We start from the raw sequence: 57,671 nt of genomic DNA on the forward strand, positions 1-57,671 counted from the left end.
GAAAACGGAAATTCCCCGCCATGTTTTCGGGTTCGGCATCACCGTCCAACTTCCGTCAGGTTGCGAAACGTTGCGTTCCGCCCACTCCATCACCCCCATGGCCGCTGTGAGGTATTTCTCTTCGCCCGTGGTTTTAGCGAGGTGCGCGAAGGGGTAAACCGCATCCATACACCGCCCGTGAATACGGCCGCAGGCAGGGCACATAAGGGCTCCATGGGTCGTCGGGTCGCCCGGACTATCAACCTGCATCGCAAGCATTCCGTCGCCCCATCTCAGCAACAAACGCTCCACTAGCCCCTCAAAATCAGAACTTTCCAACGAATGACCTGAAGTTACCATTGATTCACTCGTTGTTCCTGAACAGCTATTGATGGGCAGCAGCAGCCCGGCGGCAGAGAGCGCTAAAAAAGTACGGCGTTGCATGATAGAGGAATTAAAATGGAGATCAAAAGCGGTTTGGAGGAGGTACCCGAAATGCGGAATATTACGCGTCAGGACAAGCAAACAAAACATCTTCGAGCTTATCCGGTGGGTCTTCGTTTTCAGCCCGTAACCTGCAGTATGCTTCTACATTCATCATTCCTCCCGTCCGGTAAAAAAGGTTACGCAGGCTTTTCAGGTGATGTTCCTTATCACCAAGTTGCTGGTATTCCCATTTTTTGCCGTCGAAAGCGTAGGGTTTCAGGTAATCGTAGGCAGCACGAATACTCCCTCCGGCGGGATTCTGGTAATTCCAGAGGTCTACACCCAGATGCCGGCCGTGCCATGCCAGGCGCGTCATACCCCGCAAGTTCATGGTTGAATAGCTGATTGATTTCGTCCGTGCCAGTTCGTGCGGCTGGCTGCCGTCGGCCTCTATCTGAACGTCAATCAGCCGCGACTTACCGGATTTCAACACCTCACGCGCTTCCTCCTCCCGGCCCAGGTAGCGGAGCAAACAAACCACCTGCACATCGTACCAGGTAGCATGGTTGTTGGGGCGCGTGCCTTCCTCAACTCCAAGTTTGCTCGTTTGGAGCCATCCGACAAAATCGTTCAGCCAGGTGTGCATTCCCTTTTTTGTCCGCTCGGGCAACATTTTTCCGAGCTCCAGCAGCTCCAATGCATCGACAATGTCCTGAATCGCCGTGGTCTCGATAATCCCAAAACACCGCCCGTCGTTTCTTCCTGGTATTCCCTGGCCAAAATTCAGGTTAGGGTTCATTTTAGTGTCAGGATCCAGAAACCAGGTATTGATCTGCTCGACCGCCCTCTTGCCGTACTTTTCGTCTCCGGAGAGCCAGGCCACCAGGGCCAGTTTCCCGATGGTTCGCCAGGTTCGGCTCTTCGCCTGGTTATCGGTGTTACCGTCCTTGGTCAAAGGGTTGACCTCTCCGTCTTTTCTGATCCAGGGCAGGCCGTCCGGCTTGTTTGGGTCAGGCCACCAGTAGGGAGCCAGGCTGATGTAATCGTGCATGTCTCCGCTGGGGGGCATTACCGTTTTCTGCATCACCGAGCTAAGCGGAGCTTTCATCAGTTTGTCGGCATCTCGTATCGTCCTGCGATAGAGCTCCTGATGGAGCCTGTTGTTTCTGATTTGTTCCCTGAGGCTGGTAATTTTTGCCAGGTCGTAGTTGGTGAGTTGCCCGGAAACCTGCATTGGGTTCGAGTTTCGCTCGGGTGAACTCGTCCGGGCCTTTTGCTCTACAAAATAAGGCTGGAAGGTGTAAGAAGAGTTTGCGTCCCAAAGGGCATTCGTTCGGGGGAGGTAAGCCTTAATTTTCTCGATCTCTCCTGCGTACTGTGGCTGACCGGCCAGATTTATCAGCTCATCCGGATCGGTTGTATGATCGTAGAGTTCCTCCGCTCCGTCTTCGTACCTGATGTACCGGAACCGCTCAGTCCGAACGGCGTGGTTGTTCATTCCGTGGGTTGTAATCGCCACCGCGTGGGCGGAACTTCTTTCTCCTTTCATCACCGGTACGAGGCTTTCCCCTTCGTTCTTACTGTATTGCGGTAATCCGCAAAGTTCCAGTAAGGTTGGGTAGACCGAAAGTAATTCGGCCGGATCGTCAATAACCTTTCCCCGGGGAAGGTCCGGGGCTGCAAACATCATTGGCACCCTGGTGGCCGGTTCCCAGAGCGCATGCTTCGCGAAGGTTCCCTTTTCCCCTAAACGGTAGCCGTGGTCAGACCACAGTACAATCACCGTATCATCCGCGTGGCCGCTACGATCAAGTGCGTCCAGGACCCTGCCTATTTCATTGTCCACGAAACTGATACAGGCCAGATAAGCCTGGATGATTTTCGGCCATTCTCCGCTGCGTATTGCCCACTCGGTTGTCGGCATCATCGGCAGGTCATTGATCTTCATGGCTACGGGCGGAACGTCGTTCAGGTCTCCCTCATGATAAACCGGCGTCGAGATGTCCTCCAACGGATACAAATCGAACCATTTCTGAGGCACGTACAGCGGCACGTGAACGCGCAGCAGGCCGAGCGCCATGAAGAAGGGGCTGTCGTAATCGCGCTCCAGGCGATCTATAACCCAGTCGACGGACCGGTGATCGGGCATCAGCGAATCGGCCGCAGGGAACGGGCCCCAGTCGGTACTCGTTCGCCCGTAGCGCTTCCGGTCCGAGGTACCGAAGCCATCCCACACAAAGCGTTCAGGGGGCAGCGGGCCAAAGCCTTTCTCCCGCCCTCCGGATTCATCGAGCACCCCTTTGGGAGCATGAGTGTGAAACAGCTTTCCGATTCCCATCGTACGGTAGCCATGAGTGCTGAAGTATTCGGGAAGAAACAGAATTTCCTTGGTGGCGGGGTTTTCCGAACGGATCTTTTCGTCCGGTATCATCCCGTAAATGCCGGTAGTCGACGGCCGCAACCCCGTCATGATCGACGCCCGGGAAGGGCCACAAAGTGGCGCCTGGCAATGGGCGTTTGAAAACGTTACCCCGCGTGCCGCCAAGCGGTCGAGGTTCGGCGTTTTCGCATCAGCATAACCACCCAGCACACCGGAGAGTGTGTTGAGGTCGTCTACTGCAATAAAAAGGACATTAGGATGCTCCTTGCTTCTGGCCGAAACAGCGTCTTTTTTTGCCGCACAGGCACAGCAACAAGCAACAAGCATTGCGGCCCATACTACGTGAGGGAGTTTCATAAAATCCTTGGTTTTGCATGACGAAAATCGAGGGGCAGACGGAAGAGCCGGCCTGCGCCAAAAAAACTTACTTAAGCTTCCTCACCTCACTGCCGGCCATCAGGAAAGCGCCCGTCCCGAAGTTTTGCCAGCTATCGACGGAAGCGGGGGCCGGGTCGAAACCGATGTTCTGAACCCAACCGACTTTGCCGTCAGCCTGCTGCACCCCCTCCAGGGCTTTCCAGGCTTTAGCGACAGCGGGGAGGTATTCCTTACGGTCAAGTAGTCCGTTATTGATACCCCAGGCAAGGGCAAAGGTGTAGAAACCGGAGCCGGATGTTTCGCCGTGGTCCCAGGCTTCTGGCTCGAGCAGGCTGACGCGCCACAGGCCATCGGCGGGCTGGATGCTTTTGATCTTAGCCGCCATTTCTTTAAAAAGGTTCACGTAGAAGTCGCGGTGCTCATAGTCTTTCGGCATGTCCTCGAGGATCAGGGCAAGGCCACCAAGAACCCAGCCGTTTCCGCGGCTCCAGAAGATTTTTTTACCGTTGCCGCCTTTACGGTCTTTAGGTGACCCGGTCCACAGGAACCGGTTATCGCGGGCAAAGAGGTTCTCTTCCTGATCGTAGAGCAGGTCGTAGGTTTCTTTATAGTACTTATGCATCTGGTCGAGGTACCGGCGATCGTTTTTCAGGTTAGCCCATTTCACGAGTACCGGCGGAGCCATAAACAGGGCATCACACCACCACCAGAGGGTTACCTTATCATCAGAGCGGGTTCCATCCCTCCATTCGTGTTGTTTGTAAAGGTGGTCCTCGATCCACTCAGCGGTCGGCTCACGGTTCACGACACCCGGTTTATGCTCATCCAGTACCAGGTAAGAATATGAAATCGCGATGTCATCCGCGTGGTAAAAACGCTCCCAGGTTTCCCATTTCGTACGATTCCCCATGTCTTCGATTGCTTGCAGAAAAACCGGATTATTCGTCGACTCGTAGGCCCGGGCAACACCGGTATAGTAAGCACCGTTGGTCCAGTCGGTGGGGTCTTTTGCGTATATAGGGTTGGCTTCCTGCCACTTCAAAGCATCTGCCATTGCGGTTTCGATCGCTGCTGGCGAAGCAATTTTGGGGGCGCTGCCGCAGGATGCAAAGAATAGGACGAGGAGCAATGGGAAGGTAAACTGATATACTTTCATTTAAGCTTGATTTGTAATGTTTATAAAGTGATCTTCTTCTGAAAACTGAAGTGATGATCGAAACCAATTCTATTCTGTGTTAAATATACACAGAAAAAATTACTGTTTCCATGATACCTCGATCCGTGTACTTAGCTGATCGACTATCTGCGGATATTGATCCGCCAGGTTCGTTTCCTCAAAAGGGTCTTCAGACAGATTGTAGAGCCGGACCACCTCCCCCGGCTTATTCTTTTCATCGGGGACGATTATCTTGTACGGGTCCGTAATGGCCATGCGGTAGAAAAGGCTGTTGTCTATGGTACTGAAGTCGTGAGCGTAAATTTCTCCGTACAATGTTTCACGCTTTGTCAGTGCGCTCTCATCCAGTACGTCGATACCATCCAGCCCCTCGGGGCGTTCCATATTCAGCATGCCCAGGACGGTAGGAACTATGTCCAGGCTACTGGCCAGGGAGCGGGTGTTGTACTGAGGTGCTATTTTCCCACTCCATTTGTAAATGATCGGTGTTTTCAGGCCATAATCGTAAGGGGATCGTTTGGATTTTTTGGTGTATCCTTCGGCGTTTTCTTCCTGTACCCACCCGTTGTCGCATACGTAGACAAAGAGCGTATTCCCGGTCAAACCCTTGCCGTCGATGTAGTCTATCAATTCGCCGCAGGTGTGATCGAACCATTCGCACATTGCCCAGTACCTGGCAACGTATTCGCTGGGAGCCAGAGGCAGGTATTTCTGGTAAAGGCTGTCCGGCGGGTTGTGGGGCCGATGAGGCAGGTAAGGCGCGTACCAAAGGAAGAACGGTTTTTCTTCCTCCAGGGCGTAATCGATATAATTGTAAAGGGTATCCATCCCTTTCCGGCCTATTTCCAGGCCATAATCGCCATGCCGCCCACCACGCTGCGGGTCACCATGCGTCATCCCCATATCGAAGCCGCCATTGGCGTAGTTCCCCAGCCACCATTTACCCGTCTGGAAAGACAGGTAACCCTTTTCTTTGAGCATATCGGGTAAGGTATTGAGTTGCCTGAAGTGATCAATTACCGGCCGGTAACGCTCAGACCGGATTTTTTTCCTTTCCTCTTTGTCCTCCGGCTTATCGTCGGGGAGCATCCGGTCGTTGCCCAGCACTTGGTGGCGGCGCGGGTATACTCCGGTTGCAATCGAGGCCAGGGATGGCGCACAAAGCGAAGTAGGAACGTAGCTCTGCACGAAGGTGAGTCCTTCATTGGCCAGCTTGTCGAGGTTGGGGGTGTTCAGCTGTCTATGCCCCATAAACCCGTAGTCCGTCCACGCCTGATCGTCGGAGATGATGAAAACAATGTTCGGTGCTTCCTCCCCGGCGGTGTCGCTGACCGCCTCTGTGGGTCCCCCGCAGGATCCGAAAAACACCAGGGCCAACGCCAGAAAGAATAAATGATGATGGGTTTTCATACGATTGGCTTCATTTGGGTGTAAAAAGTTGTTCGGCACCACCAGCAATGCTGAGATAAAGAGGCTGCGACGTTGAAACCACAGGTTCCTGGCCGGAGAAATCTATCGAAGCCGCCATATTTATTCCTTCTGCAGAACGAATCGATATTGCTCCCATTTGCAGGCTCTTCCCCTCTCCGATGTAGATCGATTGAAGCTTGTCGGAACGGTCGATCGTAACCACTGCATACCGTCCCCGAAAACTGAGGTCGAGGTAATGGGTTTTGTAACTCGTTTCCTCATCGGGGTCGTTGGGTAAGAGTACGTACTGGGTTATTTCGTCGGCCCGTTCGTTGCTCTTCACAATCATTCCCTGCCAAACCGGGAAAGGCCAGATGGTCTCTACCCGGTCGATGCTGTTCCTTCCACCAACAACGGGTTCGTAGAGGAGGGCGAAGGGTTTGTCCCACGCCGATCCTTTTTGCCGAATTACAAGGGTGGGTGAACGCTTTTTTCGGTAAGCCCGCGGCCCTTCGGTCAGGGGTGGCGAAGTGGCGGTCGTAAACTCCCGTTTGTCAACCAGAGGCATATGCGCCCACATTTCTACGGGTTCCGGACCGAGGCTGTCTGCGACGAAAACCGCCAGGGCGTCGTATCCGTATTCAGACGAAGTCTTTACGTCCTTGAAATAATGCCATCCCGGCTGGCGGTACACGCGGTTCTGACGCCATTCGGCATCAGCATTCGCCATGTACCGGTCCGGAGTAGCCGCCCGGTCAATTTCTCCATCCCGATCCATCAGGTATAACCGGTCCCCGACGTTGCGGTAGATATAGTCGTGGTACTGGCCGGGCAGCTCGGAATGTGAACGAAAAAGGTCGACGTAGAAGCCCGTCGAATCGGTCGTCCGTACAATGCCCAGCGTACGTTCCTGGTAGGCCTCGGCGGCGTTGCCAACGGTGTCCCGGAAAGACGAAGTCGTAAAACTGAAGTCGGGAGACACCGGGTTTTCCCCAGGTTCAGGTTCAGCGGCTATCCGTTGCACCTTGTCGGTCCCCAGGTTTACCCAGCCGTTGTCCGAGGTGGTTGCTCCGTTGACGATTACGGTATTGTTGCTGGCAAAAATGCGGTAATAGTTTTCGTGGATCTCGGTGCGGTAACGGGTACGTCCTCCTTTACTACCCTGCACAAAGCCCTTGCCGAAGAGCTCCATACCCATACCGGTGGCGTGGCCATGTACGTAGGCTCCACCGCCCACGAAGCCCATCAGTCCGTCTTCCGGTTTCCCCGATGGGCTCAGGTTCCGTTGCAGGGTGATCCCGGCAAAGGGCAGCTCGGCCGTAACGGGCAGAGGGTACTCACCGGCACTTCCTGGCACGTCAGCGGCAAACCAGAGGAGCTTCGTTGGCTCGCGGTACATGGCTGCGCCATAGCTCCGCTCCGCAGGTAGTCTGAACCGACGGTACCCGCCATTATTCACCGAGTGGTTGATGAGCGGACCGAAAACCTTCAGCAGTTCAGGGTTGCCTTCCCGCAGGCCGAGGTGATAGGCCATTTCGTAGCCATCCAGCATCGGGTGATATTCGCGGTGGCCATCGCCGAACAGAATCGTTTCTTCCCCACCCGGGTAGGTGAGGTAATAGGCCTCGGGCAGCGCTGACGTTACCTGCGGATACTTGCTCACCAATTTCAAATCCGGGTCGTGGTGAGACAGCATCGTGAAGAGATACGTAAGGAATTCCCCGACGTGCTGCGAGTAATTCAGGCTCTCGGGCCAACTGCCACCGTGGGCATCGTAAAAGGAGCCGATTGCAGGCAGCGCATCCTGGCGGGAGGTACTCTCCTTCAGGAAATAGTTGAGGTATTTGGCCCGCTCGGCGGGGTCGCTGAGGGCGAGGGCGTTGCCCACCAAACTGGATGCCTCCAGGATGGGCCAGTTGGTCCCGGTTCCGCCACGGTTGATTGCCAGTTCGGCGTAAGTCCGAAAGACTGCCTCGGCCGCAGCGAAGTCAAAGCTTATGCGTTCCTCCCGGCCGAGATCGTAAACCCGCCCCCCCGTGGTCAGCCAAGGCTGTACGAAATCATAGATGATGGGGATTTGCGCACCGATCTCCCGCGCTTCGCGCAGGTGGTCTTTGGTATAAATCCAACCAGCGTTGAAGAATTCGCTGTCCAGCGGTAGCTGTCGTACGGCTTGCACCACATTGTGCAGTACATCGGCAGCGTAACGTGCGTAGCGTTCCTCCCTGGTGAGAAAGTAAAGCACACCGCAGTCGATGGCGGTTTGAAGTTGATGGTGCAGTCTCGTCTGTTCTTCCCGCTCTTCACCGTCGAAGGAAGTGTAAGTTTTGAAGGGTGGAGTGCTACCCTCCGCGGCATCCTCCCGGGCAAGGGGGAGCTGTTGGAAATAAGCAGCGGGGTCGTTTCCCCAGGTTGCCAGGTCTTTCTCTACCCGGGCAGTAAAGGCTTCGTAATAACTGGCTACAGCCTCGTTGCCCGCAATCTTAGCGAGGATGGCCGGGCGCTCCGAGGGGCGCACCCAGATCATGGGGCGTTGCACTTCGGCAAGCTCACTTTGCACCTGCGTTCGCGCCGGATCGGAGACTTCCTCCCGCCCCATGTTCGCCGTTCCGCATCCAGCGGAAACGACCAGCGTAATACAGGCAATAATGTACTGCAAAATTGATCTTGGCATTAGTCGGCGATTAGTCTGAACTTTAATGTTTCGCCCTTTGCCGAAGAAGTTCCCAGCAAGACGGTGTAGTCTCCCGTTTCCAGCCCCTTTGTCATATCAAGACGGGTAAACGCGAGCATTTCAGGTGTGATTTTGAACGATACTGTCTTTGATTCTCCCGGCTGAAGTAAAATCTTCCTGAAAGCCTTGAGCTCTTTGGCTGGCCTCGTCACCGATCCGATTTCATCGGTCAGGTAGAGCTGAACAACTTCCTTGCCCGCCATACTGCCCGTATTGGTCACTTTTACGCTGGCCGTGATCATACCGGGCACCGTTAGTGTCGGGGCCGAAACCTTCGCATTGGTGTAGGCGAAACTGGTGTAGCTTAGTCCGTGCCCGAAGGGGTACAACGGCCCGTTTTCCATGAATAGGTAGCCTTTTTTATTGTTGATGCGTTTGCCGCTGTAATGGAAAGGCAGCTGACCGATAGTGCGCGGAATCGTCACCGGAGATTTTCCGCTGGGGTTGGCTTCACCGAAGATCATTTTCGCCATCGCTTCATCGCCGAATTCACTGAGGTCCCATCCGTCCAGTATCGCATCGGCGTGCTCGGCGAAGCCGGTAATGGAGAGGGTTCTGCGGTGGGTAAAGACGACAATGGTCGGTTTCCCGAGCGCCTTCACACGACGCAGAAGTTCGTTTTGCGGCCCCACCGGATCGATGCTGGCGCGATCACCGAGTGCGCCGTTGAAGAAGGCTTCTTTGGAGGTGTGCTCATCTCCGCCAAGGAAGAGAATATTAACGTCGGCCTCGCGGGCCAGCTCTACCAGTCTGTCGACGCCCGCGGCGGTTTCCGTATTTACCCGTGGCACCGATTTCTGCTCGTCGGTGAGTTTGAATCCCTGCTCGACAATGTAGTTTTTGTAGGGCATAATGTTCTGGAAGTGCGTGCGGGTTTTCTCCCGTAAAGCCGGACCGAGCAACGCGATGGTTTCCACGGATGCTTCGTCAATCGGCAGGGTGTTGTTGTCGTTCTTAAGCAGGATGATGGATTCTTCGTCGGCCTCGTGCGCGAGGGCCAGACTAGTAGGCATCCGCACCCGTCGCTCTGTCTCCCGAACGTCTACGTACGGGTTTTCGAACAGTCCCAGGATCATCTTCGTGCGCAGCACCCGCCCGGCGGAGCGGTCGATCAGTTCGATGATTTCGGGCTGCTCCCGTGCGAGTTTTGGCAACAAAGCGTAGGCATCATCGGCGTAAAGGTCAACGTCCATTCCGGCCGTCAGGCCGAGCAGTGCGGCGGCATCGGCCGATTCGGCTACGCCCATGAAGTAGAACAGCCGTCCGATGTCGTTGGCGTCGGAAACGGTGTAGCCTTTGAAGCCCCACTGATCGCGCAATACATCGGTCAGCAGCCAGGGGTTGGCGTGGCTGGCAACGCCGTTGAGGTCGCCGTGGCTGGCCATGATGCCCAGGGTTCGGGCTTCTTTCACCGCTGCTTCGAAGGGCGGGAAGATTTCGTCGATCAGCGTGCGTTCGCTGATCTCGATGGCGGCGAAATTCGTACCGCCCAACACCTGTCCGTAACCGGCGAAGTGCTTGGCTACCGCACCGATGTGGGTTCCGTTACCCAGCCCGTCGTAGTTGCCCTGCACGCCGGTGATGGCGGCAACGACGTTCTCTTTCACGAGGTAGGTGTCTTCTCCGAAGGCCTCACTCATTCGCCCGAAACGTGGATCCCGGACGACATCCGCCTCCGGGCTGTGGCACATGTGCATGCCCCGCAGGCGGGCTTCGTTGCCCACCACCAGCCACTGCCGGTGGGTAAGCTCAGGGTTAAAGCTGGCCGCCGAGGTGATCGGCCGGCCGAACTTCGTGCAGCCCTCGGCATCCACTCCGTTGTACGACTCGGTCACGAACAGTGCCGGAATACCGAAACGGTTCTGCTCGATGATGTATTTCTGCAGGGCGTTGTTCCCCTTTGCCGCCGCTACGGGCGTATTGTGCTCGCCAGGATTCTTGATGCCGGCAATACCGATTTTCAAGCGCTCCTTTACGTCGTCACTCATCGTCAGGTTACCCTCTTCGTCGATCTCGACACCCTTATTGGCGTGGAAGATGCGCATCTGCATCACCTTCTCCTCCACCGTCATTTTACTGAGGAGGTCAGCTACGCGTTCTTCGATGGAGCGGTTAGCGTCCTGGTAAATCTGACTTGGTTTCTGAGCGCAGGCGGAAACGCTCAACAGCAACAGTAAAAGAGTGGTAAATCGTTTCATTTTATTTTTTTGAATGTGTAGACAAACTCCTTCGGGTCTCTTTCAGGCGGGGCCGCAGGTGCATGGTATTTCCCTCCCGGCAGCATTGCTCCTGAGCATGGTCAAAAGCTTCCGTTCTAGAAGGAATTGACATTCACTTCCAGGACGTTTCTACCCGGTAACAACTGCACGTACCCAAACGCGAGGTTCTCTTGCTTACCGTTCAGGCTGAGCGCCTGATTTTCCTTAAGGTTGAGCTTAAATTCAGCCACCATATTTGCCGGAACATCAATGGTGTACACTTCTTTCCTACCGTTTACATACTGGTATTCTCCCGTGATGGGCCCACGCAGCGTAGGGACCTTGATTGTGCTGTTTTTCAGGCTGCCCATTGCCGGGCGGATGGTTGCGACGCCGTAGCCCGGCGTTTTCGGCTGAATGCCCCACAATTGGCGGGGAATGATGTTGGCCGGCACAGCCCCCCAGGCGTGGTTCCAGTCCAGGTTCGGTTTGTACTTGAAGCCCCAGGCTTCCAGGGCAACCGTAGAGCCTTCCCGGATCATGTTGTACCAGTTGCGGTCTCCGGTAGAATCCGCCATCATTTCCAGGGCGTAGTCTTCCATCTCCGCTTCATAAAGGGCTTCCATTAGGTACTGCGCGCCGTAAACGGAGCAGGCCATGCCCCGGCTTTTGATGTATTCGCCTACGGATTTCTTGTACTCATCGGGCACCATCCCGAACGCCAGGGGGAACATATTGGCGTGCACCGAGCTATGGTCGGTGCCTTCACCATCAACGTAATACCCTTTCTCCCGGTCAAGCATGGTACTGTTGACTGCCTGCCTTGCGCGCAGCGCAAGGATGTTGAACTCAAGCGCATCATCGGGCTTGCCGAGTATCTCGGCGAATTCAGCCATGATGAGCATGTTCTTGTAGAAGAGAGCGTTGATGACCGTGTTGTTGGGCATAAACACAAAGCCGTCGCGCTCTCCGGTCACTTCCGGATTACCCTGCCAGTTGGCGGATGGCCAGTCTACGATGTCGCGCAGTTTATCCTTCCGCTCACCGAAGCCTAGTTTCTTCATCAGTTCGGGTGTCACCCGCGACGAACTGACCATATTGTCTTCGCCTACCAGATCCACGAGGGTTTTGTGTTTCAGCTTGTCGTAGTATTTGCTGATGAGTTCGGTATTGCCGGTGTACATGTAATCGGCGTGGAACATCAGGGCAACGTGTTGCTGCCACTCGGTGGGCCAGGTCGGGTATTCCATAAAATACTCGATGGTGCGACGGCCGATGGCGTATTCGCGGTCGGTAGCGTAGTGGCTGAGTTGCTGCAGGTAAGCGTCGGCTTCGTAGGGGATACGCTCCCGGTCGCCGTCTACGTAGAGCCCGGCAAAGGAGGTTGCCTTCATCGTGTAGCGGCACATTTCCCATACCTGGTTCAGGATGTCATTGTCGGAAGTGAAGTAGCTGGCGTCATCGTCCCAGTAAGTGTAATAAACCAGTTGGGTAAGGTCCTCGCTTTCAAAACCACGCTTTGCACCCGCGGCCGCGCCCATAATTTCCGCATACCGGAAGGGCATCAGTACCGGAAAGCTGTCCGGCAGTTGTACCGCGAGGGGTTTGGTGTTGCGCGCATCGGGCACGAGGGGCAGCAGATAGGTGTGCGTCCCTTTCATCACGGGCAGTTCAACTTCCTGGGCCCGGATGTGGCCACCGGGGTTCATCTCGATCTTGCCGTCCGTGAGCTTTTCGCCAATGCGGATGGTAAGGGAGCCTTTCCGTTTGGCGGTGTAGGTGAGTTCCATATTGGCGAAGCCGTGCTTTCCGAAATCTACGAACCAGGCGTCATCGCGACGTTCAAATTCAACTGGCTTAACCCGGTCCATCTGGAAGATATTTCCGGTAGTCAGGTATTTTCCTCCCGGGCTCCCCTTCTTGTCTGCGCCGTCACTGGAAAGCGCGATATAGTTACCGGTCTCTGTATCTACCCCGCGGAACTGCTGGGCTTTGGAGTACCGCGAAAGCCGGTTGACATCGTCCCAGATGCGCACTTTCCAGAAGTATTCCTTTTTGGCGTCGAGGGGAGGGCCCTTGTATTCGTTGTTGAAATTGCGCCGCTCTTTCACCTTTTTACTGTTCCAGACATCACCGTAGTTGGCGTCGATGTTTTCTTTCGAAGAAGCCACCAGGATCTGGTAAGCGGCCTGAAATCCGGCTCCTGCCGGCACCACCCAACCGAATTCGGGAGATGGATCACGGAGGACCACCGTGGCCGGTTCGCGGATGTATTCAACCGACAGTTCCGTCGGAGCGGCAGAGAAGTCATCGCTGTACGCAGCGATCAACTGGTTGCATTTTTTACGGAGGGCCAGAAGTACCTCACGTTGTTCCGGCCGGCCCGCCAGGTTATTGATTTCCTGAGGATCGTCGTTGAGGTTATAGAGTTCTTCGGCGCGCTGATCGTCTACGTAGCGGAAATATTTCCAGTCTTTGGTCCGGACTCCCTCGCTGGGAGGAATATTGTCGAAATCCCAGATGTGTTCGATCAGGACAGTATCACGATCGGTCAGTTTTTTGGTTTTACCGTTTACTACCGGGAGCAGGCTCTGGCCCTGGTAGGTAGCGGGTTTTTCGGCTCCGGCAAGGTCGAGGATTGTTGCCGGGACGTCGATGTTCAGCGCCATTGCGTCGATATCGATGTGTTGCTCGTTTCTGGGGTCGAAGACGATGAGCGGAACGCGGACGGAGTTATCGTACATGAGCCATTTACCCGCCAGCTGGCGTTCGCCGAGGAAATAACCGTTGTCGCCCATCAGGATGATTACTGTATTGTCTGCAATGCCTTTGCGTTCCAGCTCTTTACGTAGTTTACCGATCTCGAGGTCTATCCCGGAGAGCATCCGGTAGTACCCCTTCACGCTGTGCTGGTACTTTTCCGGCGTATCGTAGCGCCAGGTCCAGCGGAGGCGGTTGAAGCCATCGCGTACCGGTTGGGGCAGGATGTCAAAGTATTTTTGGGCGCTGAGCGCGGGTGCAGGGATGGTTGTAGAAGCAAGGAGTGGTGCGGTTGTTTTTTGCCAGAAATACTGGTCTTTGGCACCGTCGTGGGCGTGCGGAGCACTGAAGTTCAGGGCCAGGCAAAATGGTTCTTCATTGCCGGCATTCTTGTCAATAAAGTCGAGCCCCTGCTGACCAGTATAACGGGTAAGGTGGACGGTATCACCGTCGATGGTTTTATAAAAATAGCCTCTGCGGTCTTTGAAAGCGTTGTTGCGGTCGTAGGTCTCGTACTCATCAAACATCTTCGCTTCGCCTTTGTAGCGGACGCCGTATTTACCGTAAAAACCGGTATGGTAGCCCGCATCGCGCAGCACTTTCGGGTACGCCTGGTCCATGTATTCATCACGGATGTCTCCGGTCTGGAAGTTGAAGCGGTGGGTTCGTTCGTACACTCCGGAGAGGATACTGGCTCTGCTGGCGGCGCAGATGGGCGTAGTGACCATTGCATGGTTGAAATAGGCACCTGTCTCAGCCAGCTTGTCCATTTCGGGCGTATGGATCAGTTCGTTACCTGCATATCCGATTGCGTCGAAGCGCTGGTCGTCGGTCAGGATGAATATGATGTTCGGCCGGTCGTCGGTAACCTCTTGCGCGTTAAGGACCTGCCCTGCCGCAATGGCAACAAATAACAGCAGGAGACTTCGGGAGATATTTGGCATGATTGGATATAGGTTGAAATGCAAAGCTACAAGTGCATTGAACACGCACAGAAGCATGGGACGGCCCCGTTCGCTGTTCTTCCGTAGCAAGGAAAACAGGTAAAACGGACCTGTCCTTAAGTGAGGTCTGACCGGGGTATTTCACCTCCGGTCAGACCTTGAAAATAATCGATCAAAATAGCATAAAGCTCATACAAACTCTTAGGATAGGAGGGAGTGACCAGTTAGTATGGTCTGTTCCGGACGTAATCCCGGACATGGTGCCCGACGCCGTTACTGAAAATATAGTTGTGTTGGCGAACCTGAGTGCCGCGGCTGTTTCCAGGTAGTCCGTCTGCGCGGTTAATGTTCAAACGGAAGCGTTCATCCCGGTTCACCGAAATGCGGCCCTCATCTCCGGGAATCAAAGTTTGGAAAAAATAATCTACAAGAAGTACGGGAAGGGCTTCCGGGCCCTGATCGACGTAGTCCTCGACGATATGATAGCGCAAAATGGTGCGAAGGCGATCCAGGCCTGCCTCGTCGAGGCTATCGACGGCCGTAACGCCAAGAAGTTGAAAAATTTCTCCGTTCGCAGTGAAGGCTTCGTTGTTCAACATCAGGAAAGTACGGCGATCACCAGAATCGCTGTATTCGTCTTCCAGACCTGTAGCTTCGATGGCGCTGACCATAATATCGAAGTTGGCATTGTTGTTTCCTCCGATGGAAGCGTCGCTGCGCATCCATTCAAGCACGGTTTGGTCCTCAAAAGTAATGAGTTCACTGATTTCCGGTTCGAACTCAAATTTGGGTTGTACCGGCAGGTCGCAGCTTGTAACGCAGCAAAGCATTATGAATATAGCAGACAACCCACGGAGTGTGGCAAAAGTATTTTGCATGATTGTATTAAATTGAAAAATTGATAAAAGCGGGTCCTTAGTTAGTAGCCGGGGTTCTGCGTCAGGTTTTCGTTATCGATCAGGTGGCCTTCCCATACAGGGAACAGCAGGCGTTCATCCGTTACCTGTCCGATGGTATCCAGTGCTACGTTCACCTTGTCGGTCATACGCAAATCCCACCAGCGATCACCTTCGGCAAAGAGTTCAAACTGGCGCTCATCGAGGATAAAGTTTTCACGGCCGTCCATATCGTCTCCCATATCTTCTACTGTGACCGGGGGCAATCCTCGGGCGTTACGGACCTGTGTGACGAGGGCAGCGGCGGCCTCCGGGTTGTCCAACCTGTTTTCGGCCAGGGCTTTCAGCAACAGGATACCAGCGTAGCGGTATACAGAGATGTTAGTATCATCATCGTTGTTGCTGAAGTTGATCTTGTTGTACTTGGCCACCCGGGCTTCGCCAATCGACCGGTCTTCTCGTGTGAGATAGTAACGATAATCTCCGATCAGAGTATCGGCTCCCACCACCACCATAGGCGGATCAAAATCAGGGTATTTAGCGGTCCAATCTTCAACCGTAACGGGGAATTTTTCGATCCACTTAAATTCTGCCTGAGGAGAAATAAAGAAAGAGGGAACACCCGCGAAGAAGAGGGAGTAAATACCCGAAGCTCCGTTACCATCCTCAAGGATATCGTAACGTATGCTGAAAATGAGTTCAGGGCCCGTCTGGAACTTTCCTAAATTGAGGTCATTGAGGAACAATTCCTGCCAGGCACTTTCACTTGTGACCAAAGAGTATTCATTGAGATCAATCAGTTTCTGCATTGCTTCGTTAGCCTTGGCATAGTCTTTTATCCACATGTATACGTGGGCCTGGAAGGCTAACACACTGGCTTTTGAAAAGCGGAATTCGCGTGAAGGGATGGAGATCAATTCTTCTGCACGCAGCATATCGGGAATGACGACATCGTTGAGTAGCGTCTGCCCGTCGGTTTGGGGCCGCTTGAGGTCCTGATCCAGACCGGTAACAGGTTCAGTGTACAGCGGAGCACTACCCCAAACACGCACCGCGTCGAAGTAAGCGTAAGCGCGCATGGCGTATGCTTCTCCCAAGAGGTTGTCGTCAACTCCCGAAATGTCGGGGATTTGCTGAATAGCCAGGTTCGCCCGGCCGATCATGAGGTACAGATCATTCCATCGCAGCACACTGGAATTACCTGGGGTAAGGTTATTGGTCACGAGTTCACTGTTAGCCCCGGACACACGGTCACTGGCGATGTGATTGTCGCTGCGGAACTCTCCCCACAAATAATGCTTTGTGCGGTAAGCTTGCTGCATGGCGTCATAGGTCGCAGCGATACCGCTTTCCACGTCACCAGCAGTTTGCCAGAACTGTGTTTCTCCAACCTGTGAAAACGGTTGTTCGTCAAGGAATTCGTCACAGGAAACGAAGCCCAGTGATAAAGATATAATAGCGAGTACCGAAAGTACTTTGTTTAAATATTTCATTTTTGTTTACTTATCAGCGTTAACTAATGGGTGCGACAGGTTGACTTAAAAGCGTGCCTGAATACCGAAGATGTATTCGGTTTTACTGGGGTAACGAAGGAAGTCATAACCTGGCTGAAGGGCATTTCCACGAGTATTAATTTCGGGGTTGTAGCCGGTGTATTCCGTCCAGGTTACAGGATTGTTCACCGCCAGGGTGATGCGCACATTGCTGATCCAGTCGGCTTTACTCAATAGTGATTTCGGCAGGGTGTATCCGGCACGGATACTACGCAGCTTGATAAAATCACCGGAGCTAACCATTTGAGAACTGGGGTTTATACGGTTTTGTGGACGGCGACGGTCCATACTTGGCCATTCCGTCACGTCTCCTTGCTGAGTCCACGCACCTTCGATGCGTTCGGGGCTTGGGGTACGGCCAAAGGAGTTATTATAGTTTCTGAGCTGATCGTAAGCGCGGAAGATGTCATTGCCGAAGTTATAGTCGAACAGAAAGGAAAGGGACACGCCGGCGTAGGTGAATTCATTGAAAAAACCACCGAATACGTCTGCGTAGCCGTTTCCGATCACCTGACGGTCAAACGAGTTGATAGTAAAGTCACCATCCAGATCATCCCAAATGATGTCTCCACCCCGAAGAACGGTATTACCGAAGCGGAGCTGGTTTACTTCACCGGTAAATTCAGCACCATTGAGGGTATAGTTCACAAAGCCTCCGGCATCATCGAAATTGGGCGTTAACTGCACACCTTCGTTTGTGAATGCATTTGATTCATCGTAGGCAAACACGCCATTGTACACATAGCCAAACATGTTACCAAGTGGCTCACCTTCCTTGATGATAAAGTTACCCGACTCGAAGCCATCATCGTCAGCGAGGTCCAGTACCTTATTGTCATTGGTAGCGATGTTGAAGCTGGTGAACCATTTGAACTTGCCGGTATTGATGGGCGTACCGCTAAGCGTGAGCTCAACACCAGAGTTTTCAATCGAGCCAATATTTTGAATTACGCCACCAAAGCCGGACTCTTCGGGAAGGGGTACATTATAAAGCAGATCATCGGTGGTTTTTCGGTAAACATCTATAGTTGCTGCAGCGCGACCATTGAAGAATTCCAGATCTACACCATAGTTGACCTGCTTGGTGCTTTCCCAGCCCAGGGCCGGGTTAGACAGCTGCGTCGGGGCAACCCCGTTTACACCGTTATAGATAAAACCAGGACTGTAAAGAAGACGTGCATCATAATTTCCGATCCTTTCGTTACCCGTTACGGCGTAGCCTACACGTAACTTGAAGTCTGAGATCGTGCTACGCAGACCATCCCAAAAAGGTTCGGCCGAAACGCGCCAACCAGCAGAAACAGAAGGAAAGTTGCCGTAACGACGGTCGGAACCAAACCGAGATGAGCCATCTCGACGTACAGTACCCGCAATGAGGTACTTACCATCGAAATTGTAGCTCAGGCGGCCATAGAACGAAGCCAGCGCATGGCCCTGGCGGGTTGATGTAGTATTTGCGAGGTTTAGCTCAGCAACGTTGTTGAAGGTTTCCACCAGATCCGATGCAAAAGATACAGCCTGAAGGCGGGAAAACTCGATGTTCCACTTCTGGATTTGTGTTCCGGCCAAAGCCGAAATGCTATGCTTCCCAAAATTCTTCTTGTAAGTCAGGTAATTTTCCTGCTGAATATCGTGAGTAAGATCCTGGAGCTCTGAGCCCGTAGCCGGGTTGCCGGGGCGTTGTACGATGAGCGGATCGAAATTGTTCCGCTTCCGTAGGCGGAAGTTCACACCTACGGTAGACCGGAGGCTTAACTCCGGTGTAATCTTAAACTCAAGGAAGTTGAAGAGGTTTGTCCGGAAGTTGCGATCATCACGGCGCGTTTCGAGTGCTTCGGCAACGGGGTTCTGCCGGCCGAATGTCTCAGGGAACAGGTCTCCGTTAAAATCGCGTACAGGCAGGTAGGCAGGGCGTTCTGCCAGTTGGCGGAACACGGAACTTTCATTGAGACCTTTACGAAACTCGTAAGAAGCATTCAGACGCGTTCCTGCACTAAACTTCTTCCCCAGGTTAAAGTCTACGGTAAGATTGGTGTTGTACCGGCGGTAAGAGCTATTGAAAACGATTCCTTCTTCGTCCAGAAAACCGGTATTCCAGTAGAATTTAGTTTTTTCACCACCACCACTGACAGCGAGATTCGTCTGGTTACGAACAGCCGTCTGCGTCAGCAAGTCCTGAATATCAACCTGTTGTTGAAAACGGGTACTGAGGGAGTCTGCGTCTGTATCACTCGGTTCCCCGCCGTTCCGGCCGGTTTCGAAGAGTTGGCGCTGGCGCGTATTAGCTACAGGAAGAAGACGGTAAAGCTCCCCAACGGTCGTGTTGTGAGTCACCTCAACGGAAACCTTCCCGCTTTCTCCTTTTTTAGTTGTGATGATAACCACACCGTTGGCTGATTTAGAGCCATAAATAGCTGCCGAAGCACCATCTTTCAAGACTTCTATTGAAGCAATGCTGTTTGGGTCCAGATTGTCTATGTTCTCCAGCTGTTGCCCGTCTACTACATACAACGGGCCGACGCCACCGGATAAGGTTGAAGTACCCCGGATACGGATATCCGTTCCCTCTCCCGGACCACCGCCGCCAGTAATCTGGACACCGGATAAACGGCCCTGAATTGCATCAAAAGCACTTACGGGTGTGTTCTGGGCAATGTCCTCCGTCTTGATGGATGCGATCGATCCAAGAACATCCCGCTTGCGCTCCGTCCCGTAGCCGATTACAACGATTTCTTCCAGTAGTTCCGCATCGCTCTCGAGTGTTACGTCGATTACCGTTTGGGTGCCAACTTCGATTTCCTGAGACGCAAAGCCAGTGTACGAAAAGCGGATTGTTTTCTCCTTGCCCGAGACAAGGGTGAAGGAATAGCTTCCATCGATATCCGTGACTGCTCCGCTGGTAGTACCAATCTGGATTACACTCACCCCAATGAGCGGTTCACCGTCTCCGGAAGTTACCGTTCCACTCACCCTTTCCTGGGCTCCGACGATAAAACTGAGAAGGAAAAAGCAACCGAATGCTATGGTACGGAGGAAGAAACCTCCCGATTTTCGCCTCCGGTCAGGAGTCGACTTTAATTCATTTTGCATGACCTAGTGATTTGAAATAAAACTGAAAAAGTATCATAAACCAAGGGCTTCGAATTTACCCGAATTCCTCCGTTATGGTCGTAAAGCAAATAAAAATGAGCTTTCCAAACCATCCTGTACCATCCTGTTTTCGCTTCTGGCGGCGAAAAAAACATGCATTTTAAGTGTTAAAATTGTGTTTTCATCGCTGCTTTTTGTGTCAAATAGACACACTTGTTGAAAATTGGGTTCAATCAGGACCAAGTAAAAGCCACCATTTTCAGAGCACAACCGAGACCCTGAAATCAAGGACTACATCACTAAAAATGTAATCAAAAACATTAAGTGTGTTCAAATGACACAGAATTTCCTATATTCGCCTTATCATTCTGTTGTTTTTACGATACAGTTCTCAACTTATCATCATGCAATCCTTTTTACAAAACTGCTGCAGCCTCCTTTTTCTGGTTGCGATTACCTGTGGCTGCCAGCCTTCAAATCCGACCGGGAACAGCGATACCGAACAACCTGACACCGGTTCTCACCTAACTCAGGCCTTATTGCTGATCCAAAAGATGCCGTTCGATCTCAACGATAAGAACAAAGTAGACGGCCCCTACCAGCAACGTAAACAAGTTACGATACCCTCCGACCTGCCCCCGCAAAATAAATGGGTCATGTTTGAAGGCCCCGTACTAGAGAACGACAAGGTCGCCTACCGTTTTTACGCCGACAGTCGTCACCGTTTCGATATTTATGGCAAGAGAGTTCCTGACCTGGTGATGGATACCGTAAGCTGGAAATACCACGACATCATGGATTGGGGGTCTGATATTCTTAAGGTAGGCAACTCTCTGGGGCTCGGCAGCCCTGCGGTATATTTCCAGGACAGTGTGTATACCTTTTCCAACTGCGACACCAAGACCATTGAAGTGATCGAGACGGGCGGAGAAAAATCCATGATCCGGACGACCTTCAAAGGCCTCCTGATCGGTGGAAAAACAATGGACATTGTACAAGACTGGACCATAGAAGCAGGAGATTACTATTCCACTATCGACTTATATATGCCGGAGGGAGTGAAGTTGCCAGACGGAATGCGGTTCGCGACCGGGATTGTCAGCCTCCTGCCGGAGGTTACGTCCGGCACGGCCAACGGTTTTGACTACCTGATGAACTGGGGCAAACAGAGCTTCCACAAAGAAGGTATGGGCATGGCCGTAATGGCAAAGGCAGAATACGGACCTCAGGCTATTGAGGACGAACTCAGTCACCTGCTTGTTTTCGATGCGACCGAAAAGGTTAGCTATCGCTTTATGGCGGTTTGGGAACGCGACCAGAGTCAGACAACAAACGCCACCGACTTTAAAGAGATGGTAGAAGCTGCAACAAAGTAAAACTACTTTGGGCAGCCCTTCGTCCTGGAACTGCGGTGTCTCCTGAGTGGAAAATGCTTACAAGTAAGTTCAGGCGAAGTACCTGTTTATCTATGCGCGGTCTCTAACTTACCACTCTAGTAAAAGTACAATATGAAAAACAAAGTAGCCGTGATAACCGGCGGAAACGGAACACTGGGCAATGCCTTCGTAAAATGTCTTGCGGGCGCTGGCGCGCGGGTATTCATTCTAGGCCGGAATGCCGAAAAGTCGGCAGAAGTAGTTGCGGATTTTGCCCGGCAGGGCCTTACGATCGAAGCCATCCGATGCGATGTACTTGACGAGGGCGCGGTCGCAGGTGCAGTGGAAGAAGTGATGAGCAAAGCAGGCCGGGTAGACATACTCGTCAACGGGGCCGGAGGAAACCGGCCGGGAGCCACCGTTGGCCCCGACAGTTCGATCTTCGAACTGGGCATCGACGACTTCCGTAAAGTCAACGATCTCAACCTTTTGGGTACCGTCATCCCCAGCATTGCTTTCGCGAAGCCGATGGTAGCCCAGGGCAATGGCTGCATCGTCAACATTTCCTCAATGGCAGCATTGCTGCCGATTTCACGGGTAGTCGGCTACTCCGCAGCGAAAGCTGCGGTAGACAATTTCACCCGCTGGCTGGCGGTAGAACTCGCCGCTAAATACGGCGAAGGCATCCGGGTGAACGCGATCGCTCCGGGCTTCTTCATCGCCGAGCAAAACCGCCGGCTTTTGCTGGAAGAAGACGGTAGCCTGACCGCAAGAGGCAACACCATTATCAGCCAGACGCCACTCAAGCGATTCGGCAAGCCGGAAGAACTGATGAGTACCCTGCTGTGGCTTTGCGACGACCAGTCCTCTTTTGTCAACGGAATCGTAGTGCCGGTGGACGGTGGATTCAGCGCTTTTTGCGGAGTATAGCAGAGAGGAATAATACCTGCCGGCCTTGTGGCGGAGCAGGTACATGTTTAAACACAACTCGGATATATCGACATGTCGATTTGTCGACTTATACACAAGTCGACATGTCGGTAAAACCAACAAGACTTTCAACCAACAACAATGAAAAACCTGGAACAAACCTGGCGCTGGTACGGCCCCAACGATCCCGTCAGTCTAACCGACGTGCGGCAGGCCGGAGCCACCGGTGTTGTATCGGCTCTCCACCAGATACCAAACGGAGAAGAGTGGTCCGTAGCCTCGATTATGGAGCGTAAGCGAATGATTGAGGCCGCAGGCCTCAACTGGTCGGTAGTAGAGAGCATCCCCGTCCATGAAGACATCAAACGGCGCTCGGGCAACTACCTTCAGTATATAGAGAACTACAAAGCCAGTATCCGCAACCTTGCATCCTGCGGCATCGCCATCGTGACCTACAACTTCATGCCAGTGATGGACTGGACCCGCACCGAACTGGAACACAAACTCCCCGACGGTAGCGAGGCCTTGTTCTTCGAACACGCCGCCTTCGCGGCGTTCGACCTCTTCATCCTCAAACGGCCCGGAGCCGAAAAAGACTACCTCGAACCCGTCCGGCAAGCGGCCAAAACCCGGTTCGACGCCATGACCACGAGCGAGCAGGAGCGCCTGACGGGCTTCATCATCGCCGGGTTACCCGGCGGAACGACCGAAGGCCAGCAATCGCTCGCCAACTTCCAGGCTATCCTGGACAGCTACGAAGGTATCGACGCCCCTACCCTGCGCAATAACCTGATCGCGTTTCTTAAAGAGACTGTACCCGTTGCTCAGGATGCGGGGGTGAAACTGGCCATCCACCCCGATGACCCACCCTTTCCCCTCCTCGGCCTGCCGCGCATCATGAGTACCGAAGCTGACGCTCAGGCAATCCTCGATGCCGTAGACCTGCCCGCCAACGGGCTTTGCTTCTGTACGGGCTCCTACGGTGCCCGCCCCGACAACGACCTGGCCGGAATGGTGAAACGTATGGGCGATCGCATCCATTTCATCCATCTGCGGGCAACCAAACGCGACGCGGAGGGCAACTTCTACGAAGCAGATCACCTCGACGGTGACGTAGACATGTACGCCGTCATGAAAGAATTGCTTACCGTTGCCGCGCAGCAGGACGTCAGCATCCCGATGCGACCCGACCACGGACACAAGATGCTCGATGATTTACACAAAAAAACCAATCCCGGGTACTCCGCCATCGGCAGGCTGCGGGGGCTGGCAGAACTCCGGGGGCTGGAGTTGGGAATTTTGCGGTCACATTAATCCCTTACCGTACAGACCGAAAAACCAATACAATGAAAAACTTTCTGGACGAAAACTTCCTCCTGCAAACACCAACGGCCGAAAAACTCTACCACGAGTACGCCGCCGATCTGCCCATTATTGATTATCACAACCACCTCTCTCCCGAAGAGATCGCCACAGACCACAAGTTTGCCGACATCACCGAAGTATGGCTCAACGGAGACCACTACAAATGGCGCGCAATGCGCGCCAATGGCATCGACGAAAACTTCGTTACCGGCCCGGCCTCAGGCCGGGAAAAGTTCCGGAAGTGGGCCGAGACTGTACCCAAAACCATCCGCAACCCGCTCTACCACTGGACGCACCTGGAACTGCAACGGTACTTCGGGATCAGCGACCTGCTCTCGGGAGACAACGCCGACGCCGTCTACGACGCCACCACCCAACAGCTGCAACAGTCCGGTTACACCAGCGTAGGTCTGCTGGAGCAGATGAAAGTGGAAGTAGTATGCACTACCGATCACCCAACCGACTCCCTGCTCTTTCATCAACAGCACCGCACCCGCGGCCGCGCCCTTATGATGCTGCCGACCTTTCGTCCCGATAAATTCCTCACCATCGGAGCCGACGATCACCTGGAGTTTCTGCACAAGCTAGAAGCAATCAGCGGCAGCGAAATCAGGACGTTCGACCAGCTGGTGGCAGCTCTGGAAGCAAGGGTCGACTTCTTCCATGAACTGGGGTGTCAACTCTCCGACCACGGCCTCAGTCAACTGTTTCCGGACAGCTACGCCGGGGCCAACCTGGACGCGATGATGGAAAAACGGCGGTCCGGGAAAGAGGTCTCCCCCGCCGGGCAGCGGCAGTTCCAGATGGCGCTACTCCACGAACTGGCCACGATGTACCACCAACGTGGGTGGACAATGCAGTTGCACCTCGGTCCCATCCGTAACAACAACAGCCGGCTGCTCTCGTCGGTCGGAGCCGACGTTGGCTGCGACAGCATCGGCGATTTCGCGCAGGCAGAAGGTCTGTCATCCTTCCTCAACGGGCTGGACGTGAAGCACCAACTGCCCAAAACCATCCTGTACAACCTGAACCCGCGCGACAACGAACTCTTCGCCACCATGGCGGGCAACTACAACGATGGCAGCCTTGCGGGTAAGATTCAGTGGGGCTCGGCCTGGTGGTTCCTCGACCAAAAAGACGGAATGGAAAAGCAAATCGATACGCTTTCCAACATGGGCCTGCTCAGCCGCTTCGTGGGGATGCTGACCGACAGCCGGAGTTTCCTATCCTTCCCCCGTCACGAATACTTCCGGCGGATACTCTGCAACCAGTTCGGCAACGATGTCCACGAAGGCTTGCTGCCCAATGACCTCGAACTTCTGGGAAACACCGTAAAGGACATCTGCTACCGCAACGCCAGGTCGTACTTCAATTTTCATCAGCAAAAAGCTTAAGCAGTATGAGATACTCCATGTATTTACTGGCCGTTGTCTGCCTCCTTTCCTTCCACAGTTGCCAGGACCTCGGCGGCAAAAAATTCGTGTATCTGGCCCACACCCTCCCTACTTCTCACCCAGTACACCAGGGCATAGAAGTTTTCGCCGAAAGCCTTAGAAAACGGTCGCAGGGGGAGATGGACGTAAAAATATTTCCGGACGGTCAGCTCGGTACCGAACGGGAAGTCCTCGAGCTCCTGCAGATCGGAAGCATCGCGATGACCAAAGTCAGCACCGCAACGATGGCCAACTTCGCGCCGGAATACAAAGTGCTCGGTGCCCCCTATCTCTTTCGCAGCAAAGAACACATGTTCAAGGTCCTGGAAGGCGCAACGGGCAAAGACATCCTGAAGGCGGGGAGCGATTACCTGCTCAAAGGGCTCTGCTTCTACGACGCCGGGAGCCGGAGTTTTTACACCGTTAAAAAGCCGATCAAAACTCCGGAAGACCTGGCGGGAATGAAGATAAGAGTGATGAACCACCAGATGTCGGTAGACATGGTGAATGAGATGGGGGGCTCAGCCACCCCAATGGCTTACGGCGAGTTATACTCCGCCCTGGAACAGGGCGTGGTAGACGGCGCCGAGAACAACCCTCCCTCGTTCGTAACCTCGGGCCACTACGAAATCGCCAAATACTACACGCTCGACGAGCACACATCCGTACCCGACGTACTGGTGATGGGTACCGAGTTCTGGAAAACGCTCAACGAGCAGGAACAAGAGTGGGTGATGGCCGCTGCAGAAGAATCAGCCCAGGCGCAGAAAGTATTCTGGAGCAAAAACGTGGCTGAATGTATGACCAAACTCGCCGCCGAAGGCGTCGAAATATACAAGCCGGAAAAACAGCTCTTCGCCGAGAGTTCAAAAGGCGTGCTCGCCGAATTCAGCGAAGACCCGATGATGAAGAAACTAGTGGAGGAGATTCAGGAGCAGTAATCAGGCTCCCCGGTTTTCCTCAGTTTATTTTTAATAACGATCATGCAATGAAATCACTTTATCAAAACCTGAACAGGGCCATTGAGTTTCTCTTGATTCTCATCTTCAGCCTCCTGGTACTGGACGTACTTTGGCAGGTATTTGGCCGCTACGTCCTCAACCAGTCCTTCTCCTTTACCGAGGAATTTGCCCGCTTCGCGCTCATCTGGCTCACTATTCTCGGAGCTGCGTACCTCAACGGCCGGCGGGAACACCTCTCGATGGACTACTGGCTGAACAAGCTCAGCCCCGCAGACCGGGCCAAGCGTTTAAAACTGATCGAGCTCCTGATGTTCGTCTTCGCTTTCATCGTAATGGTGATCGGAGGCGGAAACCTGGTGTACACCACCCTGCGCCTCGGACAGCTTTCTGCAGCCATGAACGTCCCCCTCGGCTTTGTCTATGCAATTGTCCCGGTCAGCGGACTGCTCATCATGTTTTTTTCCATCTACAACTACCGCCGCCATGAGTATTGAAGTCATCAGTATCATCCTGCTGTTTGTCAGCTTTTTCGGACTCCTCGGCTACGGGGTTCCCGTAGCGTACAGTATCGGAATTTCCACGACCCTGACTATTCTGTTGAACATTGCTTTCCTGCCGGGCATAACGACCGTATCACAACGGATGACGACCGGTATCGACAGTTTTTCCCTGCTCGCCATCCCCTTTTTTGTGCTGGCCGGAGAACTGATGAACCAGGGCGGCGTAGCCAACCGGCTGATCAACTTTGCCAAATCGCTCGTGGGGAGTTTACCCGGCGGACTGGCGTACGTGAACACCCTGGCGGCGATGCTTTTCGGGGCCATCTCCGGCTCGGCCGTTGCGGCCGCCTCCGCCATCGGCAGTGTGATGACCGACCGGATGGAAGATGAGGGCTACCCCCGCCCCTTCAGCGCCGCGCTGAACATTACTGCCTCCACCACCGGGCTGCTCATCCCGCCCAGCAACGTTCTGATTGTGTATGCACTGGCGAGTGGCGGCGCGGCCTCGGTGGCGGCGCTGTTCATCGCCGGCTACCTGCCGGGTATCCTCGTGGGCGTAGCCCTGATGGTAGTCGCGGCAGTAATTGCCCGCAAACGCAAATTCGCCAGCGGCGAACGGGTTAAGCTGAGCACGGTCTGGCAGGATTTCCGCAAGGCTTTCTTCAGTTTGCTCATGCTGTTCGTGATCGTCGGCGGTATCGTGAAAGGGATCTTCACCGCCACGGAAGCCGCGGCGATTGCAGTTCTGTACGCGCTGATCCTCGGGTTTGCCTACGGAGCCATCACGATGAAGCAGCTGCCGAAGATTATCCTTGCCAGCGCCAAAACCACGGCGGTGGTGATGTTCCTGATCTGCACCTCGATGGCGATGTCCTGGCTCTTCTCTTTCGAGAGCATCCCGCAACTGATGACCGACTTCCTACTCGACACGGTAAGCAATCCGATCCTCATTTTCCTGCTGATCAACCTCACCCTTCTGGTGGTAGGTACGTTTATGGACATGACGCCGGCGGTACTGATCTTCACCCCGATCTTCCTGCCCGTGGTGGTCAGCCTGGGCATGGACCCGGTGCATTTCGGCATCATCATGGTCCTCAACCTCTGCATCGGGCTTTGTACGCCGCCGGTAGGTACGATCCTGTTCGTCGGGGCGGGCGTAGCCAAGATATCGGTCTCAAAGGTCATCAAGCCCCTCCTCCCCTTTCTGGGCGCGATGGTCTTCGTACTGATGCTGATCACCTTCTTTGAAGACATCGCCCTGTGGCTGCCCCGGGCTTTCGGGCTGTAGACTCACCCCACCCGCCGGAGAGCGGAGCTGTTTAACCAATGCTGCACCTGCGTTTGCGCCGAAATATCTGCCGGGCGCGAACGCAGGTGCAAAGGGCGGGTTGTAGGAGTAGCGGACGATTCAGGTCGCCCCGTCTTTACTTCCTTACTTTTGTTCAACAGCATGTCTTTCCCCCCTTTATGAGCTACTACATCATCATCTCCGGTCTGATCTTCCTGGCCGCGATATTCGGCTACATCAACGCCCGCTTCCTCAAGCTACCCACCACCATCGGCCTGATGGCGATCACGATCGTGTACTCTGCGTTCGTTTGGGGCATCAGCTTTTTCGATGACACCCTGCTGATGGCCGAAGCCCGCCTGATCCGGGAGATCAACTTCGAAACGGTGCTGATGGATTACATGCTCAGCTTCCTGCTGTTTGCCGGGGCGTTGCACACCAACTTTCAGGAACTCAAAAAGCTGCGCTGGCCCATCATTGCCTTCGCGACGCTCGGCGTCGTCACGTCCACTTTTCTGATCGGTACTGCGACGTATTATACGCTTCAGTTGCTCGGCCAGCAGATCAACTACACGTACTGCCTGCTCTTCGGGGCCCTCATCTCCCCTACCGATCCCATCGCGGTGCTGGGCATTCTGAAGAAGGCCAAAGCGCCGAAGAAGCTGGAGATCAAGATTGTAGGAGAGTCGTTGTTCAACGACGGCATCGGGGTGGTTTTGTTCCTTACTTTATTTCAGATTGCTTCTTCGTCCGGCGCGTCGATTGAGCCGCTCGACATCCTCAGCCTTTTCGGCCAGGAAGTTGGCGGAGGCATTTTGCTCGGGCTCATCATCGGGTGGATCACCTACCGTCTCCTCAAGTCCATCGATGATTTCAGCACCGAGGTGATCATCACCCTCGCCGCCGTGATGGGCGGCACGGTGATCGCCGATCAGCTCCACCTTTCGGCTCCGCTGGCTATGGTGATGGCCGGGCTGCTGGTGGGCGACGATCGCGTGCGGGACGCCACAATGTCGGAGACCACCGAGTTGTACGTCGACAAGTTCTGGGAGCTGATCGACATCCTGCTCAACGCCGTGCTGTTCGTCCTGATCGGGATGGAAATTCTGGTCCTGACCTTTAAAACGGATTACATCATCGCCGGGCTGATCGTCATCCCGATCACGCTGATTAGTCGCTACGCAGCCTTATTTCTGCCCGTCAAAATCTTCGAGAAACGGCTCGATTTTGTTCCGCACACCACAGCCATCATGACTTGGGGCGGACTGCGGGGCGGCATATCCATCGCCCTGGCACTCAGCCTCTCGGAAGAGATGAACCGGGAGATGTTTCTGGTCATCACTTACATCATCGTTGTGTTTTCCATCCTCGTTCAGGGGCTTACCATCGAGGGCGTCATCGGCCGGTTCCTGCACGAGAAGAACGAGGTCTGATCACTACCAAACAGCGTACCATCGGGCGCGGCCGCAGGTGCCAGAGGGCGTTTTCGGAGGCAAAAGGCTCTTTACGGTGAAACGATCAGTTCTCCGGATACATCGCACACTTCCTTCAGCGTGTTGTAGATGGTCCCGAATTTCCGGAGGTTCCGGTGCAGGAGCTTCAGGTTGAGCTTTTCGTCTACGCTCTCAATCCGGATGATGTAACGGATGGCAATCATTTTGGTGGGCTTCTCCTGTCGCTCTCCCTTCACTTCTATTTTGGCGGCTGTATAATCGTAGCCCAGGAGCGTTGAGAACCGCTGTACGTTCTTCAGGCAGCAGGCAGCAAACGCCCCGAGGAGCAACTCTGCAGGATTGGGCAGGTCTTCCTGATCGCTCAGGATACCGAACGTCATGCTGCTCTTTTTTACGGAATAGGTGGCTTCCCGGTTGGGGTCAATACTTCCGGACACATGGTATTCTACAACGCTCATCAGCTTTCATTTTTGGTGCGGCCAACAGGCCGCCCCGTTAGGGTATGGTTTCGGAAATGAAAAATAGGACAAGCTACTGGTTACGGCCATGATTTTGGTCACTCACTACGATGAGTTGCATCAGCAAAACAGTCCTGTCTGAGCCCCAACTTTGTGGAGCTACTTAACCATCCATTTTATGAACCGTTTCCTTCGCATCCTGGCCACTCCCCTCTTCTTTCTCCTGCTCATCGGTTGTGTGGAAGACTCGCTCGAAAGCGCCCACACCGCCGAAATGTACTACGTAGACCTCGTTTACGCGCTGCATCACCATGACCAGAAGGGCGCTGAAGAGGCTTCCCGGCATTTCACGAAGAGCATTGCCGGGCTCGACGCCAGCAGCTACCCCTTGCTTTCGGAAACCGAAACCGAAGACCTGCGCTTCCACCTCGACCGGGCGGAGCAGCACTACATGGAGGTACGAGCGTCGATCTCCGGCGAAGAGCTGGAGCAAGCGCTGATTCAACTGAACCGCGCCACGGAGGAATTGAGGGCGGCGCGCATTCCCGGATTCGGAGAACTGTACGTGGTCAACATTCAGGAATTCCTTGCGGCGTGGATGGAGGTAAGCCGCACCTCCCGCAGGGAGGATGCTTCGTCGCGCGACTGGCGGGCGATCAATCGGCAGATCAAAGCGACTCACGCACTCTGGCGCCAGAGCCGAAGCTACTCCCCTTCGCCGTCGACATACTTCTTTTCCGATGAAGATGCCACCTCGTTCGATCAGGCCCACCACCAGCTGGACCGCCTGATGGGTGAGCTCAAAGCCTCCCTCGAGCAAGAAGACGATGTCCTCACCAAATCTTACGTAGACGCTGCCGACGCAGCGGTGTGGGGGCTTGTCCGGAGGTTTGGCAGCCCCAAAGAAGGAGGATTAAAAATTTCCCCGCTGGAAACGGATCCTTCGCGGTAAAACGTGCCTGAAAACAATCGTTGCACCTGCGCGCCGATTACACACGCAACAATCAGTTCTGGGTTGTCGAAAGCAGCGCCGAAGGCGTGGCTCAGCGAATAGCCAAGCTCACCCCCTTCGTGGATGGAGCCGGGGCATTCCGGAGAGACGTGGCTGGACACACCGCCGGGGAAGGAAAACCGGGCACAGAGTCTCTCCATTCCCTCTTCGTCCTGAGAACAGGACGGGTAGACTTCCGAGTAGGTGCCCTCAAGGTAAGCGCAGCTGATCATGGCCTGGCCAGCGTGCCCGGGGCCGGAAATATAAATCATCTCCAGTTCGTGGCGCTTAATTATTTCATTGAGGTAAACATAGATAAAGTTCTGACCAGGAGCCGTTCCCCAGTGCCCAAGCAGCACGGGCTTGAGATCGGGCGCCTGCAGTGGGCGGCGGAGCAACGGGTTCTGGCGCAGGTACATCTGACCGACCGACAGATAATTGGCGGCCCGCCAGTAAGCGTCGATCCTGGCGAGGTGTTGTGGGGTTGGGTTCATTGGCATGGTGGATCAGGCTGAGGTTTAGTGGGCGCGAACGCGGGTGCCGGAAAAGGTTTTTATGAGCAGAGGTGGTGGCAGCTAAAAAAGGAATCTCCTCAACGCTGCACTGCTCTCCATTGAGCTTCCTATGCACCTGCGCGCCGCGCCCGAAAAGCTATACCAGCTAAAGAGCGGGTCTGAGAATCAGTCTTCCCCTGAATAAGTACACACTCCGATTAACGAGTACAAAGGGCAGTTGCCCAGCAGGGCGGTGCCCAGAAAAACGACCGCGACCACCAAGCCAATAATGCCTGGCGTACCAGCCAAAATACCAGTGTAAAAGAGGATGACTAAAGCGATGCCTGCGGCAATCCGCAGCATCCGGTCGGTAGTACTCATATTGGTATTCATAGGAAACAGATTTATGTGGTGGATACGGATTGCGTACGACAACCTGGTTTTATAAAGTTAGCGCTGAGGCTATTCAACTTCAGGCTCCTCCCCTTCTCCCTGAGGCAGGATAAGGAGGGGAATGGTAGCTTCCAGCACGGCTTCGCGCGTATTGCTTTTGCCGAACAGGCGCCCCAGCCAGCCCCGGCGGGGTCGGTGCATAACGACCAGGTCCGACTTGGCCTTTTCAGCGAACTCGAAGAGTTCTTCCGCAACATCATCGTCTTCCAGAATATGAAATCCGGTGTCCACCCCGGTATCCGGACGGTCGAACACGTCCCGCAGCAAATCCATGTTGAATTTCGTTTTGCCGGACTTACCGGTATTGACGTGAACGAAATCCAGTCGGGGGCGGAATACCCGCAGGACTTTCAGCAAGTGCCCCGCGTGGAATGCATCAACGTGGGAAAGGTCGGTAGCGTAACAAATCGACTGCAGGGGCTGGAAAGTGAAACCTTCCGGCACGGCCAGTACCGGACAAGGTGCATTGCTCACCAGCAATGAAGTATTGGTACCGAAGATGTCGTCCACATCATCATTCTCTTTATGAGTTCCCATCACGATCAGGTCGTTGCGTTCCTCCTTTACGTGCTGGCGGATAACAGACCTTAGGTTTCCTTCTTTTGCGAAAGAGCGAACGGCAGGAACGTGTTCCAGCTTCGTCGCTACAGCCGTCATTTCACGGGTAAACATGTCCGTCAGTTTGTCTTTTCCGATCCCGATCAGTTGCGAATTGAGCGAAATGGACACGAGGCTGCCATCTGAGGAAGGCACTACGTGTAGAAGATCGATGCTGGCATCCAGATGGTCCGCTAAACGGAGTGCATACCGGAAAGCATTGGCTGAAATCCTGGAAAAGTCTACGGGAACCAGAATGGAATTAACTCGGCGCATGGTAAAGTCGTTTGGTGATACGTCAAAATTGGGGCAAACACCCGTGGTAAGTCCTGATCTGAATCAGAGCGACCGATGATAAAAATCATAAGAAATTCAGCTTTCCGCCGTCATCTTTGGAGTCAGAGGTGGTATTACTCCACCGGAATATTCCCTTTGCCATGAAACACATCTCAGTTGCAATCGACTTCAGTAAATCCGCAGATCGTGCCCTGGCGTACGCTGAAGAAATCGCGATTGTTTTTTCCGCCAAAATCACCCTTATCCATGTTCACCCGCGGGACAACGGCGATGATTCGGCAGAAGACGACAATAACCTCCGGCTTTATTCAGAAGCGAGTGCAAAGCTGGCTGCCCTCGGAGCCAGCGTTAGTCAGCGCGGCATCCCTACCCTGGTAAGCGCCTACCGGGGCGAAGTCGTTCCAACCTTAAAAAAAATAATTAACGAGGGCGATTGCGATCTGGTCGTGATGGGTTGTCAGGGAGAGAATTTTGCCCCCAACAATCCCTGGGGCAGTACCACAACATCACTGATGGACGACACCCGGACTCCTATTCTGGCTGTCCCCGACTACGCTCCCGTAAAATATCCACGTCGCTTCCTGCTCGCAACGGATAAGCAATGCCCGGCAGATCTACGCCAACTCGCCCCGCTTCTGAAGTTACTGGCCACCGACCGCACGCAGCTTATGCTCTTCCATTTCCAACAAGCAACGGAAGAGGCTACTCCGCACCGTGCGTACGCACGGCTCCTCAACAGCGTAAAGCATCAGTTCTATTATCAGGCTGACAACCACCAACCCATTAGTGACGCAGTAGTGAGCTTTGCGGACCTTACCGCGGCAGACATGCTGGTCGTTACCCACCGCGACAACCACTGGCTCAGCGCCAACGCTAAGCACTCCGTAGCCAACAGGGTTACGATGGCCACCACTATTCCCGTGCTCATCCTACAGGACAGCTTCTGAGCTCTTTTGCAAACCTGAACCCTCTGCAGTTACTGGGCAGCCTCAAAGAGTGGATGGCCAACACCCCATCCCTCATCAGCATTTTCAAACTCGACTAAGCTCCTCGCATTTAAGTTGAGTGGCGCTAACCATCATTAGTCGGGGCTAAAAACATCAGAAATTCAACAGAGTGAGGTTACAGAATCGGTATAACTACAGCAGGGTATAATCCTGCTTCCTTCGGGCGCAAACCGGATTGTCGCGATTGCTCCTCCCCAGCACAGCGTTTCGGGGAGGGGGGCAGGTCTAACGTATAGGATTCGATTTTAAGCTTTTAACTCGAGATTACAGTCACTGCCTAACAGCTTGCAACCCAAAACGCGTAGCGTTTTCACTGGCCCATACCCCGTGGGGAGGGGTTGGGCTGGGGGTTTAATACGTCTTAACTATCCTATGCGTTAGCCTTGGGGAGGAGGGGGTGAGCAACAATCCGGTTTGCGCCCCTTCCTTCCCTGATATTTGAAGCTCTCCCGGTTTAGCCAGCTCACCTGATTTACAAAACTCCGCTAAAAAGCGTATTAAAATTTGCACAGTCAAGCAACGCAGCATTAAGTTTGTGTAGTTTTAATTACCAAATGAAAATTGTCCCCTTTTTATTAGCCTTAGTACTTAGTGTCCTTTCCTTTTTAGGAAATTTCACAAATACTGTCGTGGTCTCCGGGGACTACGGTCTGCACCACGTGCACACCGATGAGAGCAATGCTGCCTCTACTGCGCATCACCTTTCCTTTTCTGCCATCGAAAGCCATGACGGCCTTCATCTTTTCGCCGAGATTGACTTCGAAGAAGAACTGGAAGTTGGCGACCCCGGCACTGACTTTACCCGTCAGGCAAAACATTCTCTACCGGCCATTTCGCACCGGTCTTTCCGGCCCCTGCCTACTGTATTTCAGCACTGGAGCCGTTGCATCAGGTCTGTTCCTAAGACTGTGCAGCACCAGGTTTTCCGTATTTAAGCTGGTACTCCCCCCATTTTAGTTGAAGGATTTTGGTCTGTATTCCACAGTACTGCCCTCCCGTCTGTAACGACGATATTGAGCAGCATTCAAATCGACTTCATCTCCAACCATTATTGAGCCTTCTTATCGCTGATAATGAAGGTGTCTGAAACTGCTCAGACTTCGGTCTGACAGCAGGTTCCGTGCGTCCGTTTCCGGGCTAAACGGGCCGCTCTACCTATTGGATTCGCCTTTCATTAACCAGACCAGACAACATGGTCGTGGAAGGCTACTTCTGTACTTGTTTCTCAAAAAATAATTATGAATAAATTACTAATCGCCCTGAGCGTCATGACCTTCCTGTTTCTGTTTGGCTGCGAAAGCGAGCACCACACCGAATCGCACCACAACGCCACGCCCACGCTGGCCGTTACGACTCCTCTGATCAGGGACACGACCGTACTCAAGGAGTACGTTGCCCAAATCCACGCCAGCCGGCACATCGAGTTGCGGGCCCTGGAAAGAGGCTACCTGCAACATATTTACGTAGACGAAGGGGAAACCGTCCGGCGGGGTCAGGTGATGTTCGGCATTCTGCCCAACATCTACGAAGCCGAGTTACAGCTCTCCGAAGCGGAAGCAGACATTGTAAGTATCGAGCTCAAAAACACCCGGATGCTGGCCGAGAAGAACGTGGTATCCCCCAACGAACTGGCCCTCGCCGAAGCAAAACTGGCTAAAGCAAAAGCCGAAGTCTCGCTGGCCCAAACCCACCTCGACTTCACCAAAATATCGGCGCCTTATACCGGTATTATCGATCATCTCCACGTAAGGGAGGGAAGCCTCGTTGAAGAAGGAGAACTACTGACAACGCTGTCTGACAACAGCAAAATGTGGGTTTACTTCAACGTTCCCGAAGCGGAGTACCTCGACTACGCCGCGAATAAATCTTCCCGCCAGACCGACGTTGAGCTCAAACTCGCCAACGGCCGCATATTCGACCATCACGGCATCGTCTCCACCATTGAGGGGGAATTCGACCACCAAACGGGTAACATCGAGTTCCGGGCAACTTTCCCTAACCCCGACCGCCTGCTCCGGCACGGCGAAACGGGCAACATCGAAATGGCCCTGCCCTTCAAAGACGCCATGCTTATTCCACAAAAAGCTACGTTCGAGATTCTCGATAAAAAGTACGTCTACGTGGTCAACGACAAAAACGAACTTGAACAACGTAAAATCGGAATCGCCGGCGAACTACCCCACCTCTACATCATCAACGAAGGACTCGCGCCGGAAGACAACATCCTGATTGAAGGACTCCGCCGGGTAAAAAACGGACAGCAAATCAAGGTCAGGAGAGAAGCCCCGAAGGCCGTTCTGGCCCAACTCGATCTCCACGCCGAGTAGGCAGCAGTACGCCTTCTACCTACCGTGAGGTTCGGGCGGAAACTCGTTGACCATCATTCACTCTGATGCCTTGAAGGTCAACGGCTCTCAGCAGCACTGCTGCGTGGACCTCACGCTACCTAAACAACTACACTACCGGACAATTTTGACTGTCTGCCCTACCCTGCGCCCGCTGCGGCTCGGAGGAGAAGAAATCAGAATCTCTGGTCGTGTGCTAAATAACAATAAGCATGTTTGCTACATTCATAAAGAGACCGGTCCTGGCGATCGTGATCTCTCTGGTGATCGTCTTCGTCGGCGTACTGTCCATCAAGACCATCTCCATTTCTCAATTTCCTGAAATTGCTCCTCCACGGGTGCTCATCACCGTAGCCTATCCTGGTTCGAGCGCAGATGTTCTCGTGAAATCCACCCTCATCCCGCTCGAGAAATCCATCAACGGAGTCCAGGGAATGAAGTACATCGTTTCTGACGCCACGAGTGCGGGGGAAGCTACAATTCAGGTCATTTTCGAACTGGGCACCGACCCCAACCAGGCCGTCGTCAACGTCAAAAACAGGGTCGATCAGGTTATCAACCGGTTGCCGCAGCTGGTCCAGTTGGAGGGCGTCGTCGTCTCCAGGGTCCAGCCGAGTATGCTGATGTATGTCAACGTTTTCAGTAAAGACAAGGACGCCGACGAGAAATTCCTCTACAACTACTCCAACATCAACATCATACCGGAAATCCAGCGGATCAACGGCATTGCCAGCGCTAAGATTCTTGGCAGCCGGCAATACGCAATGCGTATTTGGCTCAAGCCCGACCGTATGCGGGCCTACAACGTATCCTCCGAAGAGATAATGGAGGCCATCGACGAGCAGAGCATCATCGGCCGGCCCGGCCGGCTGGGTCGCAGCTCCGGGATCGAGGCCCAAAGCCTGGAATATGTACTGACCTACAAAGGGCGCTACAACGAACCCGACCAGTACAAGGACATCATCATCCGGGCCGGCGAAGACGGCCAGCAGCTGAAACTGGGAGAAGTCGCCGACGTAGAACTGGGCAGTGAGTTCTTCGACATTTACTCCAATAAAGACGGGTACCCTTCGGCAGCAATCGTCCTCAAGCAAAACTACGGAAGCAATGCTTCCGACGTGATTGAACAGGTGAAAGAAAAACTGGCCGAACTGGAACCGTCCTTCCCGCCCGGGATGGAGTTTGAAGTCAACTACGACGTTTCTAAATTTCTCGACGCTTCGATCGAAAAGGTCACCCATACTCTGGGCGAAGCATTCTTTCTGGTGGCGCTCGTCGTTTTCCTGTTTTTGGGAGACTGGCGCTCCACCCTCATCCCTATTCTGGCGGTTCCCATCTCTTTGGTGGGCACCTTCTTCGTGATGCAGGTATTCGGACTCAGCATCAACCTGATCACCCTCTTCGCACTCGTACTTGCCATCGGGATTGTGGTGGACGACGCTATCGTTGTCGTCGAAGCCGTCCACGTGAAAATGGAAGAGAAGCACCTGCGGCCCTTCCCGGCAGTGAAGGAAGTGCTGGGCGAGATCAGCGGAGCGATCATTGCCATCACCCTTATGATGACCTCGGTATTCATCCCCGTTGCCTTCATGAGTGGTCCGGTTGGCGTTTTCTACCGCCAGTTCTCCATCACCATGGCAGCTGCGATTATCCTCTCGGGCATCGTGGCGCTTACGCTTACCCCCGTGCTCTGCGCTATGATCCTCAAACCGCACAGCGAAAAGAAGCAACGCAAGAATCCCATCACCTGGTTCATCGACACCTTCAACCGGGGCTTCGAGAAACTGACCGGCGGCTACGAGCGGGTACTTAACGTCGTGGTAACCCGACGCATCCTGACCGTCTTGCTTCTTGGTGCCTTCTGTGCAGCAACGTTCTTTACCAGCAAATCACTACCCGCCGGTTTCATCCCCGGCGAAGACCAGGGCATGCTCTACGCCATCATCCAGACGCCGCCGGGAACCACCCTGGAAGCCACCAATAAAGTGGCCCAGCGACTTCAGGCCGTCGCTGAAGAAATCGACGGCGTTGCCTCTGTTTCCTCTCTGGCGGGCTACGAAATCCTGACCGAAGGCCGGGGTTCCAACGCCGGAACCTGTATGATCAACCTCAAGGACTTCGAAGAGCGCGACCAATCCATTCACGACATCATCGAAGCACTCGAAGAAGAAACGAAAGATTTCGGTGCTGTAATCGAGTACTTCGAGCCACCCGCTGTTCCCGGCTACGGCTCGGCCGACGGTCTCGCCCTGCGCCTGCTCGACAAAACCAACGGTACGGATTACCACGAATTCGACCTCATCAATCAGGACTTCATGGAAGCTCTGGCGGACCGACCGGAGCTGGACGGCCTGTTCACTTTCTACGCCGCCAACTACCCTCAGTACGAACTGGAGATCGACAACAGCCTGGCTATGCAGAAAGGTGTATCCATCGGCGACGCGATGGAGAACCTCAACATCATGATCGGAAGTACCTACGAGCAGGGCTTCGTTCGCTTCAATTCCTTCTTCAAAGTATACACCCAGGCCGGGCCGGAATACCGCCGGTACCCCAGCGATATTCTCGACTATTACGTGAAAAACGAAGAGGGCGAGCAGGTCCCGTATTCCGCATTCATGAAACTTGTCAAAAAACAGGGCCCGAACGAAATCACCCGCTACAACCTCTACAATTCTGCTACTATCCGGGGAGTTCCGGCCAAGGGATTCACCACCGATGACGCCATCAAAGCGGTGGAAGAGGTCGCCCAAACTACCCTGCCCCAAGGCTACGATGTGGCCTGGGAGGGCCTTTCGTTCGACGAAGCCCGCCGCGGCAACGAAGCGGTGGTCATTTTTGCGATCGTCCTGATCTTCGTGTATTTCGTGCTCTCTGCCCAGTACGAGAGTTTCATCCTCCCCTTCATCGTCATCCTGTCGTTGCCCGCCGGGGTATTCGGTTCTCTTCTGCTTCTGAAAGTACTCGGCCTGTCCAACGATATCTACGCCCAGGTGGGCCTCGTGATGCTGGTTGGCCTCTTGAGTAAAAATGCGGTGCTCATTGTAGAATACGCGGTCCAGTGCCAGCAAAAGGGCGCTTCCGTTCGCGAGGCAGCCATCGAGGGTGCCGTGGCGCGTTTCCGCCCCATCCTGATGACCTCCTTCGCCTTCATCGCGGGCCTGATCCCTCTGGCCATCGCCACGGGTGCCGGCGCAATTGGCAACCGGACAATCGGAACATCCGCGCTGGGAGGAATGCTCGTGGGCACCCTGGCGGGCGTCATCCTAATCCCTATGCTCTACTACTTCTTCGCCAAGATAGGGGAAGGACGCACGCTGATTCAAGACGAAGACTTTAATCCTCTAACCGAAAACGACTACAATAATGACCTTGTATAATAAAGCACTGTTCTTCCTCACGATCAGCCTTACCATCGCGGGACTGACTTCCTGTTCAATCCCCAAAGTAACTGCCAGGCAAGCCGATGTTTCGCTGCCCGCTTCCTTTCATTCAGCAAACGATTCCTCGTCGGTTACAACCGATGTTCAGTCCCTCGACTGGAAAGCATTCTTCGATGACCCACTCCTCGCGGGACTCATCGATTCAGCTCTGGTCAATAACCAGGAAGTCAATATCCTGCTCCAGAAACTCAGTCGCTCGCGCAACGAAGTAAGTACCCGCAAGGGCGAGTACCTTCCTTCCGTTGGGGTCGGTTTTGGCGCCGAGATCGAAAAGATCGGCCGCTACACCCGCAACGGGGCCGTAGAAGAAAGCCTGGATATAGATGAAGGCAAACACATTCCTGAATTCCTCGGAAACCTCCAGCCCGAACTCTTCGCCTCCTGGGAAATAGACATCTGGAAGAAACTCCACAACGCCGAAAAAGTGGCGGCTATGGAATACCTGGCCGGACTGGAAGGCAAAAACTTCCTGATCAGTAATCTCGTAGCCGAAATCGCCGGCAACTACTACGAGCTGGTTTCGCTCGACAACCAACTTCTCAACCTCCGCCAAAACCTCGAACTGCAGCAAAATGCCTTCGAAACGGTTAAACTTCTTCAACAGGCCGGACGGTCGAACGCACTGGCTGTCAAGCGTTTTGAGGCAGAGATCGAAAAAAACCGGGGAGAGGTATTTACACTCGCACAGAAGATCGTTGAAGTGGAGAACGAAATCAACTTTCTGGCGGGCCGAATGCCTCAGGCCGTAGCCCGCAACTCAGAAGGTTTTGTTGAGCGGGAGCCCCCGGTGATTGGCTATGGCCTCCCCTCGGACCTCCTGCGCAACCGTCCCGACATCCGCCGGGCCGAACTGGAAATGCAGGCGAGTGCCCTCGATGTGAAGGTTGCCCGGGCCAACTTTCTGCCTTCCTTCGGCATCCGTGCCGGGCTTGGCTTTCAGGCTTTCAACCTGAAGTATCTGGTGCGGGCGCCCGAATCGGCCCTCCTGTCATTAGCCGGCGACATCACCGCGCCGCTCATCAACCGCCGTGCCATCACGGCAGAATACCAAAACGCAAACGCCCGGCAGATCGAAGCCGCTTACGAATACGAACGGACCATCCTGCAGGGCTATCTCGAAGTTGTCACCCAGCTCTCTGCCGTTGACAACCTCGCCAGCGAGTTTCAACAGCGGGAAAGACAGGTAGCAGCAATGGATGAGTCGATCGAAATAGCCAACCTGCTTTTCCAGTCGGCACACGCCGATTATCTGGAGGTTTTACTTACCCAGCGCGAAGCGCTGGAGTCCCGCCAGGAACTTATCGAAACCCGCAAGGAGCAAATGAACGTGATGGTTACCCTCTACCGCGCCCTGGGTGGCGGATGGAGCTAAAGGGAAAGCGCTGCGGCTCCGCTGAGTGAAGCCCAATGACCAGGCTTTTTTCAATTGAGATGCTGTGTATAGAACGAGTACTTCGTTCCATGCACAGCATCTTTGCTTCTCCACGGAAACATGCTGAAGCACAGGTGCTTTACGGCGGGGACGCAGGTGCAGTGAATGGTTGAACGAACTGGGGTTTCCTCCCCATAACCTGCTGTTCAACCGAGTGACAACCTCCTTTCAGCCTTATTTAGTCTTTTTACAAACAACACTAAATCAGCACCTTAAGCCAACAAAACGCCTTCTTCATCTCTTTTATAAGCGCACGATGATTTTATCGTAGAAATAAAAAACAATCCATTATGGAAGCCACCTGCAAATCTTGTAACCACTGGGAGAACGAAGCTCCTGCTGTAGAAAACAAAACCAACTTCGGAGAGTGCGAAGTACTTACCGACAGCAGTATGAAGTACGTACTCCCAGTCAACCAGGATGCATCTGCCAGTTCAGGCATCATCACCAGCGCCGATTTCGGCTGCAACCAGTTCGAGGCGTAAGCTTAAGCTTCAAATCAACTTAAACGGCCATCCCTGAATCAGGGGTGGCCGTTTTTTGTTTATACCCGTTCGTTTTTTAAGGTTCCGGTCACGCGTGCAAGTACCTGACAATGGTCCGCTACGATTTCAGATAACTCTTGCCCCGTACAATTTTGGCTCCTTGATCACTACTGCGTTTTAGGCGCGTGTGGGATCATTCAGCACCTGCGCTTTAGTGCTCTTTCGTCTGGCGGAGAATGGAATGACCGTTTAAAGTCGGTTTCACACCAAAGGGACCAGAAGCAACAGCCCGTCTTACATGCCTGCCGGGGGCTTACTTTGGAATCATCCAAAGGTGCTATGTCAAGCTCAGATTTTCGGGTTAGCTGCGGAGTCTTTTGGCGGCTGGCTTCGTTACTCAAATCTTCACTTAGCTACGGCTAAGCTACGGTTGGAGCGCCTTGACAGGCTCCAACCCAAAATTGAACATTGACAGAGCACTAAACGGGATATATGACGAGGTATGATGTTCTTCCGCCCCTGCAATGACTGGCAGCACGGAAGTAAAGTCATCTCATTAGCTACAAACTGTAGCGGACCATTCTCTGACGTACAGACCAGAATCAACCGCTGCGTCAAATTTCGAAAAACATCAATTAATTCCTGCTCACCGGTGAAGGATTTGCCTCAATTTGAAGTCTAAAGGAAAATCATCAACCTAATATTATAGTGCAAAAATTTCTACCCCTTCTCCTTACCGCCTTTGTTTCAGCCTCAGCGGGGGCTCAGGGTCTTTACGACCTTTCGACCATTCAGACCATAGAAATCACCTTCGCTGAGAGCAATTGGGATCAATTGCTCGACCAGGCTTATGCCACCACCGAGGATTACATCCTCGCCCAGAGTGTAACCGTGAACGGCGTCACGATGGACAGTGTCGGGGTGAAATACAAGGGCAACAGTACCTACCAGGCCAACCAGACCAAGAACCCTTTCCATATCGAGCTGGACACCTACAAAGATCACATTTACGATGGCTACACTGACATTAAACTGAGCAATGTTGCCAAGGACCCGTCTTTCGTCCGGGAAGTCCTTTCCTACCAGATTGCGCGCCAGTATATGGATGCTCCCCTCTCAAATTACGCAAACGTTTACGTGAACGGTGAGCTCATCGGCCTTTACAGCAACTCTGAATCCATCAGCAGAAAGTTCGTCGACAAGTACTACGGCTCGAAGGACAATACCCGCGTAAAGTGCAACCCTCCTGCCGGTGCCGGGCAGGGGACCACCCTCGTTCCTGATCTGCAGTATCGGGGAGAAGACAGCTCGGCTTACTACGCCGCCTACGAGCTGAAATCCGACAATGGCTGGTCTGAACTGATCGACCTCTGCGACACCCTTGCAAACCACATAGACGCTATCGACCAGATTCTCGATGTAGACCGCGCGCTGTGGATGCTCGCTTTCGATAACGTTCTCGTTAATCTCGACAGCTACATCGGTAGTTTCGCGCAGAACTATTACCTCTACCGCGACGATTACGGGCGTTTCCTGCCAACCGTCTGGGACCTCAACGAATCGTTCGGTGTATTCAGCGATTCCGGCACCATCCGTTACAACAGTACCAACCAAAAGGCACAAATGAGCCACCTGCTACACGAAAACGATGCAGCATGGCCCCTTATGAGTCAGTTGATGTCTGTTCCTCAGTACAAACGCAAGTACCTCGCCCACGTAAAAACGATGCTACAGGAAAACTTCTCCAACGGCACCTACGAACAGACGGCAATCGAATTCCAGTCTACTATCGACGAAGCGGTGCAGGCCGACGACAATAAATTTTTCACCTACGCCAACTTCACCAGCAACCTGAACAGCGACATTGGTGGTGGCCCCGGCGGTGGCGGCCCCGGTGCGGCACAGACTCCCGGCATCACCTCGCTGATGGACGCCCGCGCCAGTTACCTCCTCGGCCTGAGTGATTTTACCCAAACTGAGCCCGTAATCGATGCCGCTGCGTTATCCAACCCAACTCCTGACCTGGGGGAAACAGTAACCGTAACCGCTAACGTCACCGATGCCCTGCGCGTTTACCTCAATCACCGCAGCGTGAACGGTGCTCCCTTCGAGCAGATTGAGATGTATGACGACGGAACGCACAACGACGAAGCAGCCGGCGACGGCATCTACGCTACTCAACTTCTCGTCTCTTCTCCGCTTACCGAATACTACTTCTACGCCGAAAACGACGACATCGGGAAATTCGCGCCGCAACGCGCCGAGCATGAATTTTACGAAATCAGCATAGAAACAACAAGTTCCCTCGCCGGAGACCTCGTCATCAACGAGTTCATGGCCTCTAACGACACCACCCAGGCGGATCAGGACGGTGACTTCGACGATTGGATCGAGCTGTACAACAACACTTCCGAAAGCATCTCCCTCGACGGATTCTACCTCTCCGACGATGCGGGCAACCTGACCAAATGGGCATTCCCCGCAGGAACCACCATCGAAGGCAACGGATACCTTATCGTCTGGGCCGACGAAGACCTCGACCAGGACGGGCTTCACGCCGATTTTAAACTATCGGCCGGAGGAGAAACCGTGCTCCTCATGGACGCAAACCAAGCCATCGTAGACAGCATCTCCTACGTAGACCAGGAGACCGACATTTCTCACGGTCGCTTCCCCAACGGAACCGGTGATTTTCAGGACATGAGCCCCACCTTCAGCGCCGAAAACACGGACCAGCTCCCCGGTGGAACCGACCCCGGATTCACCACCAGCCCGCTGGCCGGCGACCTTGTCGTCAATGAATTCATGGCCTCCAACGACACCACGATGTCTGACCAGGACGGTGACTTCGACGACTGGATCGAGCTGTACAACAACACCTCCGAAAGTATCTCGCTCGACGGATTCTACCTCTCCGATGACCTCGGCGAATTGACCAAGTGGACCTTCCCCGCCGGAACCACCATCGCAGGCAACGGATACCTCATCATCTGGGCCGACGAAGACCTCGACCAGGACGGTCTCCACGCCGACTTCAAACTGTCCGCAGGAGGTGAAACCGTAGTACTGTCCGACGCCAACGAAGCACTAATCGACACCATCACTTACGCAGATCAGGAAACTGACATTTCCCACGGCCGTTACCCCAACGGTACGGGTGATTTTATGGACATGACCCCGACTTTCAATGCCGAGAACAGCAACGGAATCGTTGGCACGCGGTACACCCCTCTGGTGGGTGCTGACCTGACCCTGTACCCTAACCCAACGGCGGGCATGCTCAATGTCCGGTTGGAAGAGGCATACACCAACGATCTCCAGTTCCGCCTCTTCGCGACCGACGGCCGCCTGCTGCGCGAAAGCGTTCTTAACCGGGGAGGTATCACCCTGGAGATCGACGCAACCAACCTGCCCGACGGTTTCTACCTGCTGTCCCTTGCCGACGGCCAGGCGGTAGAGACGCATAAAGTGGTTGTCCGCCGGTAAACGCCACAAACATTCTGCTAACCATTTCATTGCACCTGCGTCAGCGCCGTAAAATTTCTCAAGGGAAATCATAGGCGCGGACGCAGGTGCAAATATTTGTCGGTCCCAACGGGCAAGGGCCCTATACGCCCGACTCCGGTTTTCCCGGTGGAGATGAGTACATAACGCACGACCGTTTCCCGGTCAGCGAAGAACCGCCGCATTTGCAGCGGGGCACTATCGGCTGACGCCAGGTCCCAGCTGATTTTTTCCCGGCGGGGCTTACCGTCGCGCTGGTATAACAGGTGAACTTCCAGCAGATCGGCTCCTGCGGCCCGGTAGGCAGAAGTGTCGGCTTCCACTTCCATACTGTGCTCGGTGTAGGGAAGTTCATCCGGAGCGGTAGTCAGGTCCAGCAGGCTGGCCCAGTCAGGGGCTGTTTGCCAGTCTCCCGCCTTATCGGTCCCTTCCAGATTATACTCCACCACCCGGTAGCGGAATGGATGGGTAAGATCGATGGCGTAAGGGAACCTCACCTGGCGGGTATGCTCTTCGGGGCGTGCGGTCATGAAACGGATCGGCTTCAGGCGGATGTTTGCTCCGGTGATTCCGGTGGCTTCTATCTCGATGCTTTTCATCGCCAGGTCGGGCCGTAATTCATTGGCAAAATCGTAGCACCGGACCTCCAAAAAAGCCCATGCCGGCGGGGCTCCGTCGTTGAGGTCTATTTTTCGGCTCATATCCGGCCATTTATTCACATCGAGGTCCAGCGGAATGGTTCCCGTACGGACCACCCGGGGGGCACTGGTTGAATCCAGCAAAGTGAGTTCCCGGAGCAAATCATCCATTACTGCGACCGAGGCCGAATCACCTTCAAGGTCGTACCCCCCTGCCCTGTCGTCGACGGCATCGGCATAGAAGGCATAACCGATACTGAAGGTAAGGTTGCCGTCTTCTACTTCATCCCACAGCAATTCTGCCTCGTGCGGGCCCAGACGAACGGTGAAATACTTTTCGGTCCAGACATTGCCCGTTGCGTTATCGCCGTTTTCCAGCCCTGCGGGCTGGCCGATGCGTTGGTAATGACCATCGTTGTCGGCCAGGGGCATTACCAAATGGGCTTCCAGGTTGGCGATTGGCAGCGGAGACAGCGTAGTTCCCCGCCCCAGCTGTTTCCGGATCTCCTGCAACTCCTGACTGCTCACGGGTTTACGCTCTACGCCAATCTGCACAAGATTGACGAAGCCCCGGTCGCCCTGGTTACCAATAAGTGCGGTACCGGTGTACCGCATTTGCAGCAATTGAAATTGGGGGCGCCCGTTCTCTTCGCGCGCCAACTTGAGTTCTCCCGGCAGGTAGTAATGGTGGCGTGGCTTTTCGAGGTCCTCGTAGACCTCAACCCCGCCAATTGTTTTTACCGACGAAAGCAAGGGTTGCGCCCACCCCAACCCGGGCAGAGCGGCAAGCGCAATGAGCGTCAGCCACCCGGCCAGGAAGCCAGGGCTCCTGCTTCGCAGCTTCAAAACGCAAGGTTGCGGCAATGATAGTATTTTCAAAATCTGGTAGTTTTACTTGAGGTTTTATCAGGCTACAGACGAAACGGCATCACTCATTGAACTCAGCGATATTATCCCTGATTTGCCGCGATCCGATCACGACCTCTTTGCTGTTGCTGGGGATCCATTCCGATTCATAAGTCGTTCCGTCTTCGAGGTAAACGACCATTTTGTATTCGAAATCGACTTTCCCGTCGCGGACATACAGGGTTCCGCCGTCGAGTACCGTTCCGTCTTCATTTATAGTGACTGATTCCATTTCCGACTTTTCGTCTCCGGCAGCAGTAGCCTGGAAAGAGCGGAGTTTTATCCGGATGAGGCTTGCTTCGGTGAAGGCCATCGGGGTAAGAATGGTAAATTCGAGCTGTTCGGGTTTAGCCACTTCGTGCTGATCGATGCTGCCCAATATTTTTTTCTTGACTACTTTATTGCAGTCATCGCAATCGCTGATGGTGTAATCCATCCAAACGCGCTTCACGCGGCGGTCCGTGTCGACCCAGGTGGGAATGGTAGTTGCGCCGAAGTTGACGTTAGCGCCCGGCGGTATTTCTATTTCATCAGCCTTCCAGGAGTAGACGCGGTAGGTTCCGTTCCGCTCCTGCCGGAGGATGTGCAGGTGCCCCAGGTGGATCGGATAATCCGTTGGATTACGCCAGTTAGTGCGCCAGTCGCTGCCCTCTATTTCGAGATGACCGAAGGTTTCCGGCGCGTCGATTTTAAGGTTGAAGGGAATACTGATACTCGCGTCGGAGCCTTCGGGGAAGACGATGACGTTGCCGAACAGGCCGATGTTGTTGAAAAACATCGCCATCAGGGCGTCGATCTGATCGGTAGTGAACGAAAGAAGGATGGGCTCGCCGAGGTTGGATGGTGCCCGCAGGGAAATGTCTTCGGCGGCAACTCCGAACTGGGTCAGGTTGGTGAATTCAATTGCAGGCGGCTGGGCCATGGGGATGGCCATTAGTTCCTTCACCCCAAACTGAGCTTCGGGCTTCCCGCGCAGGTCGGCAGTCAGTAGCTGCCGGGCAATGTCCACATCCTGATCACGGAGTTTGGGGCGCAGGACAGCGGTGACCGTGGTCCGTCCAGGTCCATTTCCTGTGGCTGCACCGTAGGTAACGTTAAACTCATAGTTGCCGTTGCTGGCCGACCAGCCGAGATTGTATTCTTTCGGGATATAGTAGTAATAACCCGACTTGATGTTGCCATCGCGCAGTACTGTTCCGTACAGGCTGAGCACCTCGTCTTTTACCCGGCTTACGTCGGTCTGGAAGTTGTTTTCCAGATCGAAGGGAATGTTCTGTGGTCCTTCGCGTTCCAGTTCCAGGTAGGCGTCGGGATCTTCTTCCGGGGAGGCGGGGGTTGCCTCCGCGGGCTCCTCCGGTTTGGTACCGGGAGGAGCCGTGGTGATGGTGCCGGGCTTGAAAACTATACTCGGCTTGAACACCGCGGTACGCTTGATGTCGGTGATTCTCGTTCCGGTAGTGGTCCCAGGTTTTTTGGCATTGATGATGACCCGTCGGTTGTTCTTGAGCTCCGCCGGTTTGGTGGTTTGTCCGGAGGCTCCTGCGGGGTACAGCGACAGCAAGGCTGCGGCTATTGTTATCAGGTATTTCATGGTGCTATTGTTTGATGGAGGAAGCGCTCCCCACGGGTGAAAAACTTACGGAAACGGTTACGTCAGAGGAGGAGGAGGCGCTGTTGCTGGTTCCGTCACGGAACCGGTGGTCGACGCGAAACTCGGCCGACTTACCCGTGAGGGTAAGGCCAGCCATGTCCAACTCCGACAGCGGGTCATCGCTGGCGACGATGGTGACCTTGAGGTAGCGAACAGCGATGTAGTCTTCCTCGGAGTTGTTTGCTCCGGCATCGAAGCGCAAGCGGATATCTGCGGAGGAGGGTTTCCCGCTGAGCGAAACAGCTACAGGCGCGCAGCCTTCCACCGTACGGCGGTTGGCATCGAGCAAGCGACCGATGAGTTTGTACTCCTTGTCGTCGTAGCCCGTGTATTCCAGGCGGGCGGTGTAGTAATCGTGGCCGGTGGCGAGTTCGCACGCACCTTCGATGCTCTGGGAATCATCCCCCAGTATTCCGGATAAGATGCCAGACCCGGAGTTGGATGGGCTGAGCGGGGAACAATCCTGGGCACCTGCGTTCAGCGCCCAGAAAAGCAGTAAGACAATCGTCAATGTCAGGTATTTCATAATTCTCTATTTGTTGCTTGCCGTTGCTCCTTGCGGAGTGCGAACGTGCAGATGTTGGGAAAGTCGGCTGAGCTGATTGCCAACGTGCCAGGTTGTAGCGTTGGGCCGAAAGCCGGTGAGTGTGGCCCGGTGACGGCTGAAGTAGTCGTCGATGTTGGTATCGGTGGCGGACCAGGTCGTACCCAAAACCGTTTCGAGGGATGCTTTGCTGTCTATCTTGTAGCCGGTATAGTAGTCCAGGATAGCTACGGGCATGAACTGTCCGTGCGTCCGGGTTCCGGAGGGGTTGCTCCGGTTGTGGTAATTATTGGCAGCTTTGGTGAGTTCTTTGAAGAGCGGCATGAAGGTGTAATTGCTGCTATTGGCCATATCCGCTTTTGCCCTCCGGGTCGCTCTTGCCAACATTGAGGTGCTGCGGAACTGGGCGCAAACCTGGTAGAGGACATTGGCAGGGATCATCTCATTGTGGAGAATCACGTCGGCCGAGATGTCTCTGATTTTGTAGCAATCTGTGCCTGCAGAACAGCCGCCCGCCGAAGCAACTGAATCTGCCGCCAGGCGGTGTTGCAGACAGTGAGGCGTAGCCGAAGCGCAGGAAGCGATATCCTCGGCGTAAAGCTTCCGGTCGGCGTTAAGCGCCGAGGTAACACTAAACGCGGGGGGTAGATAATAGCGAAAGGCAAATGCGTTGGCGATACCTTCGTCAAATGCACTGTTCCTGCTGGGAATCATTTCCCAGAAAGTATGCCCGCCGTCGGGGCCGTACATATTCGTGGTCAGTGTGCTCTCCAACGCAAGGTCAAGCTGGGTATGCACCAATTCGTGGATGAACACCACCTTTTTTTCCTTTTCGGTCGTCCAGCCACCAGCGTTAAGGCCTGCGGTATTGAAATAGGAACCGATGCCAAAAAGGCCGGTGTACGTTGGGTCGTTTCGGTAGGTATTGCCCGAAGGCCAGGCTGCGTTGCCGTGTCCGGCGGCGTAGGTACCGTTCCCGGGCATGTAGATCGGCAACGTAGCATGATGGGCACTGTTCGCGTTATCGTGGTAGAGGAATATCCGGACTTTCTTGCTTGTGATCGCCAGTACTGTAGCAACGACGCGTTGCAACCGCGCGTCTCCGCCCCGGCTGGGTTCGCGCAGCAGATCTTCGAGAAGCGCCTGCAGGCCATCGTTGTCGGGATTCGTCCACAGCGGGTTGTTGATGGTATCCCCCCGCGAAATTTTGAGTTTATTAATCTCCGTAGCGGCGTAGCCGGGAAAGGCATTTCCGGGATTGTCGATGTAGAAAAACTCCAGTTTTTCGAGAACGATTTCGCGGTAACCAGCCTCTGCCTGTGGGGTCAGGATCGTCGCAAAAACGATCAGTGACATTAGTAACTTTTTCATGTTGGTTGTTTTGGATGATGGTTAGAGTTGATCGGCGTAGATGAGCAGAGAGTTACTTTCCTTCCGCGGGGACTTCCGTTCCGTTCCGTCGCGGAGCCGCCAGGTCACCTGGTATTCGTAGCCGGGTTCCTGCGCCAGCCATTCGGCTGGCTCCATGATTTCAACGCGGGTTTCGGGCACTTCATCCCGGCTGCGGAGTTGTACCTGCCGGGTCTGTTCCTGATCACCGACGGTAAAAAACACATCGACCTGGGCCGACCGGATTTCTTCTTCCGCCATGATTTCGGGATCCATTTCCACGATGATCGACTTGAGGCGGTACGGTGGGCTGAGCGGCAGGGTATTAATGTCGGTCTGGTTCCACTCCCCTTCTATCGTGACTCCGCCGAAAAAGCTCCATACCGTCTGGTATTCGTAGCCCCTCCAGAGGCTACGGTTATCGTCGCCCTTCCAGCCGTAGGTGAATTTAAAATAGTTCCCATCCTGGTTGAAGCGCGAGCGATCGATCCGGATGTCACCTTCGGTGGTTTCTCCGTTTTGGTGTTTTTTACGAAAAGCCACCGATACGAAGTTCAGCGAACGCTGGAAGTCTTCCGCGTTGAATCCGTCCAGGATTGCGGCAATTTCCCGTTGCTGGTACAGCGGGTCATCGATGTTGAACTGCTGAAAACATTCCTCACAGTTGATGGGACCAACGTTGTGATCGAAACGCAACGACAAGGCAGAGGTAGTGTACTTCGTAAGGTCGATCCGGTAAGTCCCTTTCTGGCGGACGTCCCGCATGGTGTATCCCACTACGATCGCTGTGGTGGGCAGCGTTGGCCTCGGTCGCTCGTAGCTGAAGCGGGAGGGCGGAACGTTTTGCGGTGCCGGCTGTGGCTGGCGGCGACCTCCTACCGGATGGAGACTCGTCGCCCGTGTGCTGTCGCCGGCGGTCGTTCCGACGGTGCCTGTATTACCGGTGCCGTTGTCATCGTCCTGTTCGTCAAGAGGGTTCTGCTGTTCCAGTATGGCCAGTTCTTCGAGCACGTCTTTGCGGCCTTCGGCCAGCAGCGTTTGCGCCCGCTCCAGCATTCCCGGCTGGGCAGCCCCCGGCAAGGCCGGCGCTGCGGGCGTTCCGGTGTTGCTCCCGCTGGGGTCGAACATCAGGGCGGTAAGCTTAGTGTAGGCATCCTTCACCGCGGCCTCGATGTCGGCGTCGGGGTTGATGGTCGTTACTTTGATGGCTCCGCTGCGGGTAAGATCTTCAAAGGTGGCGTTGATCTCAGCGCCCAGCATCGTGTTTCCCTGCCGGGAAACCATACCGGCGCCGAAGTTCTGGTGCTTGTAGATTTGCTCGAAGTTGGCTTCGATCACGGCACCCTTCGGTGAGTTGAGGCCTTCCAGTTCCATTTCGAAGGAGAAACTCATGTCGGGGGTGGGTGTCTGAAAACTCTGCCAGAGTACCTGAGCGCCCAGCTTGGTCAGCTGAATGGAAACCGCCGCTTTCTGGCCGTCCAGAATGGGCGCCCTGCCAACGCCGAGCACTTTTTTGGAAAAGCCCGCGTCGGGGTCGGCAACGGTCGAGATCAGGGCTACCGTTCCTCCGGTATACGGAGCCGCGCCGGCGATGGTTCCGTTAGGGTTGATCCGCCGCAACTGCCGGCGGGCTTCGGCCAGCTGGTCTTCGGTTACCTTCAGTTCGATGACGGCGTGGATGATGCCACCGCCCTGGCCTTCGGTGATGTCCTCCTCCCCTGGCGCGGAAGATTCGTTGCTCACATAGCGGATGAAGGAGAATTGAGGCTTCCCGTTCGGGTGTTTCGCAAGCTGCGGCTTATCCAGCGCATACCGGTATTCGTTGTGCTTGCGCAAACTCTGAAACAGCGTGAGTTCGCCGGCACGAACGGGCTCGTCCAGCAGGATATCCTGAGCCGAAAGCGGTACCGACAGCAGTCCGATCAGGCAGAGCAGGATGAATTGAAATTTCATGGTACAGGTTTTTAGATTTTGGGATAGAAAGGTTCCGCCGCCTGAAGAGCAGGCGGAAAAGAGCGTGTTGTATTTTGAGAGCAATACCGTTTCTTAGAAGTCGTTACGGGCTTCTTTCGGGAAGGGCAAACAGGTTGCGGGCGACGGAGCGCGGGTGCAGGGCGGGGTTCAGGCTTCGGTTATTCCTCTTCGGGGAGTTCGTCGACGAACAGCACGTTGTCCGATGCCGTCAACCGCCCCGAAGAGACGACGCGGTTGCCCCGCAACCGCCAGGTGACTTCGTATTCATACTCCCCGACGTCCGTCGGGGCAACGAAGAGAATCTTCTCCGAAAGCTGGTTCCGGCTCGGGTTCAGGGAGATGGCCTTGAAGAACTCCTTCTCCCCCATCGTGTAGTAAAGCTTGACGTTCACAAGCCGCACTTCCTGATCTTCCAGAAAGGTCGGATCGGCCTGGAACTCAACTTCACGCTTGGCGTAAGGCGGAGCCAGGTTGATGGCGTTGAAAGAAGAGGTTTTAAGCGGCTCCGCCACTTCTACGTCTCCGAAGAAACTCCAGAGGACTTCGTGGTCGTATTCCATCCAGTCGTTTCTGTTATCGTCGCCCTTCCAGCCGTACACCATACTGAAGTTGTTTCCTTTCTTGCTGAACTTCTCACGATCAATTACGACTTCTTCGTGGGTGACCTCGCCGTTGGCGTGCTCCTTTTTGAGTCGTACGGTTACGAAGTTGATGTACTCCGCAAAATCGGCCGCGTTATAGCCATCAACCACCGCGAAGACCTCCCGTTGCCGGTACAGCTCATCGTCCGTATTGATCTGGTGGAAGTACTGAGGATTCCCCTGAAAGCGGGACAGGTTACCGATGTTTTCGTCGAAGCGCATCACCAGCTCGTCGGTGGTCCATTTGTTGAGGTCCATCCGGAAGGTTCCAGTCCGGCGTTTTTGCTTCATCGAAAACGAGAAAGTGATGCCTGATACCGGAGATGATGGTTGCTGAGCCTCTCCTCCGCTCCGGCCCCGGTTGGCGAGGGCCATCATTTGCTCGGGGTTCATTTGGCTGGTGCTCTGGGCCTCTGTCCGGTCAAACATGATGTCGGCCAGTTTAGTGTAGGCGAGTTCCAACAGCTTATCCATGCCTTCGTCTGATCCGATCTGGGTGACCTTGATTTTACCGTCGCGGTGCAGTTTCTCGAACTGCGCTTTCAGGTCGGCACCGAAGTAGACCGGTACCGTGCCCCGGGCTTCCGAACTACCGTCGGTCGCTGCCGCCGACCCCGTTCCGCCGACCCCCGCCTGCAGGCCAAATTCCATCGATTCGTAAAGGTCTTCGAAGTTGGCTTCAATCACGGCTTCCTTCGGCAGTCTGTAACCGTCCATCGTCATGTTAAACGAGAAACTGATGTCTGGCGTCGAAGTCTGAAAGGAGTTCCAAAGCAGGGTCGCTCCCAGACGAGTCAGGTGCATCGAAACAGCAGCCTGCTGGCCGTCCAGGATCGGTGCCTGCCCCAACCCGACCACCTGGCTGCTCAGTTCGCCGTTTTCTCCCGTAAATGAGCTGACCAAACCGAAGGTGCCCGATTTAAAAATGACCGGCCCGATGATTTCGCCATCCGGGTTTACCTGTCTCAGTTCTCTGCGGGCTTCTTCCAGTTGTTCGTCGCTTACCGCCAGGCTGACCACCGCATGCACGATACCGCCTCCTTCTCCCCGCGTGTTATCGGTTTCGCCGGGTTCGCTGGTCGCGTTGGTTACGTACCGTAGGAAGGAGAACCGGGGGTTCCCGCTTTCGTCAACGGCCAGCCGGGCTTTGTCCGCAACGTAGTAGTAATTCTTGTCGTTGCCGACCTCAGGAAAGAGGGTGAGTTCTCCCGCCTTCGTGGGCAGGTCAAGGATGATTCTCTGGGCATCCGCCGTAAAGAACCAACCAAGAAAAATCGTGAATACCATTACATACTTCATGCTCTCTTAATTTTATGGGTTCTGAGTTTGGGCACAGCAGTGCGCCTACTCTCCGATCAAATTCAGGATCTCCTTGAACTTGCCCAGGATTCCTTCTCCCGGCTTTATCGTTCCGTCCGGGCCGGGTTGCAGCAGTACATTGGCGGCATCTTTCGCTGCCTGCAGCCAGGCCGTGTCTTTTTCACGAAGCTCCTCCGGCACCGAAGCGTAGACGTAATCGTCGTTGATTTTGGCTTCCCACTCTGTCGCCAGTTTACCCTGTTCTTTATGGTTGATTATAAAGCGGTAAGCGTAACCGGTCTGCTCGCGATCGGTGAAGATCCGGCCGGTAACAAGGGGCTCATTTTTCGATACGGTAAGCGGAATATTCGTCTCCGTTTCCTTACCGTATTTCAGGTAGCGGAGTTGAAGAGTAGCCCTGGTTATTCCGGCTTCCCTGAGTTCCTCGAGGTCTCCTTCAAACTCGATGTCCCGGGGCCGGATCGGGGCCTGCAGAGTTACCGCCTGCCAGTTGCCTTTTAACCATTTCGGGTTTTCCGGATAGACCTCACCACCCCGCAAAGACCACTTTGCCTGGTATTCATAGGTTTCGGTATTACCATCTCCGTTCCGGGCGTAAGTAATGATTGCCAGACGGCCTTTGTCTTTCATAACGGCAGGGCTGATAGTGGCGGCGTCCGTAAAGTCTTCCGTACCGGAGCGACGCTTGCGCACATTGACCGTAACGTAGTTGATCTCCTGATCGAATATATCCATCGCCTCTACGTCCACGATGAAGTTTATGTCCCGGTGCTGAAAGAAGGGGTCGTTCAGGTTTACTTCGCGGACGGGGAACCCTCCCGGCAGGTTGTAGACCATCGGATAGGGCTTCGTTACCGGCAACTCAAATTTCTTGAGGGAAATCTCTTTGCTCACTTTACGCCGCGTTTTCAGCTGGGTGCACGACTGGAAGCGATAGCCACCCTGCGCAGAATTTTTAACGGCGTCGTCTCCCATCTCTATCTGCTGCCCCGGGTTGCTGTTCAGGCTCATATATTCGGGCATGGTGGGCTCTGCCGCATCCTGAAGGAACATCTGAAAGAAGGCATCCTGGACGGCGTCCACCCGCTCATCCGCAATGCTTGAACTCCATTCTACCGTCACGACTTCTTTCTGGCGAAAGAAGTCGTACATTTTACGCATCATGCTCTCCGAAGTACCGTATTCAAAAGCTGACCCCGTGCCGCCACCAGATGTATTTCCGGCTACAATATCGATGGCCTGAAGGCCAGCCATGAGGTTCTGTAACCCATCGGCGACTTCGCAGCCTTTGGGCATTTCCGTTTTGTTTTTGTCGTAGAGGGCAATTGCCTGGTCGTACAGTTCGGGTTCGTTGTCCAGTTCTTTTTTAATCAGGTCGTATACCATGGCGTCGCCCTGGCTCTGTTTGATGTCGAGGTTGTATTTGTAGGTCGCATCGGCAGCGGAAACCACGGTTGTGAAGTCGTAGTAAAACTCTACAGAGAAATCCGTTGCGCCCCGGTTTTTCTTCATCGCTGCTTCCAGCAGCTGGGCACCGTTTTTATCCAATCGCGCAGCGATTGCTGCCCGGCCGCCTTCCATTACCGGAGCGACTCCGGAGATGACCAGCGTTCGGGTCAGATCTTTGTCGAGCAGGGTCGCACTGGTCAGTGCGAATGATGTGCCTTCCCGGGGCTGCATTTCTACGGGACCGGCGACTTTAGCCCGCGAGGAGCGGACTTCTTTCAGTTTCGAAGCCAACTCGTTGGTTTGGTCTGGCTCCAGGCCCCAAACCACCAGAAAGTGGAGCAGTCCGCCCTGAGCACCGCCGTTTTCCACCTTGTCGTCGGTGGTGAACTTGATGAAGAGAAACTCCTTGTCTCCGTTTTCACGCTCTGCGATGCGGATGGTTTCTGAGGGCGGCAGGTAATACCAGTTGCTCGTCTGGTCGGCCCGGAACAGCACTACGTCGGTACCATCGTCCAGGGTAATTTGCAACCGGGTGTCGGCCAGTAATCGTTGCCCCCACATGCTTGAGAGGCTTAGCGCAAGTGCCAGAACCAGCAGGGCCAGACGGCGGGTGTTTTTTATTGATACATTCATGGTATGGTTGGTTTATAAGGTGAAATTTCAGGGTAGTGGCGCGGCCGCAGGTGCAGGGCACGGTAGAGGGATTGTCGCGACGGCTGGCCCCGGATCAGTCTTTAATAATCAGGTCTTTAAATTTGTCGAGCACGTCTCCGGCCTGCTCCCCTCCGGCGACGGCCTTACCAAGCTCGACCATCTCGTCGATGGTTTCCTGCTTGCGGTCGCGCAGTTCTTCGGGGATGACGGCAAACAGGTAGCCCGTATTGATCTTCGCGTCCCACGGCGTGGCCAGCGGACCGTGGTCTTCGTGGAAGAAAACATACCGGTAGGCGTAACCCTGGGTATTGCGGTCCATAAAGATTCTGTCCTCCAGGTAACCGATCTGGCGCGAGACGTTCAGGTTGAAATTGCTCTCCGTTGGTACGCCAAATTTGTAGTACCGTACCTGTACCGATACGTTCCGGATGCCGTTGTCTTTCATCGCCTCCAGGTCCGCTTCCAGGCGCAGCGGAGTCGGGGTAACCGGCGGGGCCAGGGTGAGGCCCTGCCAACTGCCCTGTGTCCAGCTGGTGTCGGGTACGAAGGTCCGCCCACCGCGCAGGCTGTACAGGGTCCGGTACTCGAACAGGTCGGGGTTTTCGTCTTCCGCTTTTGAGTAAGTGATGGTGGTCCGGTTGCCCTCCTCTTCGAACATTCTCTTGTCGAAGGTGACCTGTCGCTGGAAGTCGTTGGCGCCTTCTGCGCTGCGGCGCTTCCGAATGTCGACGGAGACGAAGTTGAGCTCTTTGCCGAACATATCTTCGGCGTCCAGATCCAGGATCAGCTGAATCTCACGGTGCTCGAAAGTGGGATCGTTGAGGTTTACGGTATTAACGCATTTCTCGTTGTCGCGCACACCATCGTACCACGACGCCAGGTTTTCGACCAGTTCAAACTGCCGGGTGATGGGCAGCCGTACGCTTAGTTCGTAGGTTTCCTTGCGGCGCTGTTTCTTGATGTTCAGTCGTTCCCGGTTCACGGTGTAGCCACGGTAGCGGTAATCGTAGCCCCGCTGATCGTTGCGCTTATCGTCGGGGTCCTCCTCTTCGCCGGGCGGACGGAACTCCCGCTCCGAAACCGAGCGCAGGAAATATTCCATGAAGGCGGTTACCATTTGTTTGGCTACCTCGCTGTCGGGCTGAAGGTTGTCCAGCTGCACCACCACTGCCTTCTGCTCCTGCATCTGCGAAAAGAGGGAATCCCGCTCTGTGTCAGAAATACTCACCTTGCGGTCCCGTTTTTTGTCGTTGCTGCGGTTGGCCGTACGGGTGTACGTCTGGTACACCGAATCCACACTCGACCAGTCTACCGTAATTCTTCCGTCAACGGCAGGCATCAGCAGGTCGTACTCAAAGCGCAGGGCCAGAGAGACATCCGTGATGGAACTGCTCTCCTCAAAGCTCGCAGCCAGCAATTGGGCTGCGTTTTTCTCCATCATGGCAGCTACTGCGACCTTTCCGCCCGGTATGATGGGCGCCCGGCCCGAAGTGACCAGGGTTGGGGTTTCTTTGCCGTTGCTGAGTACCGCAGAAATCACTTCGAACGAGTTGTCCGGATCGGTCCGCACGTCCACGGCCCCCATTACCCGGGGATTCTCCACCGCCGCGAAGCGGGGGTCTGTGGAGGAAAGGCCTTCGATGCGGGAGGTAAGCTTTGTCTGTAGTTCCTCCTCTTGTTCAGGGGTAAGCCCCCATTCCATCAGAAAGTGCATCAGCGCTCCGGACACATCGTCTTCGGCGTCTTCGGTGGTGAACTTGCTGAAC

The 57,671-nt window shown here is 54.4% G+C and carries 37 protein-coding genes and 1 pseudogene (2 of these 38 cut by a window edge); 15 read left to right on the forward strand and 23 right to left on the reverse strand.

The window, feature by feature from the left end; genetic code table 11:
- The 10 genes from FUA23_RS06905 to FUA23_RS06950 form a co-directional block, all read right to left on the reverse strand.
- Positions 1–423 carry the start of a hypothetical protein gene (locus tag FUA23_RS06905; RefSeq protein WP_147929999.1) on the reverse strand. Its footprint begins 1,497 nt before the window's first position, so only the first 423 of its 1,920 coding nucleotides appear in the window; its start codon is at positions 421–423; its stop codon lies beyond the left edge, outside the window.
- Positions 424–484: 61 nt separating this feature from the next.
- Positions 485–3,142 (reverse strand): alginate lyase family protein, encoded by a 2,658-nt coding sequence (locus FUA23_RS06910; RefSeq protein WP_147930000.1) that lies wholly within the window; start codon positions 3,140–3,142, stop codon positions 485–487.
- 67 nt (positions 3,143–3,209) lie between these two features.
- The gene (locus tag FUA23_RS06915) at positions 3,210–4,319 is read right to left on the reverse strand and encodes a glycoside hydrolase family 88/105 protein (RefSeq protein WP_147930001.1); all 1,110 of its coding nucleotides are present in this window, start codon (positions 4,317–4,319) and stop codon (positions 3,210–3,212) included.
- A gap of 99 nt (positions 4,320–4,418) precedes the next feature.
- Positions 4,419–5,750: a sulfatase family protein gene (locus FUA23_RS06920; RefSeq protein ID WP_147930002.1), complete on the reverse strand. Its 1,332-nt coding sequence runs from the start codon at positions 5,748–5,750 to the stop codon at positions 4,419–4,421.
- A 10-nt stretch (positions 5,751–5,760) separates the two neighbouring features.
- A complete protein-coding gene (locus FUA23_RS06925) occupies positions 5,761–8,424 on the reverse strand; it encodes a hypothetical protein (protein WP_147930003.1) in 2,664 nt (887 codons plus the stop codon).
- Positions 8,424–10,682: a glycoside hydrolase family 3 N-terminal domain-containing protein gene (locus FUA23_RS06930; RefSeq protein WP_147930004.1), complete on the reverse strand. Its 2,259-nt coding sequence runs from the start codon at positions 10,680–10,682 to the stop codon at positions 8,424–8,426. The genes FUA23_RS06925 and FUA23_RS06930 overlap by 1 nt, the downstream gene beginning before the upstream one ends.
- Before the next feature lie 116 nt (positions 10,683–10,798).
- On the reverse strand, positions 10,799–14,386 hold the full coding sequence (locus FUA23_RS06935) for a sulfatase-like hydrolase/transferase (protein WP_147930005.1): 3,588 nt from the start codon (positions 14,384–14,386) through the stop codon (positions 10,799–10,801).
- Positions 14,387–14,610: 224 nt separating this feature from the next.
- Positions 14,611–15,264 carry a fasciclin domain-containing protein gene (locus tag FUA23_RS06940; RefSeq protein WP_147930006.1) on the reverse strand — a complete coding sequence of 218 codons (654 nt, stop codon included), beginning with the start codon at positions 15,262–15,264 and terminating at the stop codon, positions 14,611–14,613.
- A gap of 41 nt (positions 15,265–15,305) precedes the next feature.
- On the reverse strand, positions 15,306–16,775 hold the full coding sequence (locus FUA23_RS06945) for a RagB/SusD family nutrient uptake outer membrane protein (protein WP_147930007.1): 1,470 nt from the start codon (positions 16,773–16,775) through the stop codon (positions 15,306–15,308).
- Between the two features lie 45 nt (positions 16,776–16,820).
- The gene (locus tag FUA23_RS06950) at positions 16,821–19,925 is read right to left on the reverse strand and encodes a SusC/RagA family TonB-linked outer membrane protein (protein WP_147930008.1); all 3,105 of its coding nucleotides are present in this window, start codon (positions 19,923–19,925) and stop codon (positions 16,821–16,823) included.
- Between the two features lie 404 nt (positions 19,926–20,329).
- Here FUA23_RS06950 and FUA23_RS06955 point away from each other — a divergent pair, with 404 nt between their 5' ends.
- The 8 genes from FUA23_RS06955 (at position 20,330) to FUA23_RS06990 (ending at position 29,212) form a co-directional block, all read left to right on the forward strand.
- The gene (locus FUA23_RS06955; protein ID WP_147930009.1) at positions 20,330–21,301 is read left to right on the forward strand and encodes a DUF4861 family protein; all 972 of its coding nucleotides are present in this window, start codon (positions 20,330–20,332) and stop codon (positions 21,299–21,301) included.
- 132 nt (positions 21,302–21,433) lie between these two features.
- Positions 21,434–22,231 (forward strand): SDR family oxidoreductase, encoded by a 798-nt coding sequence (locus FUA23_RS06960; RefSeq protein ID WP_147930010.1) that lies wholly within the window; start codon positions 21,434–21,436, stop codon positions 22,229–22,231.
- 141 nt (positions 22,232–22,372) lie between these two features.
- Positions 22,373–23,545, forward strand: a complete 1,173-nt coding sequence (gene uxuA, locus FUA23_RS06965; RefSeq protein WP_147930011.1) for a mannonate dehydratase — start codon at positions 22,373–22,375, stop codon at positions 23,543–23,545.
- Positions 23,546–23,577: 32 nt separating this feature from the next.
- Entirely contained in the window at positions 23,578–24,990 is a 1,413-nt protein-coding gene (uxaC, locus tag FUA23_RS06970; protein ID WP_147930012.1) for a glucuronate isomerase, read from the forward strand.
- 5 nt (positions 24,991–24,995) lie between these two features.
- Entirely contained in the window at positions 24,996–25,970 is a 975-nt protein-coding gene (locus FUA23_RS06975) for a TRAP transporter substrate-binding protein (RefSeq protein ID WP_147930013.1), read from the forward strand.
- A gap of 47 nt (positions 25,971–26,017) precedes the next feature.
- The gene (locus tag FUA23_RS06980) at positions 26,018–26,485 is read left to right on the forward strand and encodes a TRAP transporter small permease (RefSeq protein ID WP_147930014.1); all 468 of its coding nucleotides are present in this window, start codon (positions 26,018–26,020) and stop codon (positions 26,483–26,485) included.
- Positions 26,475–27,779, forward strand: coding sequence for a TRAP transporter large permease (locus FUA23_RS06985; RefSeq protein ID WP_187270922.1), 1,305 nt, complete (start codon positions 26,475–26,477; stop codon positions 27,777–27,779). Before FUA23_RS06980 ends, FUA23_RS06985 begins: the two co-directional genes overlap by 11 nt.
- 179 nt (positions 27,780–27,958) lie before the next feature.
- Complete coding sequence (locus tag FUA23_RS06990; RefSeq protein WP_147930015.1) at positions 27,959–29,212, forward strand: cation:proton antiporter; 1,254 nt, start codon at positions 27,959–27,961, stop codon at positions 29,210–29,212.
- Positions 29,213–29,283: 71 nt separating this feature from the next.
- Here the strand turns inward: FUA23_RS06990 and FUA23_RS06995 are convergent, their stop codons facing one another.
- Positions 29,284–29,691: an OsmC family protein gene (locus FUA23_RS06995; protein ID WP_147930016.1), complete on the reverse strand. Its 408-nt coding sequence runs from the start codon at positions 29,689–29,691 to the stop codon at positions 29,284–29,286.
- Between the two features lie 178 nt (positions 29,692–29,869).
- On the opposite strand from FUA23_RS06995, the gene FUA23_RS07000 reads away from it, so the two are divergent.
- Entirely contained in the window at positions 29,870–30,643 is a 774-nt protein-coding gene (locus FUA23_RS07000; RefSeq protein ID WP_147930017.1) for a hypothetical protein, read from the forward strand.
- Positions 30,644–30,675: 32 nt separating this feature from the next.
- Here FUA23_RS07000 and FUA23_RS07005 read toward each other — a convergent pair.
- The 3 genes and pseudogenes from FUA23_RS07005 to FUA23_RS07015 form a co-directional block, all read right to left on the reverse strand.
- Positions 30,676–31,176: pseudogene (locus tag FUA23_RS07005) on the reverse strand (phosphoketolase family protein); the annotation flags it as partial.
- Between the two features lie 186 nt (positions 31,177–31,362).
- Positions 31,363–31,569: a YgaP family membrane protein gene (locus FUA23_RS07010; RefSeq protein WP_147930018.1), complete on the reverse strand. Its 207-nt coding sequence runs from the start codon at positions 31,567–31,569 to the stop codon at positions 31,363–31,365.
- A 69-nt stretch (positions 31,570–31,638) separates the two neighbouring features.
- Positions 31,639–32,502 carry a universal stress protein gene (locus FUA23_RS07015; RefSeq protein ID WP_147930019.1) on the reverse strand — a complete coding sequence of 288 codons (864 nt, stop codon included), beginning with the start codon at positions 32,500–32,502 and terminating at the stop codon, positions 31,639–31,641.
- A 161-nt stretch (positions 32,503–32,663) separates the two neighbouring features.
- On the opposite strand from FUA23_RS07015, the gene FUA23_RS07020 reads away from it, so the two are divergent.
- Entirely contained in the window at positions 32,664–33,470 is an 807-nt protein-coding gene (locus FUA23_RS07020; RefSeq protein ID WP_147930020.1) for a universal stress protein, read from the forward strand.
- 665 nt (positions 33,471–34,135) lie between these two features.
- On the opposite strand, the gene FUA23_RS07025 is transcribed toward FUA23_RS07020, so the two are convergent.
- Positions 34,136–34,348: a hypothetical protein gene (locus FUA23_RS07025; protein WP_147930021.1), complete on the reverse strand. Its 213-nt coding sequence runs from the start codon at positions 34,346–34,348 to the stop codon at positions 34,136–34,138.
- A 417-nt stretch (positions 34,349–34,765) separates the two neighbouring features.
- Between FUA23_RS07025 and FUA23_RS07030 the strand changes: the two genes are divergently transcribed.
- The 5 genes from FUA23_RS07030 to FUA23_RS07050 all read left to right on the forward strand — a co-directional run bounded on the left by FUA23_RS07030 (position 34,766) and on the right by FUA23_RS07050 (position 44,721).
- Positions 34,766–35,857 (forward strand): efflux RND transporter periplasmic adaptor subunit, encoded by a 1,092-nt coding sequence (locus FUA23_RS07030; RefSeq protein WP_147930022.1) that lies wholly within the window; start codon positions 34,766–34,768, stop codon positions 35,855–35,857.
- Between the two features lie 230 nt (positions 35,858–36,087).
- Positions 36,088–39,255, forward strand: coding sequence for an efflux RND transporter permease subunit (locus tag FUA23_RS07035; protein ID WP_147930023.1), 3,168 nt, complete (start codon positions 36,088–36,090; stop codon positions 39,253–39,255).
- A complete protein-coding gene (locus FUA23_RS07040) occupies positions 39,242–40,690 on the forward strand; it encodes a TolC family protein (RefSeq protein WP_147930024.1) in 1,449 nt (482 codons plus the stop codon). The genes FUA23_RS07035 and FUA23_RS07040 overlap by 14 nt, the downstream gene beginning before the upstream one ends.
- A gap of 350 nt (positions 40,691–41,040) precedes the next feature.
- Positions 41,041–41,235: a hypothetical protein gene (locus FUA23_RS07045; protein ID WP_147930025.1), complete on the forward strand. Its 195-nt coding sequence runs from the start codon at positions 41,041–41,043 to the stop codon at positions 41,233–41,235.
- A 708-nt stretch (positions 41,236–41,943) separates the two neighbouring features.
- Complete coding sequence (locus FUA23_RS07050) at positions 41,944–44,721, forward strand: CotH kinase family protein (protein ID WP_147930026.1); 2,778 nt, start codon at positions 41,944–41,946, stop codon at positions 44,719–44,721.
- Positions 44,722–44,789: 68 nt separating this feature from the next.
- Here the strand turns inward: FUA23_RS07050 and FUA23_RS07055 are convergent, their stop codons facing one another.
- The 8 genes from FUA23_RS07055 to FUA23_RS07090 all read right to left on the reverse strand — a co-directional run.
- Positions 44,790–46,223 carry a hypothetical protein gene (locus FUA23_RS07055; protein WP_147930027.1) on the reverse strand — a complete coding sequence of 478 codons (1,434 nt, stop codon included), beginning with the start codon at positions 46,221–46,223 and terminating at the stop codon, positions 44,790–44,792.
- 82 nt (positions 46,224–46,305) lie between these two features.
- Positions 46,306–47,874, reverse strand: coding sequence for a hypothetical protein (locus tag FUA23_RS07060; protein WP_147930028.1), 1,569 nt, complete (start codon positions 47,872–47,874; stop codon positions 46,306–46,308).
- A gap of 4 nt (positions 47,875–47,878) precedes the next feature.
- Entirely contained in the window at positions 47,879–48,460 is a 582-nt protein-coding gene (locus FUA23_RS07065) for a hypothetical protein (protein ID WP_147930029.1), read from the reverse strand.
- A 6-nt stretch (positions 48,461–48,466) separates the two neighbouring features.
- Positions 48,467–49,849, reverse strand: coding sequence for a hypothetical protein (locus tag FUA23_RS07070; protein WP_147930030.1), 1,383 nt, complete (start codon positions 49,847–49,849; stop codon positions 48,467–48,469).
- Positions 49,850–49,870: 21 nt separating this feature from the next.
- On the reverse strand, positions 49,871–51,820 hold the full coding sequence (locus FUA23_RS07075; protein WP_147930031.1) for a hypothetical protein: 1,950 nt from the start codon (positions 51,818–51,820) through the stop codon (positions 49,871–49,873).
- Between the two features lie 179 nt (positions 51,821–51,999).
- Positions 52,000–53,781: a hypothetical protein gene (locus tag FUA23_RS07080; protein ID WP_147930032.1), complete on the reverse strand. Its 1,782-nt coding sequence runs from the start codon at positions 53,779–53,781 to the stop codon at positions 52,000–52,002.
- A 45-nt stretch (positions 53,782–53,826) separates the two neighbouring features.
- Entirely contained in the window at positions 53,827–55,884 is a 2,058-nt protein-coding gene (locus FUA23_RS07085; RefSeq protein WP_147930033.1) for a hypothetical protein, read from the reverse strand.
- 94 nt (positions 55,885–55,978) lie between these two features.
- Positions 55,979–57,671, reverse strand: partial view of a hypothetical protein gene (locus FUA23_RS07090; protein WP_147930034.1) — the 3' portion only. The gene runs 239 nt beyond the window's last position; the window shows 1,693 of its 1,932 coding nt (coding positions 240–1,932); its start codon lies off the right edge, out of view; it ends in the stop codon at positions 55,979–55,981.

The organism is Neolewinella aurantiaca (assembly GCF_008014675.1).
Taxonomy (GTDB): Bacteria; Bacteroidota; Bacteroidia; order Chitinophagales; family Saprospiraceae; genus Neolewinella; species Neolewinella aurantiaca.

What these genes read in the sequence shown, in the direction of transcription:
- FUA23_RS07065 (WP_147930029.1), bottom strand. Translation starts at nt 48,460, where the DNA reads ATGAAATACCTGACATTGACGATTGTCTTACTGCTTTTCTGGGCGCTG.
- FUA23_RS06930 (WP_147930004.1), bottom strand. Translation starts at nt 10,682, where the DNA reads ATGAAACGATTTACCACTCTTTTACTGTTGCTGTTGAGCGTTTCCGCC.
- FUA23_RS07015 (WP_147930019.1), bottom strand. Translation starts at nt 32,502, where the DNA reads ATGCGCCGAGTTAATTCCATTCTGGTTCCCGTAGACTTTTCCAGGATT.
- FUA23_RS07075 (WP_147930031.1), bottom strand. Translation starts at nt 51,820, where the DNA reads ATGAAATTTCAATTCATCCTGCTCTGCCTGATCGGACTGCTGTCGGTA.
- FUA23_RS06995 (WP_147930016.1), bottom strand. Translation starts at nt 29,691, where the DNA reads ATGAGCGTTGTAGAATACCATGTGTCCGGAAGTATTGACCCCAACCGG.
- FUA23_RS06945 (WP_147930007.1), bottom strand. Translation starts at nt 16,775, where the DNA reads ATGAAATATTTAAACAAAGTACTTTCGGTACTCGCTATTATATCTTTA.
- FUA23_RS07085 (WP_147930033.1), bottom strand. Translation starts at nt 55,884, where the DNA reads ATGAATGTATCAATAAAAAACACCCGCCGTCTGGCCCTGCTGGTTCTG.
- FUA23_RS06920 (WP_147930002.1), bottom strand. Translation starts at nt 5,750, where the DNA reads ATGAAAACCCATCATCATTTATTCTTTCTGGCGTTGGCCCTGGTGTTT.
- FUA23_RS07060 (WP_147930028.1), bottom strand. Translation starts at nt 47,874, where the DNA reads ATGAAATACCTGATAACAATAGCCGCAGCCTTGCTGTCGCTGTACCCC.
- FUA23_RS07040 (WP_147930024.1), top strand. Translation starts at nt 39,242, where the DNA reads ATGACCTTGTATAATAAAGCACTGTTCTTCCTCACGATCAGCCTTACC.
- FUA23_RS07010 (WP_147930018.1), bottom strand. Translation starts at nt 31,569, where the DNA reads ATGAATACCAATATGAGTACTACCGACCGGATGCTGCGGATTGCCGCA.
- FUA23_RS06910 (WP_147930000.1), bottom strand. Translation starts at nt 3,142, where the DNA reads ATGAAACTCCCTCACGTAGTATGGGCCGCAATGCTTGTTGCTTGTTGC.
- FUA23_RS07045 (WP_147930025.1), top strand. Translation starts at nt 41,041, where the DNA reads ATGGAAGCCACCTGCAAATCTTGTAACCACTGGGAGAACGAAGCTCCT.
- uxuA (WP_147930011.1), top strand. Translation starts at nt 22,373, where the DNA reads ATGAAAAACCTGGAACAAACCTGGCGCTGGTACGGCCCCAACGATCCC.
- FUA23_RS06985 (WP_187270922.1), top strand. Translation starts at nt 26,475, where the DNA reads ATGAGTATTGAAGTCATCAGTATCATCCTGCTGTTTGTCAGCTTTTTC.
- FUA23_RS06955 (WP_147930009.1), top strand. Translation starts at nt 20,330, where the DNA reads ATGCAATCCTTTTTACAAAACTGCTGCAGCCTCCTTTTTCTGGTTGCG.
- FUA23_RS07080 (WP_147930032.1), bottom strand. Translation starts at nt 53,781, where the DNA reads ATGAAGTATGTAATGGTATTCACGATTTTTCTTGGTTGGTTCTTTACG.
- FUA23_RS06950 (WP_147930008.1), bottom strand. Translation starts at nt 19,925, where the DNA reads ATGCAAAATGAATTAAAGTCGACTCCTGACCGGAGGCGAAAATCGGGA.
- FUA23_RS07070 (WP_147930030.1), bottom strand. Translation starts at nt 49,849, where the DNA reads ATGAAAAAGTTACTAATGTCACTGATCGTTTTTGCGACGATCCTGACC.
- FUA23_RS06975 (WP_147930013.1), top strand. Translation starts at nt 24,996, where the DNA reads ATGAGATACTCCATGTATTTACTGGCCGTTGTCTGCCTCCTTTCCTTC.
- FUA23_RS07025 (WP_147930021.1), bottom strand. Translation starts at nt 34,348, where the DNA reads ATGTTTTGCCTGACGGGTAAAGTCAGTGCCGGGGTCGCCAACTTCCAG.
- FUA23_RS06990 (WP_147930015.1), top strand. Translation starts at nt 27,959, where the DNA reads ATGAGCTACTACATCATCATCTCCGGTCTGATCTTCCTGGCCGCGATA.
- FUA23_RS06940 (WP_147930006.1), bottom strand. Translation starts at nt 15,264, where the DNA reads ATGCAAAATACTTTTGCCACACTCCGTGGGTTGTCTGCTATATTCATA.
- FUA23_RS07020 (WP_147930020.1), top strand. Translation starts at nt 32,664, where the DNA reads ATGAAACACATCTCAGTTGCAATCGACTTCAGTAAATCCGCAGATCGT.
- FUA23_RS07000 (WP_147930017.1), top strand. Translation starts at nt 29,870, where the DNA reads ATGAACCGTTTCCTTCGCATCCTGGCCACTCCCCTCTTCTTTCTCCTG.
- FUA23_RS06925 (WP_147930003.1), bottom strand. Translation starts at nt 8,424, where the DNA reads ATGCCAAGATCAATTTTGCAGTACATTATTGCCTGTATTACGCTGGTC.
- uxaC (WP_147930012.1), top strand. Translation starts at nt 23,578, where the DNA reads ATGAAAAACTTTCTGGACGAAAACTTCCTCCTGCAAACACCAACGGCC.
- FUA23_RS06915 (WP_147930001.1), bottom strand. Translation starts at nt 4,319, where the DNA reads ATGAAAGTATATCAGTTTACCTTCCCATTGCTCCTCGTCCTATTCTTT.
- FUA23_RS06980 (WP_147930014.1), top strand. Translation starts at nt 26,018, where the DNA reads ATGAAATCACTTTATCAAAACCTGAACAGGGCCATTGAGTTTCTCTTG.
- FUA23_RS06960 (WP_147930010.1), top strand. Translation starts at nt 21,434, where the DNA reads ATGAAAAACAAAGTAGCCGTGATAACCGGCGGAAACGGAACACTGGGC.
- FUA23_RS07035 (WP_147930023.1), top strand. Translation starts at nt 36,088, where the DNA reads ATGTTTGCTACATTCATAAAGAGACCGGTCCTGGCGATCGTGATCTCT.
- FUA23_RS06935 (WP_147930005.1), bottom strand. Translation starts at nt 14,386, where the DNA reads ATGCCAAATATCTCCCGAAGTCTCCTGCTGTTATTTGTTGCCATTGCG.